This window comes from Streptomyces sp. NPDC048002 (genome assembly GCF_040653275.1).
Classification (GTDB): Bacteria; Actinomycetota; Actinomycetes; order Streptomycetales; family Streptomycetaceae; genus Streptomyces.
The window spans coordinates 1-57,671 of sequence record NZ_JBEZNL010000044.1 but is presented as its reverse complement, the minus strand read 5'-3'; the positions used below and the strand labels follow the sequence as shown (position 1 = coordinate 57,671).

General features: G+C 68.6%; 45 protein-coding genes and 4 pseudogenes (2 of these 49 only partly in view). 28 read left to right on the top strand and 21 right to left on the bottom strand.

Features of this window, described 5'->3' with window-relative positions; genetic code table 11:
• Positions 1 to 38, top strand: partial view of a ParB N-terminal domain-containing protein gene (locus AB0E07_RS34265; protein ID WP_362260839.1) — the 3' end only. 1,084 nt of this gene lie to the left of the window's left edge; the window shows 38 of its 1,122 coding nt (coding positions 1,085-1,122); its start codon lies off the left edge, out of view; its stop codon occupies positions 36 to 38.
• Positions 1 to 409, top strand: partial view of a hypothetical protein gene (locus AB0E07_RS34260; RefSeq protein WP_362260837.1) — the 3' portion only. The gene continues 17 nt to the left of window position 1, outside the view; 409 of the gene's 426 nt are visible here — the last part of the coding sequence; the start codon falls outside the window, past its left edge; the stop codon is at positions 407 to 409. The genes AB0E07_RS34265 and AB0E07_RS34260 overlap by 55 nt, the downstream gene beginning before the upstream one ends.
• A gap of 143 nt (positions 410 to 552) precedes the next feature.
• Positions 553 to 846 carry a hypothetical protein gene (locus tag AB0E07_RS34255; protein ID WP_362260835.1) on the top strand — a complete coding sequence of 98 codons (294 nt, stop codon included), beginning with the start codon at positions 553 to 555 and terminating at the stop codon, positions 844 to 846.
• A 113-nt stretch (positions 847 to 959) separates the two neighbouring features.
• Positions 960 to 1,286 (top strand): hypothetical protein, encoded by a 327-nt coding sequence (locus tag AB0E07_RS34250; protein ID WP_362260833.1) that lies wholly within the window; start codon positions 960 to 962, stop codon positions 1,284 to 1,286.
• Positions 1,287 to 1,343: 57 nt separating this feature from the next.
• Positions 1,344 to 1,775: a hypothetical protein gene (locus tag AB0E07_RS34245; RefSeq protein WP_362260831.1), complete on the top strand. Its 432-nt coding sequence runs from the start codon at positions 1,344 to 1,346 to the stop codon at positions 1,773 to 1,775.
• Between the two features lie 240 nt (positions 1,776 to 2,015).
• Positions 2,016 to 2,291: a hypothetical protein gene (locus tag AB0E07_RS34240; protein WP_362260828.1), complete on the top strand. Its 276-nt coding sequence runs from the start codon at positions 2,016 to 2,018 to the stop codon at positions 2,289 to 2,291.
• A 691-nt stretch (positions 2,292 to 2,982) separates the two neighbouring features.
• On the opposite strand, the gene AB0E07_RS34235 is transcribed toward AB0E07_RS34240, so the two are convergent.
• From AB0E07_RS34235 to AB0E07_RS34225, 3 genes are all read right to left on the bottom strand, one after another.
• Entirely contained in the window at positions 2,983 to 3,969 is a 987-nt protein-coding gene (locus tag AB0E07_RS34235) for an alpha/beta hydrolase (RefSeq protein WP_362260826.1), read from the bottom strand.
• Positions 3,970 to 4,198: 229 nt separating this feature from the next.
• Positions 4,199 to 7,042, bottom strand: coding sequence for a tetratricopeptide repeat protein (locus AB0E07_RS34230; protein ID WP_362260824.1), 2,844 nt, complete (start codon positions 7,040 to 7,042; stop codon positions 4,199 to 4,201).
• A 308-nt stretch (positions 7,043 to 7,350) separates the two neighbouring features.
• Positions 7,351 to 7,680: a hypothetical protein gene (locus AB0E07_RS34225; RefSeq protein WP_362260822.1), complete on the bottom strand. Its 330-nt coding sequence runs from the start codon at positions 7,678 to 7,680 to the stop codon at positions 7,351 to 7,353.
• Between the two features lie 624 nt (positions 7,681 to 8,304).
• Between AB0E07_RS34225 and AB0E07_RS34220 the strand changes: the two genes are divergently transcribed.
• From AB0E07_RS34220 to AB0E07_RS34210, 3 genes are all read left to right on the top strand, one after another.
• Complete coding sequence (locus AB0E07_RS34220) at positions 8,305 to 8,643, top strand: hypothetical protein (RefSeq protein WP_362260821.1); 339 nt, start codon at positions 8,305 to 8,307, stop codon at positions 8,641 to 8,643.
• A gap of 128 nt (positions 8,644 to 8,771) precedes the next feature.
• The gene (locus tag AB0E07_RS34215) at positions 8,772 to 9,476 is read left to right on the top strand and encodes a hypothetical protein (RefSeq protein ID WP_362260820.1); all 705 of its coding nucleotides are present in this window, start codon (positions 8,772 to 8,774) and stop codon (positions 9,474 to 9,476) included.
• Positions 9,477 to 9,916: 440 nt separating this feature from the next.
• On the top strand, positions 9,917 to 10,831 hold the full coding sequence (locus AB0E07_RS34210) for a replication-relaxation family protein (RefSeq protein WP_362260818.1): 915 nt from the start codon (positions 9,917 to 9,919) through the stop codon (positions 10,829 to 10,831).
• Between the two features lie 214 nt (positions 10,832 to 11,045).
• Here the strand turns inward: AB0E07_RS34210 and AB0E07_RS34205 are convergent, their stop codons facing one another.
• The 3 genes from AB0E07_RS34205 to AB0E07_RS34195 all read right to left on the bottom strand — a co-directional run bounded on the left by AB0E07_RS34205 (position 11,046) and on the right by AB0E07_RS34195 (position 14,268).
• Entirely contained in the window at positions 11,046 to 11,276 is a 231-nt protein-coding gene (locus AB0E07_RS34205) for a helix-turn-helix transcriptional regulator (RefSeq protein ID WP_362260816.1), read from the bottom strand.
• Positions 11,273 to 11,851 carry a Uma2 family endonuclease gene (locus AB0E07_RS34200; protein ID WP_362260814.1) on the bottom strand — a complete coding sequence of 193 codons (579 nt, stop codon included), beginning with the start codon at positions 11,849 to 11,851 and terminating at the stop codon, positions 11,273 to 11,275. The genes AB0E07_RS34205 and AB0E07_RS34200 overlap by 4 nt, the downstream gene beginning before the upstream one ends.
• A gap of 2,057 nt (positions 11,852 to 13,908) precedes the next feature.
• Positions 13,909 to 14,268: a hypothetical protein gene (locus tag AB0E07_RS34195; RefSeq protein ID WP_362260812.1), complete on the bottom strand. Its 360-nt coding sequence runs from the start codon at positions 14,266 to 14,268 to the stop codon at positions 13,909 to 13,911.
• A 533-nt stretch (positions 14,269 to 14,801) separates the two neighbouring features.
• Between AB0E07_RS34195 and AB0E07_RS34190 the strand changes: the two genes are divergently transcribed.
• Positions 14,802 to 15,281 (top strand): hypothetical protein, encoded by a 480-nt coding sequence (locus AB0E07_RS34190; protein ID WP_362260810.1) that lies wholly within the window; start codon positions 14,802 to 14,804, stop codon positions 15,279 to 15,281.
• Here the strand turns inward: AB0E07_RS34190 and AB0E07_RS34185 are convergent.
• From AB0E07_RS34185 to AB0E07_RS34175, 3 genes and pseudogenes are all read right to left on the bottom strand, one after another.
• Positions 15,251 to 15,508, bottom strand: a pseudogene (locus tag AB0E07_RS34185) (IS30 family transposase); the annotation flags it as partial. The gene AB0E07_RS34190 and the pseudogene AB0E07_RS34185 overlap by 31 nt on opposite strands.
• Positions 15,438 to 16,175 carry an IS3 family transposase gene (locus AB0E07_RS34180; RefSeq protein WP_362260855.1) on the bottom strand — a complete coding sequence of 246 codons (738 nt, stop codon included), beginning with the start codon at positions 16,173 to 16,175 and terminating at the stop codon, positions 15,438 to 15,440. The pseudogene AB0E07_RS34185 and the gene AB0E07_RS34180, both read right to left, overlap by 71 nt.
• A gap of 5 nt (positions 16,176 to 16,180) precedes the next feature.
• Positions 16,181 to 16,507: a transposase gene (locus AB0E07_RS34175; protein WP_362260808.1), complete on the bottom strand. Its 327-nt coding sequence runs from the start codon at positions 16,505 to 16,507 to the stop codon at positions 16,181 to 16,183.
• A gap of 51 nt (positions 16,508 to 16,558) precedes the next feature.
• On the opposite strand from AB0E07_RS34175, the pseudogene AB0E07_RS34170 reads away from it, so the two are divergent.
• Positions 16,559 to 16,909: pseudogene (locus AB0E07_RS34170) on the top strand (tyrosine-type recombinase/integrase); the annotation flags it as partial.
• Positions 16,910 to 17,031: 122 nt separating this feature from the next.
• Entirely contained in the window at positions 17,032 to 17,718 is a 687-nt protein-coding gene (locus tag AB0E07_RS34165) for a hypothetical protein (protein WP_362260806.1), read from the top strand.
• Positions 17,719 to 17,778: 60 nt separating this feature from the next.
• Here AB0E07_RS34165 and AB0E07_RS34160 read toward each other — a convergent pair whose 3' ends face one another.
• A complete protein-coding gene (locus tag AB0E07_RS34160) occupies positions 17,779 to 24,963 on the bottom strand; it encodes a polymorphic toxin-type HINT domain-containing protein (RefSeq protein ID WP_362260804.1) in 7,185 nt (2,394 codons plus the stop codon).
• 446 nt (positions 24,964 to 25,409) lie between these two features.
• Here AB0E07_RS34160 and AB0E07_RS34155 point away from each other — a divergent pair, with 446 nt between their 5' ends.
• The gene (locus AB0E07_RS34155; RefSeq protein WP_362260802.1) at positions 25,410 to 28,883 is read left to right on the top strand and encodes a DNRLRE domain-containing protein; all 3,474 of its coding nucleotides are present in this window, start codon (positions 25,410 to 25,412) and stop codon (positions 28,881 to 28,883) included.
• A gap of 174 nt (positions 28,884 to 29,057) precedes the next feature.
• On the opposite strand, the gene AB0E07_RS34150 is transcribed toward AB0E07_RS34155, so the two are convergent.
• Positions 29,058 to 30,310, bottom strand: a protein-coding gene (locus AB0E07_RS34150) for an IS3 family transposase (RefSeq protein ID WP_362260799.1) whose coding sequence is annotated in 2 segments (ribosomal slippage) — positions 29,058 to 30,028 and positions 30,028 to 30,310 — 1,254 coding nt in all. Because the reading frame shifts where the segments join, the coding sequence is not laid out codon by codon here.
• Between the two features lie 208 nt (positions 30,311 to 30,518).
• On the opposite strand from AB0E07_RS34150, the gene AB0E07_RS34145 reads away from it, so the two are divergent.
• The gene (locus AB0E07_RS34145; protein WP_041820447.1) at positions 30,519 to 31,016 is read left to right on the top strand and encodes a hypothetical protein; all 498 of its coding nucleotides are present in this window, start codon (positions 30,519 to 30,521) and stop codon (positions 31,014 to 31,016) included.
• Between the two features lie 446 nt (positions 31,017 to 31,462).
• Here the strand turns inward: AB0E07_RS34145 and AB0E07_RS34140 are convergent, their stop codons facing one another.
• The 5 genes from AB0E07_RS34140 to AB0E07_RS34120 all read right to left on the bottom strand — a co-directional run bounded on the left by AB0E07_RS34140 (position 31,463) and on the right by AB0E07_RS34120 (position 37,478).
• The gene (locus AB0E07_RS34140; RefSeq protein WP_362260796.1) at positions 31,463 to 33,073 is read right to left on the bottom strand and encodes an ABC transporter ATP-binding protein; all 1,611 of its coding nucleotides are present in this window, start codon (positions 33,071 to 33,073) and stop codon (positions 31,463 to 31,465) included.
• Positions 33,066 to 34,031: an ABC transporter permease gene (locus AB0E07_RS34135; RefSeq protein WP_362260794.1), complete on the bottom strand. Its 966-nt coding sequence runs from the start codon at positions 34,029 to 34,031 to the stop codon at positions 33,066 to 33,068. The genes AB0E07_RS34140 and AB0E07_RS34135 overlap by 8 nt, the downstream gene beginning before the upstream one ends.
• Before the next feature lie 2 nt (positions 34,032 to 34,033).
• Entirely contained in the window at positions 34,034 to 35,059 is a 1,026-nt protein-coding gene (locus AB0E07_RS34130) for an ABC transporter permease (protein WP_362260792.1), read from the bottom strand.
• Positions 35,056 to 36,687, bottom strand: a complete 1,632-nt coding sequence (locus tag AB0E07_RS34125; RefSeq protein ID WP_362260790.1) for an ABC transporter substrate-binding protein — start codon at positions 36,685 to 36,687, stop codon at positions 35,056 to 35,058. Before AB0E07_RS34125 ends, AB0E07_RS34130 begins: the two co-directional genes overlap by 4 nt.
• A 140-nt stretch (positions 36,688 to 36,827) precedes the next feature.
• On the bottom strand, positions 36,828 to 37,478 hold the full coding sequence (locus AB0E07_RS34120) for a hydrolase (RefSeq protein WP_015662479.1): 651 nt from the start codon (positions 37,476 to 37,478) through the stop codon (positions 36,828 to 36,830).
• Positions 37,479 to 37,940: 462 nt separating this feature from the next.
• Between AB0E07_RS34120 and AB0E07_RS34115 the strand changes: the two genes are divergently transcribed.
• The 4 genes from AB0E07_RS34115 to AB0E07_RS34100 all read left to right on the top strand — a co-directional run bounded on the left by AB0E07_RS34115 (position 37,941) and on the right by AB0E07_RS34100 (position 41,299).
• Positions 37,941 to 38,744: an alpha/beta fold hydrolase gene (locus AB0E07_RS34115; RefSeq protein ID WP_362260787.1), complete on the top strand. Its 804-nt coding sequence runs from the start codon at positions 37,941 to 37,943 to the stop codon at positions 38,742 to 38,744.
• A gap of 58 nt (positions 38,745 to 38,802) precedes the next feature.
• Entirely contained in the window at positions 38,803 to 39,534 is a 732-nt protein-coding gene (locus AB0E07_RS34110) for a nuclear transport factor 2 family protein (protein WP_362260785.1), read from the top strand.
• A gap of 83 nt (positions 39,535 to 39,617) precedes the next feature.
• Positions 39,618 to 40,466 carry an alpha/beta hydrolase gene (locus AB0E07_RS34105; protein WP_015662482.1) on the top strand — a complete coding sequence of 283 codons (849 nt, stop codon included), beginning with the start codon at positions 39,618 to 39,620 and terminating at the stop codon, positions 40,464 to 40,466.
• Positions 40,466 to 41,299: an alpha/beta hydrolase gene (locus AB0E07_RS34100; RefSeq protein WP_362260783.1), complete on the top strand. Its 834-nt coding sequence runs from the start codon at positions 40,466 to 40,468 to the stop codon at positions 41,297 to 41,299. The genes AB0E07_RS34105 and AB0E07_RS34100 overlap by 1 nt, the downstream gene beginning before the upstream one ends.
• An 18-nt stretch (positions 41,300 to 41,317) precedes the next feature.
• On the opposite strand, the gene AB0E07_RS34095 is transcribed toward AB0E07_RS34100, so the two are convergent.
• On the bottom strand, positions 41,318 to 41,911 hold the full coding sequence (locus tag AB0E07_RS34095; RefSeq protein WP_362260781.1) for a TetR/AcrR family transcriptional regulator: 594 nt from the start codon (positions 41,909 to 41,911) through the stop codon (positions 41,318 to 41,320).
• Between the two features lie 125 nt (positions 41,912 to 42,036).
• Here AB0E07_RS34095 and AB0E07_RS34090 point away from each other — a divergent pair, with 125 nt between their 5' ends.
• From AB0E07_RS34090 to AB0E07_RS34075, 4 genes and pseudogenes are all read left to right on the top strand, one after another.
• Positions 42,037 to 42,816: a 3-oxoacyl-ACP reductase family protein gene (locus tag AB0E07_RS34090; protein ID WP_362260779.1), complete on the top strand. Its 780-nt coding sequence runs from the start codon at positions 42,037 to 42,039 to the stop codon at positions 42,814 to 42,816.
• Between the two features lie 78 nt (positions 42,817 to 42,894).
• Positions 42,895 to 43,512: pseudogene (locus AB0E07_RS34085) on the top strand (NAD(P)-binding domain-containing protein); the annotation flags it as partial.
• Position 43,513: 1 nt separating this feature from the next.
• A complete protein-coding gene (locus AB0E07_RS34080; RefSeq protein ID WP_362260778.1) occupies positions 43,514 to 44,419 on the top strand; it encodes a nitroreductase/quinone reductase family protein in 906 nt (301 codons plus the stop codon).
• Positions 44,419 to 45,363 (top strand): NADP-dependent oxidoreductase, encoded by a 945-nt coding sequence (locus AB0E07_RS34075; protein ID WP_362260776.1) that lies wholly within the window; start codon positions 44,419 to 44,421, stop codon positions 45,361 to 45,363. Before AB0E07_RS34080 ends, AB0E07_RS34075 begins: the two co-directional genes overlap by 1 nt.
• 6 nt (positions 45,364 to 45,369) lie before the next feature.
• Here AB0E07_RS34075 and AB0E07_RS34070 read toward each other — a convergent pair whose 3' ends face one another.
• On the bottom strand, positions 45,370 to 48,243 hold the full coding sequence (locus AB0E07_RS34070; protein ID WP_362260774.1) for an AAA family ATPase: 2,874 nt from the start codon (positions 48,241 to 48,243) through the stop codon (positions 45,370 to 45,372).
• 389 nt (positions 48,244 to 48,632) lie between these two features.
• On the opposite strand from AB0E07_RS34070, the gene AB0E07_RS34065 reads away from it, so the two are divergent.
• The 4 genes and pseudogenes from AB0E07_RS34065 to AB0E07_RS34050 all read left to right on the top strand — a co-directional run.
• Positions 48,633 to 49,223, top strand: coding sequence for a hypothetical protein (locus AB0E07_RS34065; RefSeq protein ID WP_362260773.1), 591 nt, complete (start codon positions 48,633 to 48,635; stop codon positions 49,221 to 49,223).
• Between the two features lie 152 nt (positions 49,224 to 49,375).
• A complete protein-coding gene (locus AB0E07_RS34060; protein ID WP_362260771.1) occupies positions 49,376 to 49,996 on the top strand; it encodes a methyltransferase domain-containing protein in 621 nt (206 codons plus the stop codon).
• Positions 49,997 to 50,495: 499 nt separating this feature from the next.
• Entirely contained in the window at positions 50,496 to 52,118 is a 1,623-nt protein-coding gene (locus tag AB0E07_RS34055; RefSeq protein WP_362260769.1) for an alpha/beta fold hydrolase, read from the top strand.
• A 48-nt stretch (positions 52,119 to 52,166) separates the two neighbouring features.
• A pseudogene (locus AB0E07_RS34050) lies at positions 52,167 to 52,616 on the top strand (alpha/beta hydrolase); the annotation flags it as partial.
• Positions 52,617 to 52,626: 10 nt separating this feature from the next.
• Here AB0E07_RS34050 and AB0E07_RS34045 read toward each other — a convergent pair.
• A complete protein-coding gene (locus AB0E07_RS34045; RefSeq protein WP_362260767.1) occupies positions 52,627 to 52,776 on the bottom strand; it encodes a hypothetical protein in 150 nt (49 codons plus the stop codon).
• Positions 52,777 to 52,885: 109 nt separating this feature from the next.
• Positions 52,886 to 53,581: an ISAs1 family transposase gene (locus AB0E07_RS34040; RefSeq protein ID WP_362260765.1), complete on the bottom strand. Its 696-nt coding sequence runs from the start codon at positions 53,579 to 53,581 to the stop codon at positions 52,886 to 52,888.
• Positions 53,582 to 53,901: 320 nt separating this feature from the next.
• Here AB0E07_RS34040 and istA point away from each other — a divergent pair, with 320 nt between their 5' ends.
• On the top strand, positions 53,902 to 55,320 hold the full coding sequence (gene istA, locus AB0E07_RS34035; RefSeq protein ID WP_362260763.1) for an IS21 family transposase: 1,419 nt from the start codon (positions 53,902 to 53,904) through the stop codon (positions 55,318 to 55,320).
• 455 nt (positions 55,321 to 55,775) lie between these two features.
• Here istA and AB0E07_RS34030 read toward each other — a convergent pair whose 3' ends face one another.
• Positions 55,776 to 56,435 (bottom strand): ATP-binding protein, encoded by a 660-nt coding sequence (locus AB0E07_RS34030; RefSeq protein WP_362260853.1) that lies wholly within the window; start codon positions 56,433 to 56,435, stop codon positions 55,776 to 55,778.
• 540 nt (positions 56,436 to 56,975) lie between these two features.
• On the opposite strand from AB0E07_RS34030, the gene AB0E07_RS34025 reads away from it, so the two are divergent.
• Entirely contained in the window at positions 56,976 to 57,173 is a 198-nt protein-coding gene (locus tag AB0E07_RS34025) for a DUF4265 domain-containing protein (RefSeq protein ID WP_362260761.1), read from the top strand.
• The last annotated feature ends 498 nt before the right edge of the window (positions 57,174 to 57,671 follow it).

Genomic DNA, 57,671 nt, shown 5'->3' with positions numbered 1-57,671 from the left:
GCCCGACAAGGCCCGGCTCTTCGCCCAGCAGATCCTGATGGACCTGCCCCGCCTCTACGGCAAGTGGGCGGACAAGCAGCGCACCCAGACCGTGGCACTGCTGCTCGGAGCGAAAGACCCCGCAAACGACTCGGCCTGCGAGACCGCCGCCGGCTTCCCCAAGAACCGTCTGGCCAACCTGCTGTTCGCCCACGTCGCCGCCGCGTTCGAGGACACCATCCGCGAGCCCAAGCAATTCGACGCAGCCCGGATGACACACATCTACCTGTGGGAGTCCCCCGACCGGCTCCACGCCTCCTACCTGCTCCTCCTGGAAACCCTCGGCCAGGCCGACGACGGCAGCTACCAGCTGTCCGAAGTCGAGCAGCAGGCCATCGCCAGCCACAGGCCCGAGACGGCCGACGCCTGACCGTCCTCCCCACCGCTCACCACCCAGCCGGGCCCCGTGCCCGGCCGGTCGCCACCCCTCCACGCGAAGAGGCAACCGAGCGCGCCCGTCACCGTCGACGAGGTCCGCTACGGCAGTCGCCCGACGCGGCAGCCGTCGCCCAGGTGCAGAAGGCCGCCGCCCCGCAGCGGCTTCGCGCCATCGGCCAGGCCGCGTCCGCTCACATCCAGCCGGAGCGCAGGGCACGGGTCACCCCCGCGCTGCGCTCAAAGCCACTCGGCCTGACGGGCACCGTGCAGGAACGCAACCGTTCCAGCAGCCGTGCGGGCTTCCTCCGCAACAAGGAATCCACCCGGCAGTTGCACGCCCACCCCCGCAACAGCCACCACCGCATCCCGGAGAACGTCCGCGCTTCGGGTTCCCCGGCAACAGCGTCCCGGTCTGCTGCCCGGAGCTGATCGAGGACTGACCCGCGTGCCTGCCTCGCGCCGCCCTGCGCGGCGCAGCGCAGTACCTCCCCCGTCTGACACGCCGCGCGATCTTGTCGCCGGCCTCCGTGCGAAAGGCCGTCATGCCCGAGAACCAGCACGCTACGCCACCCGACGTCGGCGTCTCCGACCGTCCTGTGACGCTGGCCGTGCTGCGCCAGCTGCTCCGCACCGACTGGCGCGGCCTGCCCGGCAGCACGCTGATCGTGCTGTCCCGCGACGTCGAGGGCAACGCCTACTCACCGTTCGCCAGCTACAGCCGATCCCGGTACGCACCGACCTACGACGACTTCACCGGCGAGATCTTCCCGCTGCCGGACGAGCTGGAGAAGGACAAGGAGCTGCGCGAACTGTTCACCGACATCCCCGACAGCGCCGTCCCGGCCCTGGTGCTCTACCCGCTCGGCTGACCGGACCCGCGCGGCGGGACAGCCCGTCCGCCTGTCCCGCCCCCTCACGAAAGCGACGTGTCACCCACCATGTCCGCCCCCGCACAGGCCTTCGAAGAGAAACCCCGCCACCCGGTGCTCGTCATCAGCGACCGCCCCCACCACGACCCGATCGGGCTGCTGCCGTGCCCGGTCCCCTTCAAGCACTCGCCCTCAACCCTGTTCACCTCCGCAGAGTTCCACAACGCCCCGCTCGTCCTCTTGGACGACCGCAGCTACAGCAGCTTCACACTCCGTCACATGCCCCACCGCCAAGGCCTGATCGTGGCCGCCGCCGACCCCGACGACGCAACGGCCTACCCCCGGGCCGCGGCCATCGGCGCCGAAGCCGTCCTGCACGCCGGCCAAGACCTGGCCTGGCTCCACCTGCGCCTCCACGCCGCCACCGACTGCCACTACACCCGCTGGGAAACACTCCTGCCCGGCCCGCCCCCACCAGAGGACGGCTGACACCCGGCCCCGGCCGCTCCCAGCCACCCTGATGCCCATCCCGAATTTTCCTCAGAGCTACTCTTCGTCCCAGTTGGTTCACGGAGTGAACCAACTGGGGAACGTGGGGAGCGAGCGCGGGCGGGACGTGGCTGCTCTTCGACGGGTGTCAGAGCTGTGGGGGATGATCGGGCCATGCTTCAAGCGAGAGACGAGCACGGTCGTCAGGTGAGGAATCCGGGGCCCACGGCCTTGAGTCGGATGGTGGCGAACCTCGGCCGGGGCAACGCCTTCGTGATCGTCGAGCGAGTCGACGATGAGGCCGCCGGTGACTGGTATGCGCAGGTGTGGCTGAGGGACGACAACACCTATCAGCTGGAGTTCCGTGACGGGACGGCGGCAGAGCACTACCAGACCCGGACGATCTCCCAGGACAAGGTGATTACCGCACTGGGCGGCTGGGCCAAAGGGCGCCCGGATTGGAAGGACGCCTTCATGTGGAACAACATCGGCGCCTCGTTCGGAAACGCCGGCTGACCCTGCCGCCATCGGGGGCCGACAAGGTCAGTGACGTGCGGTCGCTCAGCTGCGACGCAGTGCGTGAGCATCCACGTCTTCCTCCCAGGTGAGCATCCAGGGCCCTTCAACAGCCCGAACTCCGTGCTCACGCAGGCTCTCCAGAACACGCCGAGACCAGTTCGACACGCCGGGAAGATCACGCAATGGGTGGGGAGATCACCTGAGCAGGTTTGGCCATCTGAAGAGCGACACCTGGGGAGGTTCAAAGAGCGCCATCAACCTCCCGCGGTCCGAAGGAAGTCACCGATGCACCCGATCCCCCAACACCGAGCGCGCCGACCAGCAAGAGGCGACCGCCGACGGGCGGGCCGGTGGCGCCAAGGGGGGCCTCTGATCCACCGCGGCCACACGGCATTCGGCAGTCCCGACGCCGAGCGGACTCGAAACAACGCAGCGCTACGGCCGGGTCAGCAGCCCCGCCACCGGGAGGCCGCCGTGAGCAGAGCCTCTCTCCAGATCGACCCGGCCAACGCACTCAAGCGCAACACCCGACGGCAAACCCCAGTCCGGCAGTTGGAAATGCAGCCTTCCGCAGTCATTGGTGACTCCGCATGGCCTCTGGCCTCGGCATCCCAGTCGACCTCGACCAGATGCCTCGCCGCCGCCCACCCCGAACGGACCGCCGAGCCTCCCAGGCAGCCCGTCTGGTTCAGCCCTGGAGGGTGGCGAGCCAGTCGGTCAGCAGGCGGTTGACCTCGTCGGGGCGCTCCTGCTGGATCCAGTGGCCGCAGCCGTCCAAGAGGTGGGTGCCCGACAGGCCGGGGAGGGTGGTGGGGTAGGCGTCAATGGCGTCAGACATCCAGGTGGTGGATGCGTCCAGGGCGCCGCCGATGAACAGGGACGGCTGCTTGATGGGGGCCCCGCGGTGCGGGGCGAGGTCTTCCCAGTCCCGGTCCATGTTGCGGTAGCGGTTGAGTGCGCCGGTGATCCCGGTGCGCTCGAACTCCCCGGCGTAGACGTCGAGGTCGTCCTCGCTCAGCCACGCGGGCAGCGATCCGGCAGGGAAGCGGTCGCACAGCCGGCCGCCGCGGGCGACGAAGTGCGGGTCGGGCTCGCCGGGGGCGGGCATGGTGTCGGCGGACAGGGCCGCGTAGAAGCCCGCGAGCCAGCCCCGGACGTCGGGCTCGATTTCCGCCTCGGCGCGGCCGGGCTCCTGGAAGTAGGAGACGTAGAACTCCTGCCCGGGGCCGCCGATCCGGCCGAAGATGTCGGTGGGGCGGGGGCCGCCGGGCGGGGCGTAGGGGACGCTCAGCAGGCCGACGGCGCGGAAGACCTCGGGGTGGAGCAGGGCGGAGGCGGCGGCGATGTTGGAGCCCCAGTCGTGGCCGACGACCACCGCGTTCTCCTCGCCGAGGGCGCGCACGACGGCGGCGTTGTCCTCCACCAGGTCAAGCATCCGGTAGGCGTCGGCCGCCTCCGGCTTGGAGGAGCGGCCGTAGCCGCGCACGTCGATCGCCACCGCCCGGTAACCGGCCGCGGCAAGCGCGGGGAGCTGGCGGCGCCAGGAGTACCAGGACTCGGGGAAGCCGTGCACGAGCAGGACCAGCGGGCCGGTGCCCTGCTCGACCAGGTGCAGGCGCCCGGCCGGGGCCTCGACGGTGCGGTGGCGGAGCGCGGCGGTCGGTTCGGGCTGCATGGGCTTCTCCTCGGATCGCGGGCTGACGCGGCTGCCCATCGATCATGCGGCGCGGCACCCTCCCGACGCGATCAGCCTTGCCATTCTGGCAATCTCGCAGGACAGAGCGGTGGAGCGGCACGGATAGAGGGAGCGGGAAGGGTGGCAATCGACGACGTCGACGGCATGCTGGCCGCGTTGGGATCCCGGTTGCGGGCCGCGCGCGAGCACCACGGCGCGACCCGACCGGTCATTTGTGAGAATTCATGACGGCATTCGGGTTGTCGAGTTCGTCGAGTTGCCGTTGGACGCGCTGGGCGTCGGTGTCGCGGCCTTGCTCCTGATACAGGTCCAAAGCTTCCCGCCATACCGCCCGGGCCTGGTCGTGTTGTCCGAGGGCGGTGTACGGATGGCCGACACCGTCGAGGGTGTCCGCGACTTGGTATGTATGGCTGAGAGTGCGCCTCAAAGTGAGGGCCTGGTGGTAGTGGTCGAGGGCCTGTCGGTGCTCGCCCGTGCGGTGGGCGATGAAGCCGAGGCTGTCCAGTGTGGCTGCCTCGCCTGTGTAGTTGCGGCTGTCTCGATGCAAGGTGAGGGCGGCGCTGCAGTATTCGCGAGCGGTGTCGAAGTCGCCAAGGCGCGCGGAGTACCAGCCCACCTGATTGAGCGTCTCGGCTTCTCCTGTCGATTGGCCGAGGGTGCGATAGAGGGCGAGGGCGTGTCGGGCGTGGTCCAGGGCCTGCTGGTCCTCGCCCCGGAGCTCCCAGGCGGCCGCGAGGACCCGGTGAGTGTGGGCCTGTTCGGTGAGGTCGTGGTGGCACACGGCCAGTTCGAGGGCCCGGTCCAGGTGTCCAGTGGTTTCCTCGTGGCGGCCCAGTCTGGAGTACGCGCGGCCGAGGAATCGGTAGGTGCGGCTGCCGATATCGGGATCGGGTAGGTGAGCGGCGGCGTCCAGCGCGGCCTGCCACGAGGAGAGCGCGTCGCGCCGGTGTCCCCGCCGGTAGTGGAACGTTTCGAGCGCCCAGGCGAGGTGCCAGACGGCGCGGTGGCGGCCGAGGGTGGCGGTGGTGCGCTGGGTGGCGAGGAGGGTGGCGTGTTCGGCCTCCAGCCAGGCGAACGCGGCCGCGGCATTGGGCAGCGGCTGCGGGTGGACGCCAGGTGCGGGCGGCTCGGGCTGCGCGGGCTGGCGGTGGGGATTGAGGAGGCGGTCGGCGGCGTGGGCGGTGTGCAGATGGAAGTCGGTCACCCGGACCAGGGCCGGCTGCCGCACGTCGTCGGGCAGATCGCGGGCGGCGGTGGCGGCGTAGTCGCGGACCAGGTCGTGCATGAAGTAGCGGTCGCCCGGACGCCGTTCGACCAAAGACGCCTCCTCTAACGCGGACAATGCCCTGCGGACACGAGCCGGGGCCAGGGCCGTGAGAGAGACGACGGCTGGCAGGGTGGCATCAGGTCCGGGGGCGATGCCGAGCAGCCCGAACAAGGTGCGTTGCTCGTCCGCGAGGTGGTGCAGGGACCAGGACAGGACGGTGGGCAGGCTGGACTCGGGGTCGTCGGAGTCCAGCGCGTCGAGGCCGAGGTCGCGCAGTTCGGCGACGAGGTCCTCCAGCAGTTCGGGGTGGGTCCGTAGACGCGCGGTGATCAGGCCGAGCGCCAGCGGGAATCCGCCGCACAGACCGATCAGCTCGGTGATCGGTCCGGTCGTGTCATTGCTGGGGCGGGTGTCCCCGAGGGCTGTGGTGAGCAGGGTGCGGGCTTCGGTGTCGGTGAGCACGTCGACGTGCACGGGGCGGGCGCCATGGCGGGCGATGAGGCTACGGAGCCGGTCGCGGCTGGTGATCAGGACAGTGCAAGTGGTGCCGCCGGGCAGCAGCGGGACGACTTGGTCGGGGGTGGCTGCGTTGTCGAGCAGGATGAGCATCCGCTTGCCGGTGGTGTGGGTGCGGTACAGCGCGGCACGGGCGTCAAGGTCTGAGGGTTGGTGATCGCGGTCAACGCCGAGGGCGGCGAGGAAGTCGGCCAGCACATCGGCGGGGTGGCGCGGCTCGCCCGGGCTGAAACCACGCAGGTCCACCGAGAGTTGTCCGTCAGGGAAGTGGTCCACGTTGCGGTTGGCCCAGGTCAGGGCGAGCCAGGTCTTACCGATACCGCCGGTGCCGCCGATCGCAGAGATCACCGCCGTTGCACCCGCCTCGTGGCCGCCGTGCAGGTCCACCGCACCGTCGGGGGCGGGCAGGAGGCGGTCGAGAGCGGCGAACTGGTCGATGCGGCCGACGAACCCCGCCGGCGCCGCAAGCAGCTGGCGCGGAACCGCACCAGCCGTCATGGCCGATGGTGCCGTGTAGCGGGCCAGCAGTTCCGCGGCGAACGCGGCAGCGTGGCGGGCAGCGACCGGCTGCCAATGAGCGTCGGCGGTCTCCGTCTTGCCGGAGAGCAGATCGGAGATGCCGCGCACGACCAGTGCCTGCACCGTGTCGTTGACGTAGGCGCCGTGCAGGAACCCATAACCCTCCATCTCCACCGCCGCGGCGTCACCACAATGCCGGTCGAGGAACTGTGCAGTGGCCGAGTTCCCATCGGCGACGACCTTGCCGCCTGCCGCGATCGGCCTGACCACCGCCTTCGGCGGCTCCTCGGGTGCGGCGGGCAGGATGCGGTGCTGCCAGGCGTCATCGCGGGCAAGGTGTCCGGCGCGGCGCAGCAGACGGTGTGACGGCGCAGTGGTCTTGATGCGGGGCAGGTAGTCCTCGGCGGTGTCCTTGCCGGATTCGTAGTCGTAGACGGCATCGGCGATCACCACGTCGCCCAGGGCGACATCCTTGCGGCCGCCGGCCACCCCGACGAACAGCACGAGCGTGGGGTGGAACACCGCGATGGCGCGGTCGAGCTCGACGCCGGCCTGGGTGTTCCCGGCACCGGTCTGGGTCAGGGCAACCGTCCAGCGGCCGCGGCCGGTGGAGAAGGCGCCGATCTGATAGATCGTGCCGCGTTCCTCCCGTTCGCCGAACGGGCCCTCAAGGTGCTCACGGACGGCGATGTACTCGATGTCCAGAGCCGTGCAAATCACTACAGTGCCCAGCACACTGTCGCTGCTCATGACCCGCTACCCCTTTGCCTGTACTGACCGTTTCGGCGGCTTCGGCTCTTCTTGCACATCCGGCAGCGCGCGATCGCCTCAATACGGCTGCCACGATGGAATCGTCGGACATGCAGCGAGCCCTGAGGTGACGGCTGACCGTCTCCTGCTGAAGCAAGGATCCCAGCCCGGCGAGACCGAGCCGGGTGGTTCCACACACTGACGCCAGACGAGCATGCAAAGGGGGTGGGCGATGACTCCTTGCAGTCATCCCCCACCGGCCGCTGCGGCTTACCGCCGAAGACCCCGCCACCGGCCTTTAGAATCGTTCACAAGCGTCGCGACAGGACCAACGTGGCTGCCTGCGCCGCAACCTCGGCGAGGTTTCGCGCAGTCGCACCGGGAACGACCTCTTCGATCGGCGCATCAACGAGAGCCTTTCGCGTGATCCGCACCTTGGCCTCCGGGCCATCCGCCAGGAGCCTGAAGGTGACCGACTGCCCTCGCGCGATGTGGCTCGGCTCGATCTCGAACTGGCTCGGCTTCGTCGGCGGGAACACCAGCGACGGAGAGGCGCCGTCGGGGCGGCTCTCGGACGCGAGGAGTGTGACGATCGGGACGCCAAGGTCAATGACGATGGTCTCGTTGTTGTGGAACATCGACACGTCCTCACCCCCTCAGCGCCCTCCTCGCCGGGAGCGAGAACCTCTCCGATCCCATCCCTGCGCCCGGCGTTGGCCAACTCGAACTCCACGATGCGGGGTTCGGTCAGTTGAACTCCAGCGGCGTTCACCGTGATCCGGGAGGTAGCGTACGAGGGAGGAATCAGTGGACTGTTCACCCGAAGCCACCACGTGAGGCGGAGCTTCGGGTTGGCTGACCGGTACGTAACCCAAGCACTGAGCCAGCCGACCAGCAGGGCGATCACGGCTGCGACCACAATCGCCCAGACGTTTACGTTCTCCCACCATTCCCCCGCCACGCTGTTCATGAGGCGAAATTGGAGCACCTCGCGCCTCCGCAGTGAGCCGTCAGGCCACCCGCCTCAGATGAGACCTGAGCCGCACTACCGGGGGACCTGACGGCAAGACACATACAGGGTTCAGGCCGCGGACCCCCGCCGGCCGCGGACAGCTCGGACTCGTAGCGCTACATCGCCTCGCGGCGTTCCCTCGCACACGCAGCCTCGATCACCTCAGCCGTGAATCCCCGCTTCCTCACCAGACGGCCAAGAACCCTCTCGCTCAGGCGCCCGTCCCATCCTGGAAGGCATACTGCTGCTGATGACGACCACCCAGCGCCTCCTCGACCTCGCCGCGGCCGCACCCGCCGCCCACGACGAGGACCTGGTACTGCTCCTGCGCGAAGCGAGCGAGCTGTACCAGCAGGGTTTTACAGACCACCGCGAGATGGTGGCGGCCCGCAGCGCCGGCCTGCCCGGCGGGGATCTGGTGGCGGGCGTGACCGCCGCCGGTATGGCGTGCGATGCCTCCCAGGACAGAGACGAGCTGGTCCTGCTGCTCGCCCTGGCCGAGTGGGAGACGACTCCGGCAGCCCTGGCCTACACGGAGATGGCCCACGACGCCGCTCGCCGCGGTGTGTGCCTGATCCCGCAGGAGTGACTTCTTCCTCGTACCGGCCGGGGAAACCCGGGGCAGCGTACTGGACCCCCACCCCAAACTCCTGCCATTATGTGAGTTGAGGGCCGGGCGGGCCGGCTCACCTCCGACAGGACGGAAGCGGCTCTGCCATGACCTCGCGCCGCGAGCCTCACCTGGCCGACGCTGCCGAGATCGCAGCCGAACAGGGCCTGACCCCGGCACGGATCAGCGGCCTCTACAACAACCGCGCCGAGAACGGCTTCCCCGACATCGCCGGCATGCGCGGCCGTGCCCGCCTGTGGGACCACGCGACAGTCAGCGACTGGTTCGCGAACCGCCCGCCGGCACGCCTGCGCGGGCACACACCGCCCGCCCGGGACCCGCAGGACCTGCTCAACGCCGCTGAGGCCTCGAGGTTCCTCGGCTACAAGAACTCCAACCAGGTCAGCACCTTCGTCCGCGACCACCCCGGGTACTTCCCCGACCCGGACGTCGTCGAAGAACTGGGCACCGCCGAAAACCCCTACCGCCGCAAACTGTGGCGCGTACAGACCCTGCTCGACTGGATGGCCACCCGGCCGGGCCGCGGCAAGCACGCCGGCGCGAAGCGCACCGCCCCCGAACTCCCCGACGTCCCCGCCGACGGCGACCCCGATGAACTCCTCGGAGCCACCCAGGCCGCAGCACTGCTCGGCTTCAAGAGCGTCAACTCCTTCGCCAGCAGCCTCTCCCAGGGCAACCTGCCCCTGCTGGAAACCCCCGACGCGCTCACCGAGAAGGGCGGGCGCCGGCGGTGGACCCGCCGGCGGATCCTCGAACAGGCCGCCCAGCCCCGCGGCAGGAACCGGCAGTAAGCGCCCCTGCGCCCACCACCCCCGCAGACGCGGCATCCGGTTACGGGCCGTTGGCCCCTTGCCGGCCGGGTGCCGCACGATGGCCGGCACGGCACGCCTCGCCACCACACCCCGCAGCAGCCCCCGGCCGCTGCCGGCCGGCCATCGCCGAACCTCTCCTGGAACCCGCTGGGGCCGCCTTCTTCCTGGTTCACCCGCCGGGATTTTGCCGTCAGGCCGGCGAACTCCCCTGCTGTAGGCAGCCGTTCCGGCGCGCGGGCGCGGCCCGTGGTCGGGGCCATGGACGTCAGCAAAGACGCGGAACGGGAAGCTGTTCCCACTTCGTGACCGTGGTCGGGGCTACGTGGTCGGGCCTCCGGTCGGGGCCCGCGGGTTTCCTCAGCAACACACCGAAGCGCTCTCCGCCCGGGGACCGGCACGGCCGCGGAAGGAAACCTCTCATGAGCAGCAGCACGCGAGGCACTCCGGCGACGGAACCGGCCCCGAGTACCGCTGAGCCTCTGGCACACCAGGTGCTGGCCGGGCTCGCGCAGCACCGCATCGCCACCACCGGCCAGCTGCGCCGGATGCTGCGCCCGGACGGCACACGGCAGGTGATGTCCCGCGTCCTGAACAGGCTGCGCTCCGACGGCCTCGCGGACCGCACGGTTCTGCCTGACGCGAACCGGACCCGCACCCAGGCCTGGTACCTCACCCAGGAAGGCGCGCGGCTGACCCGGGACCTGCCCGTCCTGCGGGGACGCCCGCCCTACCCCATCACCTCCACCACGGCAGCGTCGCTGAAGACCCCGCACACACTCGCCGTCGTCCGCGCACACCTTGCCTTCGCCGCGGACGCCCGCCGGCTCGGGCACGAACACGGCCCCTGGGACTGGACCCCCGAGGTGTCCCACTCCATCGGTGAAGGCGAACGGCTCGTCGCCGACGCGGTGATGCACTACACGGCCATCGACAGTGAACACCGGCGGAAGCTGCGCGCGTTCGTGGAACTCGACCGCACCACCATGAGCAGCGAACGCCTCGCCGTGAAACTCATCGAATACGCACGGCTGTTCCAGTACGAAGCCCAGCCCGTCGGCCGGCGCAGACAGGCAACCACAGGCCCCGCATGGCTGCGCCGGTATCCCGTATTCCCCCGTGTGCTCTTCATCCTCACCGGCGCCTCCCGGACCAGACTCGAGAACCGGATCAGCGACCTGCAGGCGATGACCGCCCAGCACCCGCTCGTCGCGGCACTCGCCCAAGAGGTCCCGCTGGGAGCCGCCGTACTCGAAGACCTCGAACAACACGGCCCCACCCAACCCGTATGGACACCCCTCACCGGCGGCACACCACAAGCATGGAGCGAGCTGTAAGGCCACCGGCGCGAGCGATAGCCAACATGCCTCCACACCTCCGACGCATGGGTGACTGCCGAGCTCTGCGGGGCGTTCAGCGGGGCCGTGGACGGCTCCTTGGTCTGGCCGGCCACGTCGTCAGGGGGCCCCTGCTGGAGCAGGCCCAGGCAGCAGCGCAGCCGCGCACCGGACCCGGCCGGCGTCCCATATCCAGTCCCCGCACTACCCCTCGTCAGCACGCCGGCGGGGACGAAACGTGTTCCCCGCCCGCGGTGAAACTCACCGTCAGGCGGCAGTCCAGCGCTGCGGCGATCCGCTCCAACAGGGCAAGGGTGGGAAGGTCTCTGCCCGACTCGATCCGGGAGATCGCCGCCTGCCCGGTCCCGGCCAGCTCGGCAAGCCGCGCCTGGGACATCCCCCGCTGCCTGCGCCAGGACCGCACCAGCTCCGCGGTGTCACTCACAGTCCGGCGTCCGCACCATAACGGGGCAGCCCGGCCGTATCGATCTTCCACCCGGCGACCGTGACCGTGTCCCCGAAAAGGTAATGCTGCCGATTGTCGTAGGCCGGCTCACCGCCGCGCCGGGTGGGTGCCCAGTAATGGACGGCGCTGCCGTCACGGGGATCGACGATCAGGTAGTGCGGGACTCCCATGGCCGGGTAGTCACGGAGCTTGCCCTCGTAGTCATTGGCCGGATTGGACCGCGAGACGATCTCGATGACCAGGTGGGAACGGCGCGGGTCGATGGCGTCACTGTCGCGGGTGGCTTCCTCCTCGTCGATCACGACGAGGTCGGGCACACGCAGGACGCCCAAACTGACGTCCTCCATGTCGGTCTCCACCATCAGCACCAGGTCCGCTGCCAGCTGAGGCTCAAGCTGGGTACGCAGCCGGTGAGCGACCAGCTGGTGCTGCTTCTTCGGACTCATCATCATCAGCAGCTGGCCGTGGCTGATCTCCGGCCAGGCAAGCGGCTCAGGCTTGTCGAAAGCCTCACGGAACTCCCGCAGGTGGCGGTAGATGCTCTGCTCGGTCACTCCCCCACCGTACATGACGAAATCATCATGAGCCTGTGACGGCACACCCCCCACCAGCCCCCAGACACGCACTGCAAAGGCCACACAACGCCCAGGACGCGGGGAGCACAAGAACGGGTTCTTCAGACGGCAAGGAGACAGACCCGCAGCACCTGGTGCAGCTGCGGGACAGGAAGAGTCCGAAACCCTCGTCCACGTCCCCCGCACACTCCTCACCCGCTCCGCTCCCCGCGCCGCGGACGAGAACACCTTCCGTGCCCGGCTCCCCCACCAGCTCACCCACGCTGAAAAGCAGCTGGCAGAAGCCCGCGCCGACACCCGGGCTTCTGCAGGAGACAGCACGCACAAAACTCGCCGGCGTACGGCAGCGCAACCGCCACGACCCACACCGCAAAGCCGCAGACTCCGAACTCGAAGAAGCCCGCAAGGAATGGAAAACCCTCACCGGACACCTACCGCCCCCATAGCCGGCGGGACGCAACGCTCCCCACAGCAGCGCACACGGCCCGCGGGACAGACCACCTGCAGTCCGGGGTCGCGGTACAGACGGCTGCTGCGCCGCCACGGGCAGGACATCAACGGCTGCGCAGGAGCCTGTTGGGCGACGCTGAACAATGCAGACGGGGCGGGCACTGAGGGTGCCGACGAGTGAGGACAGGACCGCCCCGCCGGCGTGGTCCCAGCAGGGCGATCGTGGGCAAGGTGTCGCGCCGGCCGGCAAGGTGCCGGGGTCAGGCACTGTTCAGCGGCTGTTGCCGTCCCCGATCGGGTGGCGCTGTGATCGATTCGTCTACTGTGCTGGTCATCATCAGCAGCACCCTTTTTGTTTCTGTGGGGGCCGGGGAGTGACATTCAGTCCACGTGTTCGACTTTGGGCGAACATCGGTGGCTGCGTCTTCTGGGCGGCGGCCGGCTACCTGTTGGCGACAGAGAATCCCGTCGTTGGAGGCGCATGGTTGTGGCTCGCCTGGATCGGCGCTGCGGTCGGGTTTCTCGGCGCCCTGCGCGGGGCGTATGTGGCAAGCCAGGGATCCCCTACCGAGTGAGCGGGAGCTGACACCCGGTCAGTCGAGGACTACGGTGACGGCGGACTGTGCGGCTTTCTCGTCGACGAGGGATTTCCCGGGCTGAGGAGAACCGGCAGAATTGCCCGGTCCCCTACAACAAGCCGCCGAAAGGCGAGCCGAACCCGTCGATCAGCTCCCGGGCGTTCCACGGCGCGGGGGCAAAACCGCCCGCACAAGCTCCCACAGCGGACACGGACAAGCCGGCCAGAGGCCGAGCGTCTCACGGTACGGTCCACCGTGTGCAGCCGCTGCTGCCGTGGTCGGCTGCCTGCCGGGGCGCGGCCGCTGCGGCCGGGCGTCAGGCGGTCTGCAAACGGGCGAGAAGCTCCGGACTGTTCCGCACGATCTGCTCCTGGGGGCGCTGCCGTCTGCCCGTGGTGAGCTGCGAGGGCGCGGCAGCCGCCCTGTCCGGCTGCGGACGGTAGGCAGTGGGGTTGGCCCGGCTTACGGCAAGGCTGTCGAGTCGTGACCGTGGTCGGCCCTGGTGGCCGGTGGTCCGGTCGGGGCCGGCTGGTGCGCCGCCTTCCTGAGCGCGGCGCCACATCTTGTGGCGCTCTCGAGTACGGCGAGAAGGCAGCTGATGTTGGAGGCGGAGGACGGGGCGCTGCACACTCACCGGACCAGACGGATGCGCAGGGGCTGCCGGATGCCGGATGCGCACCCCGGCCATGAGCCCGACCCTGCCACAATCCCGACCAGCTCTGGGCATGTTGACCGGGACGTGACATGCTCGCTCGGTCGCTTCAACAGGTGCCGCCGGGGCACCCGAGGCCTCCCGGGCCAAACCAGCAGGAGTAAGAGACGGCCAGGCGGCAGCCGTACGCGTGACTCGCGATCGGAGTCCTGAACAGACCCCGCTGGGTCCCGGCCCCTTTCTCCGTGGCCGCTGCCAGATGGTCCTTCGTCACCGACACCCGCCGCCATGACGACCAGCACGGCCACCTCCGGGTGCACCCGGACGGCGCGCCGGGAGGCGCCGTGCGGCTTCCGCTACCTGCGGCTGAGGGTCTGGTACTTCCCGTACGAAGGATCCGCCACAAGACGCCGCATCTCCGGATGCTCCTTCGAACCGCCGAACTCCCACGGATTGCCGTCGCACACGGTGACCGACACCTGCTCCGCTTCCTCGCCGTCCGGGTACACGCCCCACTCGCCGGTGCCGCTGCACTCCGACACCTTGTCGCCTTCGTCATTGAACTCGGCAAGGCCGGTCACCACGACGGTCCCGTCGTCCTTGAAGAGCACAGTCCCGGTACCGCCCTCGGCCCAGGTGCCTACGATCTCGGCCCGAGCCAGCGCCTGCGGCTGCCACATGCACCCCGAGGCCAGCATCAACACCACGACCGCCAAAACCACTCCACGCAACCCCACAGCAACTCGCCCTCGTTCCACACACATGACTCCCCCTCACGCACGCCACACCCCGGGCCGCTTCACACAGCAGATCAACAAGCACCCACGCTGCCACGAAAGTTGAACATGTTCAACTCCGCTCGGTGCGCACTGTGAGTGGGTGCGCTCATGGCAGCCATCCACACCGCATCGAGCGGCGCACCCTGGCCGCTCGCCTCCAGGCAGCTGCCGCGCCGTCACGGAGAAGGGCAGCAGCAGCTGCGCAGCGCTCTGCTCCCACGGGTGCACAGACTTGTAGCCGGCGGGAGCGCAGCCCCGACCACGAACCCGACCACGGGCATGCGCAGCCCCGACCACAAGCCCCACCACACCCGGCCACAGGGGGTATTGCGCACCGGCGCGTTGGGCTGCGCAGTCACTGCGCAGTGACTGCCTCGGAGGGGTACGCAGGGGCTGCTGGCTGCTGCAGACCCCGGCCATGAGCCCGACCACGGGCTTGCGCCCTCCAGGACCATGCCGCCCTCTGGCGCATGGGAGAGATCGGTGCGACCGATGTCGTCACCAGCGCCTGTGATGCGCTCGTCGCCGGCCTCGACAGTCCCGCCCTGCGGATACTGGCCGCGTGCACACGCGCAGAGGCGGATTACGACGTCCACGACCTCCTCCCCCCAGCACTCGACGAACTGGGCCTCACCTTCCACCCAGCAGGCAGCCCTGCCGGACAGGAAGCCGCCGCACGAGCACTTGCCGCCCGAATGCTGGCCGGCGAGTTGACACCACGCGAGTTGGCTTTCCGGATCCACCAGCGCTTCGGGCACGAACCGCCCCTGGCCGCACAACTCGCCAACCTGGACGACGAGTACGACATCCTCGAATACGGCGACAGGACGCCGGCACAGGTCGACGCCGACGTCCTGGCCGAAGCCCGTCGGCTCACCCAGCATCCTCGTGTTACCCACGGATCCACTGACCTGAAGCACACCGAGATCGGCGGCATGCCGCCAGCGTGACGGAACCACCGAGAACCGACGGGCACCGACACCCCGACCGCCAGCGATGCCTCAGCCGTCGTGACGCCCGTGGCGATCAGCCGCCAGAACTGCCGCTGCACCACCCGAGACGGATCAGGCCGGCCAGGCGAGCGCATCGCTGGCCTCAGCGCCCGGTCAGCACGCCACTGCCGCCGAAGTTCCGCGGGCGCATCGCCGGTCTTCCTGCTCCAGTCCTCCGTAGCGATCTTGAACACCTCCGAAATCAAGGTGTTGCGACGACCGGTTGAATCCGCCCTGCGACCCGGCATCGCTGTGATGTATCAACTCGCCTTTCTCGTAGGCATGTTGGTCGCGGTCGCGTTGCCACAGGGCCATCTCGAGGGCGTCCAGGACGAGGCGCGTCTCCTTCGAGGTGGCTGCCGACCAGCCGACGATGCGGCGGGAGAAGGTGTCCACGACGAAGGCCACGTAGACGACGCCGGCGAATGTGGCGACATGGGTGAAATCGGCGACCCAGCAGCGGTTCGGGGCCGGGGCGACGAAGTCACGGTCCACCAGGTCCGGGGCCCGCTGAGCACTCGCATCGGGGATCGTGGTGATCACCTTCTTGCCGCGGACCGCTCCGGTGATGCCAAGGTCGCGCATGAGCCGTTCGACGGTGCAGCGAGCCACCAGAACGTTCTGCCGGTTCAGGTGCCGCCAGATCTTCCGGGCGCCGTAGACACGGTAGTTGGCCTCGTACGCCTGAGTGATCAAGGTCTTCAGTTCGGCGTCACGGACGGTGCGGGCCGAGGGTGCGGCCCGGCGTTTGTGGTGGGCGTAGTAGGTGGACGGTGCGATCTTGCAGTCGTGGTCGGTCAGGACCCGGCAGATCGGCTCGACGCCGCCGAAGCGGTCGTTATGCTCGTCGATGAACGCTACGAGCGTGTGTGTGGCCGGTCGAGCTCGGCCGCGAAGAAAGACGCCGCTGCCTTCAGGATCTCGTTGGCCCGCTTGAGCTCGGCGTTCTCCTTCTTCAGCGCCTTCATTGCCGCGGACTCCTCCGTGGTCGTCCCCGGACGCTGCCCGGAGTCGATCTCGTCCCGCCTGACCCAGTTGCGCAGCGTCTCGGCAGAGCCGATGCCGAGCTTCTGCGCGACCGCCCGCAACGCGGCCGACTCGTTCGGGTAGTCACCACGGACTTCGGTGACCATACGGACCGCTCGTTTACGCAGCTCAGCGGGGTAGGAGGAGGGACGTGCCATGACTCGATCCTTTCATGGAATCGAGTCTCCACCGAACCCGGAACGGTTCACGACGGGCACGTGTTCACTACGGTGCAGGGCAGACCGATCGACCCGACCAACCTCACCCGCGCCTTCACCACGCTCCTCCGCAAGGCTGGCCTGCGCCGCGTCCGCTGCCACGACCTCAGGCATTCGACTGCGACCCTGCTTCTGGAACAGGGCGTCGAACTCGTCGTGATCAAGGAACTCCTCGGCCACGCCCACATCGGCGTCACCGCCACCGTCTACGCCCACGTCCGAATCCGCCTCCAGCGAGACGCCATCAACACCCTCGGCACCGCGCTCGACGGCCGGGAGGCCACCGAGACGGCACGCTCCGACGGCGACGAACCGCCACCCTGCGCCTCACTCGTCCGCTGACGTTGCCGTCAACTACTGCCGTCATGACCCACGGGAGCCCCACATATGGGGCTCCCGTTTTGCTTTAGCGATTTGCCGATCAGTCCCCGTCGACGCCCGGCATGTAGCGCATAATGTCTCACATGAACTCTCTCGCCCCCACGGACAGCCCGGGCCTGCTGCGATTTCTACGGAGGTGGTACGGCGCCCCGAAATCCCCCAATGCGAGACTGCGGGAATCACCTGATGCACCTAGGGAGCTTGTCGAGTGGCATGAAATCTCTGCCCAGTGGGGCGGGGAGATCACTTCACACAACTACGCCATCCCCCTCGCGGAACTCGCAGCAGAAGACGGAAAGATTCCGTTCTGGGTTGAGAACCAAGGAACTTGGGTTTGGGCATTCGATCCAAAAAGTGAAGATTACTTCGTGTACGAGCGAGAGCCGTCCGACGAGCCGACCCCGTGGCGACGGACTGGCGAGCGGCTCTCAGATTTCTTGATTCACGCCACGATCATGGAGGCAATCCTGGGGGCTCCTACGACGAAAGTCGCGCAAGGAGTCTCGGCAGATTGGCTCTGGTCTCGGGAAGGAAGCCATGAGTTTCCCTTCCCTGCGTGGGCCTGGCCGGCCCCCGGTTCGCGCATCCTCTTCGACGAGAGCTGGCTGGCTCTTGTCCACCCGAGCGACGATCCCGACGCAGGTCATGACATCACCCTCGCAGCGAGGGCGCCAGGCGATCTCTCCTGGGCGGAGAATATCCCAGGAATCAAGTGGCGTTCATACTCAGGCGTTCACAACTACACAACCGATGAACCACTGCCCTGGTAGATAGTGAAACACGAATCGGCGGCCGATCCAGGTGGATCGGCCGCCGACTACTTTCCTGACTCAGTCAGGAAGTCCCGTGAATTTTTCAGTCCTACGCGGCGAAATCACCCACAGTTGAACACCCTCGGGCAGCATGTCAGGCAATGTACTTCTACATGTTCCACAGGTCCCCGTCGGGTAGTCGATGTAGAGCACGGCCTTTCTGATACCTGGATTCATACGCAAGAACGCTGCTGCGTGAGTCTCCACGTGCTCCCCGTTGGCCTTCGTGCGACCTGGAAGGTTCTTGAGGAGTCCCGACTGGCCACCTGGACCGCTAATCATCGGAAGCTGATCGGTTCCGACGTCAAGGATGCCCACAGTGCGCCGGGGGTAGTCCTTCTGCAAATCCTTCAGGTTAGGTCCACAGTTTGCATTGTGAACGAGTACCGGGGTCTGCCCCGCCAGAACATAGTACGTGTGCAAGTCGTCAACGGTGAGGTTGTACGTGCGTGCATGCCTGCTGAAGGCACGGTTCGCGGTGACGATGACGGTGGTGCCCTCGTCGGTGAGGAGGGTCATACCCGAGTCGAGTTCGGCCGCTTCGATCCAGTCCTGCTGCGATGGTGACCAGAACGGGTGCTCGTGGGTGGCCGTCAGCTTCTCGATGCCGTCCGGTGTGGCGATGGAGAGCTCGTTGAAGTGCTTGTCGTGTTCGGTGACGATGAGATGGGTGACCTTGCGGGCGCCGGTTTCGCCGCTTTCCGGGTCGGTGGCCAGAACTTCGTCACCGACCTTGACGTCTTCGATGTCCTGAGTGTCGCCGTTGGCCATGAGGACGTCGGTGCCAGCAAGGAAGCATCTGTTGCACTTGCTCAACCATTTATCGACCGCTTCTTTGCCCTTCTTGAGCACTGAGTCAGGGACCAGCTTCAGTGCTTTGGCATAGGGCAGGTCCATTGATGCGGATCCGCAGCTTGAGAGCGTTGGGCCCGAAAGACAGTCCTGCCAGTCCGAGGGGTCGGGGAAGATGAGCGAGACAGCGATACCCAGGATCGTTTCCTGAACTTGATTGTTGTACGGCTTGTACACCGTCTTCTTGCCCGCACCAGGATGTTCACTGCCCCGCTTGACGGTGCTGTGAAGGTCGCCCTCGCCGTCGTAAGTCCATGCGGTGTTCTCGTAATGGTAGGACCAGGTGCCGTCTGAGTTCTGAGTCATCCAGTCCCGGTAGGTATTGGATCCACCGTTGTCGCAACTCGTGTCGCACTGAGTGACGGGCTTCAGTCCATCGGGATCGCTGGTGCTGATCGGGCTGTTCTTGGCGTAGCTGTATCCGTTCATCTGCAGCGGATCCGCGATGTCGAGGATCGGGTCCGCGGACAGGAACCGTCCGGAGATCTGGTCGTATTCGCGTGCGCCGATATGGGTCAGTCCCGTGCTGGCGTCATCGATGCCGGCGCCCAGGTAGCTCCGCTTGTTCGGCCAGGCTGCGGGCTTGGTTCCGCGAGTTTCACCGAAGGGTTTGAAGGCGCGGCGGGTGACCGTCTGGCCGGTGGCCGTCTCGACGGTGGTGTTCGCCGTGCCGAGGTGGTCGGTGAGCAGGATGTTGAGTTTGTGGCCGGTGGTCGAGCCGTTCGTGGTCGTTCGGGTGGCTGCTGGCGCGCCGGCTTGGGCGTACGTGCGGGATGCCTTGGTGATACTGCCCGTGGGGTTCGTGGTCAGCTCCGTCTCGCCCAGGTAGAGGGTGGAGCCGGACGGGGAGTTCTCCAGGATGCGGTTGCCGTCGGCGTCGTAGACGTAGGTGGTCTTGGTGCCGTCGTCGGTGATGGAGCCGAGTTTGTTCTCGGGTGTCCAGTCGAGGTTCTGGGTGGTGTTGTGCAGGTCGCGGACTTCGGTGTTGCCTGTCGCGTCGTACGTGTAGGAGCTGCCCTTGCCTGCGGTTGTGGAGGTGATCCACGTCATGGTGTGGGGTTGTGTCTGGTACGACGGGGTGGTGCCGTTGCCGGCGACGGTCGTGCCGTGCCCGTAGGTGAGGGTGACGTTCTTGCTGGGGTCGGCGGTGTCGCGTTCGGTCAGGGTGGCGCGGTTGCCGAGCCAGTCGTAGGTGAAGGACTGGCGGTAGGCGGTGTCGCCGGTGGAGAGGGTGGCGGTGTCGGGGGCAGCTGCGGCGAGGGTTGTCGACAGTGAGGTGTCGGGGGTGGCGGCGTCGGTGGATTCGTCGGGAGCGTCAGTGACGGGGCCGGTTGAGGGCGTGTAGTCGGTGCGGTGGCCCCAGGTGGCGCCGTTGGCGGATTTGCAGCCGGTGCCCTTGCCGTCGGGGGCGGTCTGTGACGTCCATGCGTGGGTGAGTTCGCCCATGACGTCGTAGGTGAAGCACTGGGTGTCCCACGTCTTTCCGGTCGTCTCCGTCAGCTCGCGGGCGTTGGAGGTGATGGTGCCGGAGAGGTCGTAGGAGTAGTAGCTGTCGGTGATGCGGTGGGTGGCGGTCTCTCGGTCGGTGATGGTGCGCTGGAGGCTGCCGGTGTGGGGGTTGACGAAGTTGGTTGTCCACACGCGGTGGGGCTGGGCGCCGGAGACGGTGCGCAGGACTTCGCCGTAGGGAGAGTAGGTGGCGTCGGCGGTGTACCAGGTCAGGCCGGAGGTTGATTCGGGCAGACCGTCAGTGTTGTAGCGGGTGACGACCTTTTCGCTGGCCAGGCCGCCCTTGGCGGGGAGGGTGACGGACTGCGGCTGTCCGGTGGGTGTGTAGGTGTAGGTGTAGGCGTAGGTGCCGGACAGTCCGGTGGTCATCGCGTTCGCGGGGATGACGGTTTCGCTGCCGGTGACGCGGTATTCGGCGTCGTAGCCGGTGACGCGGTTGGTGTAGTCGCCGTCCGGGGTGTGCCGGATGGAGGCGGTCAGCTGGCCGAGTGCGCCGGTGATGTCGGTGTCGTAGGTGTATTCCTTGGCCGGGCTGGCGGTGGCGGAGCCGTGGCGTATGTAGCGGACGCGGCCGAGGATGTCGTACTCGGTGAACGTCTCCTGCTGGCGGGCGTCCTTGGTGTGGTTGGGGCGGTCCGCGTCGTCGTAGCCGGTGGTGGTGGTGCCGGTGTCGGGGTCCGTTGTGGAGGTCAGCCGGCCGCGCGCATCGTAGGCGTAGGTCCAGGCGTTGCCTGCCGGGTCGGTGACTTTGCTGCGGTTGCCGCGGGCGTCGTACTCGTAGGCGGTGGTGCGCCCGGTGTCGCCGCTGTCGCGGGTGTAGTGCTTGACGGAGGTGACGCGGCCCAGGGCGTCGACGTTCGTCCGAGTCCGGGGGGCCGTGGAACCAGGGGGGTTGACCTCGGTGTAGGTGTCGCTGTGGGTGGTGTAGGTGGCGTACTTGTAGTTGCCGCCGTGGTAGACGGAGGCGCGGTACTGGCGTTCGAGGCCGTCGTAGCGGTATTTGACGGAGCTCGGTACCAGGTCCAGGGACTTGGGCTGGAACATGGTGGTGCTGGGGTCGCCCTTGGCGAGATAGCCGCTGGACTTCTCCCAGACGAGGCCATGGTCGTTGTAGTGGGTGTCCGTGATGATCCGGCCGGGGCCGTGGGCGTCGGTCTGGGTCTGGACTTCGCGCTGCAGGCCGTCGTAGAGGGTGATGGTGGTGGCGTAGGAGCCGTCGTCCTTGAGTGTCTGGAGGGTGACCGAGGCGGGGCGGTTGGTCTTGGAGGTAGCCGTGGCTGCCTGGTAGGAGATCTGCACGCTCGGCGATTGGCCGGCGGTGGAGCGGGAGGGGGACCAGCCCTTGACCACGCGTCCGAGGGCGTCGTACTCGTTGCGGGTGACGCGGCTGTTGGCGTCGGTGACGGTGAGCGGCAGACTCCGGCCGGGGTCGAAGGTCGTGATGCTGCTGTGGCCCTTGGCGTTGATGGACTTCACCTGAGTGAGAGGGCCGCCGTCGTCGCCGGGCGTGTACTGCGTTTCGGTTGTTCCGGCCCCGGGGGTTGTGACGGTGCGCACCCGGCCGAGGGGGTCGTAGCTGGTGGTCGTCACATGGGTGTGGGCGGTGCCGGTGCCATTGATGCCGGCCGTCGAGGTGAGGAGGCCCTTGGTAGGGGTGGCGCCGTAGGTGAGGTTGTCGTAGCTGTGCTGCACCGATGACTTCAGCTGGGTGGCCGGATCAGCGGTGGCCTGGGCTGCGCAGCTGGTGCCGGTGACGCGGACCTGCTTGGGCAGGCCGATCAGCCAGTCCGTGGTGTTGTGCAGGTAGGAGGTGGTGGTGCAGGTCCGGTCGGTGAGGGTCTCGGAGGTCCCGCTGGGCTTGATGACGGCTGTCTCCACCTGCAGGGGCAGTCCGTAGGTGTCGTCAACCGTTGTTGTCGTGCGGACGCCGCGCCAGGTGTAATCAACGGTCTGGATCTCATCGGTGCGCTTGATGTAAGTGCGGTGGGCAAGCAGCGGCTCGCCTGCTGTCGCGTCCTCGTTCTCCCGGGCGCGGGAGGCAGTCTGCTGGGAGTCGGGGAAGTTCAGCTGGCGCTTGAGTACCTTGCCGCCGGAGGCGACATGGGTGATCGTCTCTGCCGTCATGCCGGCGAACTGCGGTGCGTCATCGGTGGCGAGGGTCTGGGTGGCGGTGGAGTCCTTCACTTCGCCTCCGACGCCCAGGAAGTAGCGGTTGAGGGTGTAGGACTGGCTGTTCAGCACACCGGCCGTGGAGGTGATCTTGGCGCCCTTGCGGACGGCGACCTGGCGGTAGCCCTTCCAGTCGCTGTGGGTACGCAGGGCGGGGCGCTGGAACTCGTCGTCGCTCTTGGACCAGGCGGCCTGGGTGTAGGTGTACTTGGTGGTGACGGGAACTCCGTGTGAGGTGACCTTGTCGGTCTCGGTCACGGAGGACACGACGTACTTGTTGAACCAGGCCTTCTTGGGGGTGCGGTCGTCGCCGTCCGGCGACCAGCGCACCGGGTAGCAGGTGGTGTTGTTCTTGCCCTTGTCCTCGGCCGGCTCGAGCGCGCAGCCTCCGGTGTACTCGACTTCGATGTCGCCGCCGTATTCGGTGGAGACGGTGCCGATGCGGGGGCGGGTGAAGCCGGGCCGCTGGTCGGTCTTGCTGCGAGGGACGAGGTTGGGCAGCTGGCGGTCCATGAGCCGCCCGGCGAGCGGGGAGTTGGAGCCGACGGTGTAGGCGGCGAAGCTGACGCCGTCCTTGGACTGCAGGGTGCCGGTGGTGTCACCGGGGGCGTAGCCGGTGCGGGTGATGGAGTTCAGCCACAGGCCCGGGGAGGTGTCGTACCAGTTCTCCGGGAAGGACTGGGACAGGGTGTAGGTGTCGACAGGCCCGAGGCTGCTCTGTCCGGCCCGTGCGGCTTTGGTGGTGACCGTGTCCAGGCGCATCTGTGTCCAGAAGGACGGGAAGGACGGGCACAGTTTGGACGTCGACTTGCAGTTGAGGTTGCCGGGGGTGTCCCACCAGTAGCGGTAGGCGCCGGGGTCATCGGTCTTGGCGAAGTTCGCCGCGTCGCAGGCCGTCTCGGACTGCAGGCAGCGCTGTTTGGCACCGAACGTGACCGTGGCGGACGGCTTGGTCAGGGTGCTGGGACGCATCCCGTATTCGATGGACGTGGGGTAGGCGTGCCGGTCGTACTGCTCGGGGTTTTTGAACTTCTTGCGCGGTGCGTAGTAGTTCGTCTCCTGCTTCCAGTTGACGATCATCGTGTTGCCGTGGATGTCGACGACCTTGTCCAGGCCCCACCGCCAGGCCTGCTGCTTGCCGCTGCCGCAGCGGGAGTCGGCAAACGATGTGGCGTGGCACGGTTCGCCGGGGTGGTTGCCGAAGACGGGCACGGTGGAGACGGAGTTGGTGTCTGCGTGGCCGCCGCCGACCTGGTGCTGGCCGAAGTAGTAGCGGGTGCCCTCGGCCGTGGTGACAACCCAGTGCTCGCCGTTGTTGTCATCGTTGGCGGCGCCCACGCGGTGTTCGACGCGGGTGCCGTCGTCGTCCTGCGGCCGGTAGAGGTCGGTCGTCGTCTCGGGGTCAGCGGTGGTGTTGACCTCGCGGACGAGTTCGGTGGTCCTGCCGTTGAGGGACATCACCGCGTTGGCTGATACCCAGCACAGGTCGGAGGTCTTGTCCTTGGACGCGGTGTTGTTGGGAGTACCGGAAGTGAGTGTCTTGCGGTCGTCCTTGCAGGTGCGGTAACGGCGCTCGATGAAGCCCGGGTCGTAGCTCCATCCCTCGCCGATCCAGGAGGACTGGGGTGAGGAGACCGCGGTGCGGCCGTCGACTGCCTGGGAGTTGTACGCGAGGGAGATCTTCGGCGCCGGTCCTGCGGGCGGTTCGGGCAGGGTCAGCGGGTAGGACCAGGTGAAGGCTCCCGACGATCCTCCGGCCGCCCACTTGCCGTTGGTGGCCAGCGAAGTGGCCTTGAAGCTGCCACTGCCGGCACCGGAGTCGACGGCGGCGAGCACGGCGCTGTCTCCGGCGGCCGCGGGCGTCGCGGATGTGGACGTGCGGTAGGAAGCCTGGACAGCCCCGGCGCCGGCTGCAGGGGTGGACGGTGCGGAGGCCGGTGCAACGGTGCCGTCGGCGGCGGGGTCGACGGTGGCGGTCAGGGACCGGGCGGAGGGGTCGTTGTCGGTCTCGAGCTCCTCATAGGCCTGGCATGCCTCGTCGTCCGGAGTGGTCAGGTAGCACTCGGGGAACTGCACGAAGGTGAGCCGGGATGCCCAGTCGGCGCCGTAGAGGCTTTCGAACTTGGCGTAGTCGAGCTTGACGGAGACCGGCACGGCGCCGGTGGCGGGGGCCTGAACCACCATCAGGGTGCCGTCGATGCCCTGGCCGGCCGCGCTGGTCCGGTCGGGGATGGTGACCTGCCAGGTACCGGTCGGTGTCGGCTGGTCGGGGGCCTGGCCGAGACTGACCGGCAGGGTCCCCACCGGGCTGAGTGCCGCCTGCCGCGCGTCGGCGCTGGCCGAGGTGGGGGTGGCCGTCGATCCGAAGGTGACCGATCCGCTCACGTTGGAGGGCGGCGTCACGGTGCCGGCCGGCGGGGCAACGCGCTGCTTGGGGATCTCCGCCTTCAGCGTGTCCAGGGAGCGGTTGACGGGCCGGACACCGGGCACCGGAAGGTCCCGCTTGAGTGCCTCCAGCGTCAGCGTCTCCCGGCCGGTCTCCTCCTTCGCCGGGTCCGGGGGCAGCGCGAATGACTGCGCGGGCAGCAGTCCCACCAGCAGCGCGGCCGCCGTGACCGGCACGCCGATGCGGGCGTTGCGGGACTTGCGGGCATACGGAAGTCGACCGAACACGGCGGGGTCCCCCGGAACACTTGGAGCGGGACCGGAAACGGACCACGCGTGAAGACGTATCAGACCATGCAGATTCTGTGATCACGATGTGACGGAATTCCAGAGACGACGGCAGGATGTGATCATCACCACGGTGCGTAGCAATCAGTAGCGGGACGTCACGGGATGGATGTGCCGACGCGGCGCGATAGCGCCGCACACCTGCCCTGACCGGACTTTCGGCTCACTTCGTGGCGGTCCACCGCCATTCCCCCGGCCTGTGGCACGGTTTGGCAGATTTTGCGCCGCCGTCCCTGCGCGGCAGATGGTCCGCGGATCTCCGGCCCGACAGTGCGCTGACCTGCCGCCTTCGTCACCGGCGTCCTGGGCACAGAGTGACCACACCCCGCTCATAGGTCATCATCGGCTGGCCCGAAGGGGAACGAGGGGGAAGGGGAATCCGCCCGATGACGCGCAATTGGCTCCGTGTGCCCGGCCGCCGGGCCGGAGCGGCGGTGCTCGCCACCGCGCTCGCCGTGACCGGTGTCGTCTATGCCGGGATCGGCCTGGACAGCGATGACCGGCAGGACGCCGAGAGCCGTGACGGGCGCGCCCGGCCGGTGACCGAGGCCGCCGCGCTGGCACAGGCCGCGCACAGCGGCGAACGGGTTGAGGTCACTGCCGCACGCACCGCCCGCTCCACGACGTGGGCGCGGCCCGACGGCGGCCTGGCGAAGGATCTGTATGCCTCGGCCGTCCGCGCGAAGGTGGGCGGTGTGTGGAAGCCGATCGATCCGAATCTGGCCCGCACCAAGGACGGTTGGGAGCCGAAGGCCACCAACACCCGCATGGTGTTCTCCGACGGATCCGGCGGCCGGGGCACCGAGCGTGCCACCCGGACCGCTGTCCGGCGGGTCTCCCTGGTGAAGCAGGCCGCTGCAGACGCCGGCACCCCCCTGGTCACGCTGTATGTGGCCGGCGGAGCGCACGCGATCCAGCTGACGTGGCCCGGTCCCGTGCCGGCCCCGGTCATCGACGGCAACCGCGCTCTGTACCCGGAAATCTTCCCCGGCGGTGACCTGGTCCTCACCGCCGACGACGACGGTTTCGGCCAGATGGTGGTCCTCAAGAACCGGGCGGCGGCCTCCGATCCGCACGTGCAGCAGCTCGTCTACGGCCTCAATTCATCGACTCTGTCGTTCCGGATGGACCCGCTCTCCGGCATCGTCAGCGCCCTGGACGCCTACGGGGACGAGGTGGCGGTCTCCCCCACACCGTTGATGTGGGACAGCAGCGGAGCGCCCGCGGTCACTGACGGCACCGTCGGTGCAAGCGCCCAGCCGACCGCGCCCGAGGCTGCCGACACCACGAGTCCCTCCCCCACGGACAGCACCGAACCCAGCCCCACCGAGGAAGAACTCCCCGTCGAGTCGGACGAACAGAGCGACACCGACGTCGAGGACCTGCCCGACGCCAGCGACGGGCCCGAACCAACTGTCTCGGACTCGCCGCTGCCCTCGGCACCGGCCGAACCGACCCCCTCACCGTCGCAGACCGGTGCGGCCGCGACCCTGTCCTTGCCCTCCCTGAACGGGCCGGCACCCGATTCCCGCGGTGACCTCGTCGAAGCCGACCTCGGCGCCGGGGAGTGGACGCTCACCCCCAACCAGGACTTCCTGGCCGATCCGGCCACCACCTACCCCGTCTTCATCGACCCCGCCTTCAAGGAACAGGCCGACGACTGGACGACCGCCTACAGTCGTCACCCCAACGCCACCTTCTACAACGGACGGAACTTCAACGCCGGCGGCACCGACGAGGCCCGTGTCGGTTTCGAGTCCGACACCTGGGGGACCTCCCGGTCGTTCTTCAACGTCGTCTTCGACTCCGACCTCAAGGGCACGAAGATCACCAAGGCCAAGTTCACCGTGCTGGAGCGGTATGCCTGGTCCTGCAGTCCCCGCAGCATGAGTGTCCACGTCACCGGGCGGATCAACTCCCACACCAACTGGAAGAACGCCCCCCGTCTCCACGACGGAAACAAGCTCGCCACGAAGAGCTTCGCCCACGGCTACAAATCGAGCTGCGGCGACGAGTTCGAGGCGTTCGACGTGAAGAAGGGCGCTCAGGAAGCAGCCGACGACGGCGACGACATGATCACTTTCGGTATGCGGGCCCGGGACGAGAACTCCCAGTACGCGTGGAAGAAGTTCGAGGCCAACGGCGACTTCCCGCCGGTGCTCAGCCTGGAGTACAACCGCAAGCCGGCCATCGTCTCCAACTCCCTCGACCTCGGCCCGGACGGCAAGTGCACCACCACTAAGCCCTACGTCCGCATGGGCTCAGGCGATCTCACCTTCACCGCCAGGGGCACCGACAAGGACAAGAACCTCGACTACTTCGACTTCGACCTCTGGCAGCTCGGCGAGTGGAAGAACACCGGTGACCTCCTCGGCACCACCGGAAAAAAGACCGTCGCCAACGGCAGCGGAGATGCCCTGGTGACGACTTCAAAGTTCGCCACCAGCAGGCTCAAGAGCGGCGAAACCTACTCCTGGCGGGTCCGTGCCGTTGACGACGCGGAAAGCTCATCGGGCTACTACCCCACGAAGGCGCCCTGCCGGTTCGTCCTGGACACCACCGCGCCCAGACCGCCCAAGGTCACCTCCACCGACTTCCCCAACGCCGACGCCGGCGAGAACGGCTTCGGCAGCGGCGCCGAGGACGCCGTCTGGAGCGTGAAGAAGTTCGGCACGCCAGGAGCCTTCACCTTCCGCGCCGTCAACACGGACGTCAAGCGCTACGAGTACGGCTTCAACTCACCCACCTACACCGGCTCCATCAGCCGGGTCGCGGGCTCCGACACCTCCGTCACCCACACCATCACCAGCGCCAAACCCCCCAGCGCCGGACCCAACGTCCTCTACGTGCGGGCCGTCGACAGCGCCGACAACCCCTCCGAGCCCACCAAGTACCTCTTCTACGTCACCCCCCGCGACCAGGCCGACGGCCCCGGAGACTTCACCGGCGACGCACTGCCCGACCTCATGGTCGCCACCGAAGCCGGCAACCTCGCCCTCTACCCCTCCCAGCAGGACACCACCCTGAACAAGGGAACCGGCGACCTGGACTTCTCCATGCCCGGCGCCTACCGCGCCAACCCCGACAAGGACCCCAACGGCGACGACCTCCCGCCCTACACCGCCGCCCCCAGCGGCCACTTCAAGAACTCCCTCATCACCCACAACGGCGACATCACCGGCGGCGACGGCCTCCAAGACCTCATCGTCCGCGTCGAAGGCAAACTCTGGGTCTACCCCGGCGACGGCTACGGCGCCGTCAACCTCGACAAACGCCAACAGATCCTCCTGCCCGACAACGCCCCCAGCCCCTCCGCCTTCACCCAGATCACCGCAGCCGGCGACATCACCGGCGACGGCCGCACCGACATCCTCGCCACCGCCACCAACGGCACCGACGACGAACTCTGGGCCTTCACCGGCTACCACGGCGCCACCGTCGACCAGGCCATCCGCCTCATCGCCTCCTCCTGGAAAGACCGCGACATCGTCACCGTCCAGGACATCTCCGGCGACAACATCGCCGACCTCCTCTACCGCTCCGACCTCACCGGACGCCTCCTCCTCCGCAAGGGAATCGCCGCATCCAGCGGCGGCGTCGACCCCAACTCCCTCGCCACCGCCGCAGCCTCATCCGGCGGAACCGACCACGAATACGCAGCATCCGGCTGGACCCGCACCGCCATCCCCATGCTCACCGGCACCCCCGACGCCAACAACGACACCATCCCCGACATCTGGGCCATCCGCTCCGACGGCTCCGTCACCTTCTCCACCGGCGGCAGAACCGGACTCACCGGCAACCCCATCCAGATCTACGGACCCCAACCCTTCTGGCTCACCCGCACCGCCATCGGATAACACAAACACCACGCCTGCCTCCCCCACCCTCAACCAGCAGGGGAGGCAGGCCAGCAATCGCCGCTCACCACAGCCGAGACACACCACACTCCGCTACACGACCATCCACCCAGCCCCAACGCTGCTGCATTGCACACCAGCCGGCACTGAACCGCCCTGTGTCAGGTAGAGATCTCAGATTATGGTTGTGACCTGGAGTTTCGCGGATTGCTTGTGGTGATTGGTCTCGTATTCGACGGGCGGAACGTGGCCTATCTCACCGTGGAGTCTTCGGTGGTTGTACCAGTCGACCCACTCTGCGGTGGCCAACTCGACCTGGGAGAGTGACTTCCAGGGCCGTTGGGGCTTGATCAGCTCGGTCTTGTACAGGCCGATCGTGCTCTCCATCAGGGCATTGTCGTAGGCGTCGCCGACCGATCCGATCGAGGCGGCGATGCCGGCGGCGTCCAGATGCTCGGCGAGGCGGAAGCTCGTATATTGCGATCCGGCGTCCGAGTGGTGCATCAACTCGCCTGGCTGGACGGGGTGTTGGTCGCGGTCGCGTTGCCACACGGCCATCTCCAGGGCGTCCAGGACGAAGACCGTTTCCTTCACGGTGGCTGCGGACCAGCCGACGATCCGGCGGGAGAACGTGTCCACGACGAAGGCGACGTAGACGACACCGGCCCAGGTCTTGACGTGGGTGAAGTCCGCGACCCAGCAGCGGTTCGGGGCGGCGGCGACGAAGTCGCGGTCCAGCAGGTCCGGTGCCCGTTCGGCCTGCCCGCCGGGCAGCGTGGTGATCACGCGCTTACCGCGGACCGCTCCGGTGATGCCGAGTTCGCGCATCAGGCGTTCGACGGTGCAACGGGCCACGTGGCAGCCCTGCCGGTTCAGCTCACGCCAGATCTTCCTGGCCCCGTAGACGCGGTAGTTGGCCTCGAAGACCTCGCTGATCTGTTCCTTGAGTACGGCATCCCGCACGGTCCTGGCCGACGGCGTGCTCCGTCGTTTGTGGTGGGCGTAGTAGGTGGAGGGGGCGATCTTGCAGTCGTGTCCGGTGAGGGTTCTGCAGATCGGCTCGACGCCGCCGAAGCGGTCCCGGTGCTCGTCGATGAAGGCTACGAGCGCGTTTGTGGCCGGTCGAGCTCGGCCGCGAAGAAACTTGCCGCGGCCTTCAGGATCTCGTTGGCCCGCTTGAGTTCGGCGTTCTCCTTCTTCAACGCCTTGAGCTGGGCGGACTCCTCCGTCGTCGTCCCCGGACGTGTACCCGCGTCGATCTCGTGCTGCTTCACCCAGTTCCGCAGCGTCTCGCGGGAGCCGATGTCGAGCTTCTCGGTCACCGCCTGCAGAGCGGCCGTCTCGTTCGGGTAGTCGTCGCGCACCTCGGCGACCATGCGCACCGCACGACGGCGGAGCTCAAGCGGGTAACGGGAAGGTCGTGCCATGACTCGATCCTTTCATGAAATCGAGTCTCCATTCGAACCGGGGCGGTTCACCGCCCGGTATGGGCGGCCAGCGCCGCGAGCAAGAAGGTCTTCATCGCCACCATCGGGCGCGCGCAGCGGACGGAGAAGACTCGACTGACTAAGGAACTCGCCCGCGATGAACGGGTACTGGCCGAGATTGACGCCCACTGCGGAACGGGGGCATGACGTGGCCCGCATCAGCGACGAGACCCGGCGGAACAACGAAACCGCCATTCGTCACGTTATGGACCGGCTCCTCGCCGGTGACGTTCCCTCGGGCGGCAAGTGCGACATCAAGACCCTCGCGACCCAGGCCGGGGTCGCCCGCACCGGCTTCTATCCCAAGAAGAACCGCGACGGCTCGCCGCGGCCGGGCCCTTACCAGCACCTGGCGGAGGAGTTCGAGCGGCGGCTGGCCGAGCTTCGGGAAACGGGCGTGATCCCGGACCCGCGGGCGGCACAGATCGAGCGGCTCAAGGAACAGGTCTCCGGGCTGAAGGAGCGTCTCGCCGCACGTGACGTGGAGATCGATGGGCTCACTGACTTCCGGGAGCGGGCTCTGTCGCAGATCGCCGCCCAGCGGATAGAGATCGAACGGCTTCGCGACGTCTTGGCCGAGCCATCGAATGTCCGCGCTCTGCCGAACAGTTCGCGAGCAAGTGCGCCGTACGGATCGTGTAGCTGACCGCCCGCTCCAGCACCGGTTTCATCCGGCACTCGCGCAGGTTGAGGTACTTCGACACCTGCGAGAACGTTCATGTACAGGAGTGGGGCATCCGGTCGAAGACTGATGGGTGCCCCGCCATCCTGCGTTGAGATGGGAGCTCCTCGCCTGGCCGAGGACCTGCCGCCTCTGGGCCGTCCGAACGTCCCTTCTCCATCGGTCTGGTGACGCTGGGGCCCCTGTGACTCTGACTGCTACTTGGCGGGGCAGCGGGAACGAGACCAGGTCGTGGCTGGGCGGTGACTCGCAGTTGGCGGTTCTGTGGATCGGAAGTTGGCGAGGATGGGAGTGTCCCAGTCATTGACGCCAGCGCGGCACCTCCGGATCAGGGTGGCCTGAGAGATGCCGGGTCGGCCCTCATTCAACGGTCAAGCAGTACTGACCAGAGGGGACACCGTCCGTTCGTTTCACTGGTTGACGCCAGGCTCCTGTGGAGGCGGCACGTGAGGGGCCAGAGCCTGGGGTGTGAAGTCGGACTCGGCGAGCTTCCCTTGCTGCATGATGACGACACGGTTGGCGACCTGGTCGATCGCCGTGAGGTCGTGGCTGATGAACAGGGCCGCGAAGCCCAGCTCCTGTTGCAATGTGGTGAAAAGGTCGAGCACTCGTGCCTGGACGGATAGGTCCAGGGCGGAGGTGGGCTCGTCCGCGACTACCAGTCGGGGGTTCAGTGCGAGGGCGCGGGCCAGGCTCGCGCGTTGGCGTTGGCCTCCGCTGAGTTCGTGTGGATAGCGGTCCGTGTACGCCGACGGTAGGTGCACCGCGTCCAGGAGTGACTCGACCCGAGCCCGGATGGCTCGGGGCCCGAGGTGGCGTTGGTGGACGGTCAGCGGCTCGGCGACGCTGTCGCCGATGGTGAGCTGTGGGTTGAAGCTGGCTGCCGGGTCCTGGAAGACGTAGCCGATGTGGTGGGTTCGGCTGTGCCGGCTGCGGCGGGCGGTCAGTGGTCGGCCGAATACGTACAGTTCGCCGGCAGTGACGCGGGTCAGTCCGGCGATGGCCCGGCCGATGGTGGTCTTGCCGCTGCCGCTTGCGCCTACCAGGCCCAGGACTTCGTTCGGGCGGATGACGAAGGTGGCCCTGTCGACCGCGCGGAAGGATGGCCGTCCAAGTCGCCCTGGGTAGTCGACGACCAGTCCGTCGGCTCGTACGACGGGCTGCTCGGAGTCCGCTGCCGGGGCAAGCGTGCGTCCTTTTCCTGTGGAGACGACGGCGGGTATGGCAGTTGACGGACGGGGCATGTGCGCATGACCGGGCAGCGGGTACAGGCTGCGGGCCGTGCCCTGCTCCACGACTTTCATGATTCGGCCTTCGCGTATCGTCGCCACGCGGTCGGCGATGTCGGCGACCGTCCTGGTGTTGTGAGTGATCAGCAGCAGGGCGGTGCCGAAGTCGGTGCGACAGCGGTGCAACAGGGCCAAGATGTCGGCTTGGGCTGTGGTGTCCAGGGCTGTGGTCGGCTCGTCGGCCAGGATGAGTTTGGCGCCTGTCGCCAAGGCCATGGCGATCAAGACGCGTTGCTTTTGGCCGCCGGAGAGCTGGTGCGGGTAGTGGTTCACCCGGGTGTCCGGGTCTGGGAGGCCGACCGTGGCGAGCCACTCGATGGCCCGGGCCCGGCGATCGGTTTTGCTGCGGCCGTGTCCGTGCGCTCGTAGCACTTCGGCGAGCTGCCAGCCGATGGTGAAGACCGGGTTGAGGGTGGTGGACGGTTCCGGGAAGACCATGGCGGCCAGTGCGCCGCGCAGGGCGCGCAACCGGGCGGGAGACGCGGTCAGTACGTCCTCGGCAGGGTCGGTGGTGCCGTCGCCGAGCAGCACCCGGCCGCGAGTGGCCGCCGTGGCGGGCAGGAGCCCGAGGACGGACTTGGCGGTCACGGTCTTGCCGCTGCCGCTCTCGCCGACCAGCGCGAGCACTTCCCCGGGCTCGATCGAGAGGCTCACTCCGTTCACGGCGGTGACGGGCCCGGTGTCGGTGGCGAAGGTGACGTGCAGGTCCTCGATGCGCAGCAGGTCAGGCATTGCTGGCGCCCTCCTCGCGTACGGTCGCCGGGCCGCGCTGGCGCAGCCGTGGGTCGGCCAGGTCGGTGAGGCCCTCGCCGAGCAGGGTCGTGCCGAGGACGGTGAGCATGATGGCCAGGCCGGGTGGCAGCGCGGTCCACCAGATGCCCGCGGTGACGTCCGCGACCGACCGGCCCAGGTCATAGCCCCACTCGGCGGCGGAGTTGGGCTCGATGCCCATGCCGAGGAAGCCGAGGCCGGCCAGGGTGAGGAGGGCGTCGGAGGCGTTGAGGGTGAGGAGCAGCGGGAGGGTGCGCACGGAGTTGCGCAGCACGTGGCGGACCATGATGCGCCGCGTGCTGGTGCCGATGACCTGAGCCGCTTCCACGTAGGGCTCCGTCTTCACTCGGATCGCTTCGGACCGCACGACCCGGAAGTACTGCGGTACGAAGGCCACGGAAACGGCACAGGCCGTCGCGCCCAGGCCACCGGCGAGGCTGGACTGGCCGCCGCTCATCGCGAGCGACATGACGACGGCGAGCAGCAGGGGCGGGAACGCGTACAACGCATCGGCCACCCCTACCAGCAGTCGGTCCAGTCGGCCGCCGAGATAGCCGGAGACCAGGCCCAGAACGGTTCCCGGGACCGCCGACAGCAGCAGCGCCATGGTGATGATCTCGATGGCGGTCCGGGCGCCCCAGATGGTGCGCGAGAGCACGTCGTACCCGGTGACAGTGGTGCCCAAGGGATGATCGCCGCCGGGGGGCTGGTGGGCACCGAACAACTCTCCGCCGTCCTGTAGTTGGGCGTAGCCGTACGGTGCCAGCAGGGGCGCTGCAAGGGCGGTGAGCAGGACCAGCCCGGTCAGCGCAGCTCCGATGAGCAGCATGGCCCGCTGCACGCCGGTCCCCGCGCGCAACCGGGCACGCACTCGGCCCGGCGGCAGGGTCCGAGGAGGGTCGGGGATGCGGTCGGCCATGCTCAGTACTTCACCCGGGGATCGACCAGCGCCACGGCGACGTCGACGAGGAAGTTCGTCACCGCGACGATGACGGCCGCCAGGGCCACGATTCCTTGCACAGCCGGGAAGTCACGAGCTGTCAGGTAGTGAACGAGCCGGTGGCCCAGACCCTGCCACTCAAAGGTGGTTTCGATCAGGACGGCTCCGCCGAGCAGCGCGGCGACCTGAAGCCCAAGAGCGGTGACGACCGGGGCCAGCGCGGGCCGGGCGGCGTGCAACGTGACCAGCCGGAATGGCGTCACCCCGCGTGATCGGGCGGCCTCGACGTAGTCGGCGTGCAGGGTGGCGATGAAGTTCGTGCGCACCAGCCGCAGCAGCACGCCCGCCAGTACCAGTCCCAGCGCGAGGGCGGGCAGTACCGCGTGCCTCAGCACGTCGGCCACGGCCGTGCGGTTGCCGCTGCGCAGGGCGTCGACCAGGTAGAGGCCGGTGGTGTTGGTCTGGTCGTGGAGGAACAGCTGGACGTCGGGGCTCGCCCGGCCGGAGGCGGGCAGCCAGCCGAGCCAGACGGCGAAGACGAGTTTGAGCAGCAGGCCGAGGAAGAAGACGGGCACGGCGTAGGTGAGGATCGCGAACAGCCGCAGCGCCACGTCCGGTGCGCGGTCCCGGTACCAGGCGGCGACCATGCCAAGCGGGACACCGACGACCAGGGCCACGGTGAGGGCGTAGGCGGCGAGTTCGGCGGTGGCTGCTCCGTGCGTGCTCAGCACCTGTGTGACGGGCTGGTTGTCGGTGGCGGTGCGGCCGAAGTCGCCGGTCGCCAGGGCCCGCAGATAGTCCGCGTACTGGGTGAGCAGCGGCCGGTCGTAGCCCGCCTCGTGGAGCTTGTCCTCCAGCTGGGCTGGGGTGAGCCGGCTGCCGAAGGCGGCGGTAACTGGGTCTCCGGTCGCGCGCATGAGGAAGAAGACCAGGCTGACCAGGATCAGCACGGTGGGGATGACGAGCAGGAACCGGGTGGCCAGGTAGCGGGCGAGAGCGTGGCTCACTTCTTCGCGAGCTCCGCCCAGCGGAACTGGTACGTCGCGTCCAGTTCGGCCGGTACGCCGCTGAGGCTGGTGCGGGTGACGATCGGTGTGGAGCCTTGGAGCAGCGGGATCAGCGGGGCCGACGCGGCGGCCTTGTCCTGTACCTGCTTGAGCAGGGCCGCCCGCTTGGCCGTATCCGTCTCGGTCTGTTCCCGGGCGATCAGGTCCCGTACAGCCGGGTCGCGGTACTGGCCGGCGCCGGCGTAGAACGGGGACAGGTAGTTGTCGGCGTCGAGGTAGTCGGCGTGCCAGCCGAGTTGGTACAGCGGGTAGCGGCCGGCGACGAGGTCCTTGTTGTACTGGGTCCACTCGGTGGACTGCAGCTGCACCGTGAACAGGCCGGTTGCTTCGAGCTGGGTCTTGATCAGGGTGTACTCGTCCGCCGAGGACGTGCCGTAGTGGTCGGTGTTGTATTGCAGGTTGAGGGTGACCGGGGTGCTCACCTTCGCGGCCTTGAGCCGGGCGGCTGCCGCGGCTTTGTCGGGGCCGCCCTTCTTGTCTCCGTACAGCGACTTGAAGGAGGGGACGGCGCCGGGGAGGCCGTCCGGCACCGAGGTGTAGAGCGGGCGGTAGCTGTTCTTGTAGACCTGCTGGGCGAGTTGGGCCCGGTCTATGGAGTGGGCGATGGCCTGCCGGACGGCCAGGGCCTTCGCCTCGTCGGGGTTCTTGGTGCCGCTGCCGTAGGGCTGGGCCTTGAGATCGAAGACGAGGTAGCGGACGTCGTTGCCGGAGCCGGTGTGGACCTGGATGCCTTTCTTGGTGGACAGGTCGTTCAGGTCGGCCGTGCCGAGGGTGCGGTGGACGGCGTCGAGGGCGCCCTGCTGGATGTCCAGCTTCATGTTGGCGGCGTCGGTGTAGTACTTGAGCCGGACGTTCTTGGTCTTCGGGGTGCCGAGCTGACCCTGGTAGGCGGTGTTGGCGGTGAAGGCGATCAGCGAGTTCTTGTCGTAGGTGGCGATGCCGTACGGGCCGTTCCAGGGCTTGCTGGCCACGACGGCCCGGTCGTCGAGAAGCTTGTCCGCCGGGAAGACCTGTTCGTCGACGATGAAGGCTGCTGTCGTCGACAGCACCTGCGGGAACAGGGTGTCGTCGGCCGACTTGAGGGTGAAGACCACGGTCGTGGGCGTCGGCGCGGCGACGGAGGAGAGGTTGTACAGCAGCGGGGACGGGCCGCCCGGGTCGGCGATCCGCAGCATCCGGTCGAAGCTGAACTTCACGTCGGACGCCGTCAGTTGGTGTCCGTTGGCGAACGTCAGCCCGGGCTTCAGGGTGACCGTGTACTCCTTGGCCCCGGTCGGCTCGATCCCGGACGCGAGGTCCGGCGTCACCTCGGACGAGCCGTTTTTGGCACTGAGCAGGGTTGCGTAGATCTCGCTCGCGACTGCGCCGGAGCCCGCGTTCCAGGCGCCCGCCGGGTCGAGGCTCGTGACCTGATCGGTCGTACCGATGGTGATCACGGCACCGCCAGATTGCCGGCCGTCCGAGGTCTTGGTGCTGGTGCAGCCGAGGGCGGCCAGCAGCAGGGCGGTGCCGAGGGAGAGCGTGCCGACGCCGGACGGGATCGGTCTTATGCCTATGCGGAATGGCATGGAGGCTTTCTACTTCCAAATCAGTCGGTGCACACGGGAGTTCCGCTGTAAGACTGCCGCAGATCGACTGCCGAGGCAGCGCGGACGGGCCGCGCCGGGGGCCGTCGCTCACGGCAGCCGTGAGCGACGGCCCTGTGGCGTCACGTCTTGTCGAGGCCCAGTAGCTGGAACTCCCAGGCGAGGCTGGTGCCGACTCCGCCGCCATGGGCGAACAGGATCTCGGCGAAGCCGGGCACGGTCGCCTCTCGCGCCCAGTCCCGCTGCCACTCTCCGGCGACGGCCATCCAGGTCAGCGGTACGACCCCGGCCTGGACCATCCGCTGAACGGCGCGTTCGTGGGCCTCGGGACTCACACCTCCGCACGCGTCGGTGACCGCGAAGACCTTGTAGCCGTCGGCGAGGGCGTGGACGGCGGGGAAGGTGACGCAGATCTCCGTCCACAGGCCGGCGATGAGCAGGTTCCTGCGGCCGGTGACACGGACGGCATCCACGACCCGCTGGTCCTCCCAGCTGTTGACCGTGGTGCGCTCGATGGGCTCCTGATCGGGTAAGACCTCCTGGATCTGCGGGATCAGGCGGCCGCCGCGGTCGGCCACCACGGTGGTGAGAATCGTCGGCACGCCGAACAGCTTGGCGGCCTTCGTCAGACCGGCTGCCGCGTTGACTACGGCTCCGGGCTCGTGGCTGTGCAGCCCGGCGAACTGCGAGCCTTGGTGGTCGATCATCAGCAGGACGCTGTCCTGGGGGGTGATCAGGGCCTGTAAGCCGGTGTAGGGGGCGGCAGCGGTCATGTCGCTCTCTCCGTTTCGCAGGTGGCCCTCAGGTGCGGGCCGACGTCACCCTCACCCTTGCCCGCCCGGCGGATTGGCGGCGTCAGTCAGATGACTGGTTCGGCACGACCGGCATCACGGTGGGGACGCGGCTGGAGTGAGGGCGAGTGGCTCAATCCAGGCAGGGCCGGGGGTGCTTGCGGCCTCGACGGCACTCCCCAAGGTCGGGGCCGCGAAGGGGGTGTGCCGTCCGGCGTTCACGGTCTGACCAGGCCAGAGTCCGCGCCGAACGTAGCCCTTGGGGCATGGCTGTACGGGAGAACCAGTCACGTGACAGACGCGTGCCGGCCGCTGCCCGCAGCACGCTGTGGGGACCCGTTCCGAGCGGCGGGCCCGGGCCAACCGGTCTCTGACGCCGCGCGGGGCGATGACTCTGGTCCCCCGGGGAGGATTCCCGGTTCTGATGATGAGGAGGGCCCGGCAATGACCCCCAGGTCTGTGCCCGTGGTGCTGATCCACGGTCTGTGGATCCACCCGGCGAGTTGGCAAAGCTGGATCGAGCTGTTGGAGGAGGCCGGCTACGACCCGATCGCGCCGGGCTGGCCCGGCGTCGGCGAGACGCCGGAGGAGACGCGGGCGCATCCGGCGGCCACGGCTGGCTATGGGATCACGGACATCGCCGACCATTACGCCCGGATCATCGCCGACCTGCCGGTGAAGCCAATGGTGATCGGGCACTCGTTCGGCGGTCTCATCGCCCAGAACCTCCTGGGCCGCGAGCTGGTCGCGGCGGCGGTCGCCATCGACCCCGCCCCGATCAGGGGTGTGAAGCCGGTGCCGGTGTCGACGCTGCGGTCGACGTTCGTGGCGCTGGGCAACCCGGGCAACCGCTCCAAGGCCGTGTCACTGAACGCCCGGCAGTTTCGGTACGCGTTCGGCAACGCCCTGCCCGCCGACGAGTCGGACGACCTCTACGCCCGCTGGGCCATCCCCGGTCCGGCCCGCCCGCTGTTCGAGGCGGCGTTCGCCAACTTCAGCCCCTCCTCGCCCGCGCGGGTCGCCACCCACAACAACGCCCGGGGCCCGCTGCTGCTGATCTCCGGGGGCAAGGACCACATCGTGCCGCCCTCGGTCGTCCGGTCCGCAGCCAAGCAGTACCGCCGTTCCTCGGCCGAGACCGAGGTGAGCGCGTTCCCCGACCGCGGGCACTCCCTGACCCTCGACCACGGGTGGCGCGAGGTCGCCGAGGCCGCCGTGGCCTGGCTCGACAAGAACCGGCCCGCCTGACCAACCCCCGGCACGCGGACTCCTACACCGCTACGGAACAGAACGAGGAGATGAAGACGTGCCTGCAGCCAGTACCAGTCTGCCGACGGCACCGGCGGTGATCGGGCATCGTTTCCTGGCCGTCCTGGACACCCTGCGCGTGGAACTTCACTTCGAGGCGGCCGACCGGCTGACCTTCACCGTCACCGACGGCGGCGGCATCGGCGAGACCGGCCGCACCGAGACCGTCGACACGCACATGGTGCAGATCCGGCCCGGCCTCTTCCTCAACTCCTGGCGAGAGACCAGCGGCGCTGTCATCAACCACGTCGAGGACTTCACAAGCGGCGCCCTGCACTCCAACATCGCCCTGCCCGACGGCACCCTCATCCGCTTGAGCGGCACCCTCACGTCTCTGGGCGAGTTGCCCCTCCCGCTCCCGGGCACCCCGGAGGCCAACAAGCAGACCGTACTGACGGCCATGCACGAACTGTTCGAACAGGGCGACCTCACCGCGCTGGACCGCTACTGGGCCGAACCCTACGTCCAGCACAATCCCAACCTGCCGAACGGTCTGGACGCCCTGCGCACGACGGTGCCGACCTTGAAGAACTTCAGCTGGACGCCCCACCGGATCGTCGCCACCGATGACCTCGTCATCGCCCACAGCCGTGTCCTCGGCTGGGACAGCGAGCCCGTGATCATCGCTGACATCTTCCGTCTGGACGGCGGACGCATCGTCGAACACTGGGACGTCATCCAGCCCGAGACGCCCGCCGGGCAGTCCGTCAACGGCAACCCCATGGTCTGACCCACCCACAGCGCCCCGGCCTGTGCTCCTGCGTCCCAACTGCCCTGATTTCCTGCTGCTCTTGCCCTTCGGAGGCTCCTTCCATGACGTCTTCCTCTCCCTCGCGCCGTTCGGCGCTGGCGTTCGCGGCCGCGGTGACGGCCGGCACCGTGACGGCCCTCACCCCGCTGGCCCAGGCTGCGGCCGAGACCCGGTCCGGCTCGGGCGGCACGAGACCGACCGTCGTGCTGGTTCACGGCGCGTGGGCGGACGCGGCCGGCTGGAGCACGGCGGTAGGTCACCTGCAGGAAGCCGGGTACCCGGTGATCGCCCCCGCCGTCCCGCTGAGAGGGCTCTCCTCGGACGCCGCCTACCTCGCCAAGCTGCTGGAGGTCACGCCGGGCCCGCTGGTGCTGGTCGGCCACTCCTACGGCGGCGCCGTCATCACCCAGGCCGCCGCCGGCAACGACCGCGTGCAGGCCCTGGTGTACGTGGCGGCCTTCATCCCCGACGCCGGAGAGAGCGCAGCCGCGCTGGCGGCGAAGTTCCCCGGCTCGCACCTGAGCGACGACCCGGCCGCCCCGATCCCGACCGCCCTTCAGCCGGTGCCCTACGACGGCGGCATCGACCTGTACCTCAAGGCCGCCAAGTTCCGCGACGTCTTCCTCAGCAATCGGCTGTCGACGCAGCGGGCCGCAGTACTCGCGGCCACCCAGCGTCCGGCGAGCACGATCGCGCTGGGCGAGCCGACGCAGGCCGCGGCCTGGAAGACGGTGCCGTCCTACGCGCTCGTCGCCCGCGCGGACCGCACCATCCCGCCGGCCGCAGAACGCTTCATGGCCCAGCGTGCCGGTGCGCACACCGTGGAGGCCGACGCCCCGCACGCCGTCCACCTCACCCACCCCGAGACCGTCGTCCGGCTCATCCGCCGTGCAGTGAAGGAGACCAGCTGATGCCGTACATCACCGTTGGCCAGGAAAACAGCGCACCCATCGAGCTGTACTACGAGGACCACGGCAGCGGTCAGCCGGTCGTCCTGATCCACGGCTACCCGCTGGACGGCCACTCCTGGGAGAAGCAGCTGCCCGCGCTGCTGGGCGCCGGGCACCGGGTCATCACCTACGACCGCCGCGGCTTTGGCCGCTCCTCCCAGCCCGCCACCGGCTACGACTACGACACCTTCGCCTCCGACCTCGACCTGCTGCTGACCACCCTTGACCTCACCGACGCCGTACTGGTCGGCTTCTCCATGGGCACCGGCGAGGTCGGCCGCTACCTGGGCACCTACGGCTCGCGGCGGATCGCCAAGGCCGTCTTCCTGGCCTCTTTGGAGCCGTTCCTGCTCAAGACCGACGACAACCCCACGGGCGTCGACCAAGAAGTCTTCGACGGCATCCTGGAGGCGGTCACCACCGACCGCTACGCCTACTTCACCGGCTTCTTCCAGGCGTTCTACAACCTCGACGTCACGCTCGGCGAACGGATCAGCAACGAGGCGGTCAGGGCGAGCTGGTCGGTGGCGGCCGGCTCGTCGGCCGGCGCGTCGGTGGCGTGCGTGCCGACCTGGCTGACCGACTTCCGTGCCGACGTGGCCCGTATCGACGTCCCCGCGCTGATCGTGCACGGCACCGCCGACCGGATCCTGCCCGTCGACGCGACCGGCCGTCCCTTCCACGCGCTGCTGCCGTCGGCGGAGTACGTGGAGATCGAGGGCGCGCCGCACGGGCTGCTGTGGACCCACACGGCGGAGGTCAACGCGGCGCTGCTGGCCTTCCTCGCCAAGTAGCAGCCCATGTGGCAGGGGTCAGTCGGCGGGCCAGGCGGCGAGGGCCTGGTCGGCGACGCGGTGCAGGTCCTCGCGGCTGGCGCCGCCGGTGGCCTGCACCGAGATGCCCTGGCCCACCGCGGTCAGGTAGCGGGCCAGACCATCGGCGTCGGCCGATTCCGGCAGGTCCCCCTCGCGCTGCGCGCGCTCGAACCGCTCGCGCAGGGCTGCGACGCCGGACTCACGGCGGGCGGCGAGATCGGCGCGGGCCGGCTCGCCCTCGGGCCCGCACGCGAGGGCGGACTGCACCAGCAGACAGCCGCGCGGGCAGCCGGGGGTGGTGTAGGCATCCGCGCAGCCGTGCAGCATCGTCTCGGCGACCTGGCGGGCTGTCGGCTGGGTGAGGGCTTCGGCGACGAACGCGCCCGGGCCTTCGAGGTAGCGGTCGACGGCCTTGCGGAACAGTTCCTCCTTGTTGCCGTAGGCGGCGTAGATGCTGCGCCGGTTGATGCCCATGGTCTCGGTCAGCTCGTTCAGCGAGGCGCCCTCGTAGCCCTCGGCCCAGAACAGACGCATCGCCTTGTCGAGGGCCACGTCGGCGTCGAAGGAGCGGGGCCGTCCTGTCCTGGCCATCTGAGCCTCCCGTAAAGAAGTCCGCTGCCGCGGAATGGATCCGTCGTGGCCCGTGTTGCAGCCACCACGACATAGTAACCGAACGGTTCGGAATTACGGATGTCGCTGAGACGGAGAACAACACCATGACCACGCAGACCGTGGACCACGCCGCAACAACCTCGGACAAGCCGCTCACCGGGAAGGCCGCGCTGGTGACCGGCGGATCACGCGGTATTGGCGCCGCGATCGTGCGCCGGCTCGCCTCCGACGGCGCCGCCGTCGCCTTCACCTACTCCAGCGCCAAGGACCAGGCGGAGGCCCTGGCCGAGGAAATCGGCGTGGCTGGCGGGCGTGCGCTCGCGATCCAGGCCGACAGCGCGGACGAGGAGGCCGTACGCGCCGCGATCACCGAGACGGTCCAGCACCTGGGAGCCCTGGACATCCTTGTGAACAACGCGGGCGTCGCCCACGTCGCCCCGATCGAGGACTTCCCGCTGACCGAGTTCGACCGCATGATCGCGGTCAATGTCCGTGGCGTCTTCACCGCGATCCAGGCCGCCGCAGCGCACCTTGGCCAGGGCGGGCGGATCATCACCATCGGCAGCATCAACGCCGACCGCATCCCGGTGCCGGGCATCGGCGTCTACTCCCTGACCAAGGCCGCCGTGGCCGGTCTCACCCGGGGCCTGGCCCGCGAGCTCGGCCCGCGCGGCATCACCGTCAACACCGTGCAGCCCGGCCCCACCGAGACCGACATGAACCCCGACTCGGGCCCGTTCGCCGAGTCCATGAAGCAGCTGATGCCGGTCGGCCACTACGCCCAGCCCGCCGACATCGCCAGCGCCGTCGCCTACCTCGCCCGCCCCGAAGCCCGGTTCATCACCGGCACCAGCTGGGACGTCGACGGCGGCTTCGCCGTCTGACCACGACCGGAAGCAGCCGGGCGGGGCCTCCCCCGACCCCGCCCGGCCCGCCGCCCGTCCACCACACCCCCTTCAGTACAGGAGCCCGCCATGCCCATCGGAATCATCGGCGCCGGAGCCATCGGAACCGCCCTAGGCGAACGCCTCGTCGCCGCCGGAGAGCAGGTCCTCATCAGCAACAGCCGCGGACCCGACTCCCTGCAACACCTCGTCGCCGCGGCGGGCCCCGGCCTGACCGCTACCACCGTCAAGGAAGCCGCGGCTGAGGACATCGTCGTCCTCGCCGTCCCCTGGCGGCGGCTGAAGGACGCGGTCGCCGCCACCGGTCTCGACGACTGGAGCGGCCGCATTGTCATCGACACCACCAACCCGCTCGGCCCGCCCGACTTCAAGGTCGCCGACCTCGGCGGCCGCACCTCCAGCGAGGTCGTCGCCGATCTCGTCCCCGGCGCGAAGCTGGTCAAGGCGTTCAACACTCTGCCGCCGCACGTCCTGGGCGCGAACCCCCGTACCCCGGCCGGACGCCGGGTGATCTTCCTGTCCGGCGACGACGCCGGCGCCAACGACCGCATCACGCGCCTGATCGAGCGCGCCGGCTGGGCCGCCGTAGACCTCGGCCGCCTAGCCACCGGCGGCCGCCTCCAGCAATTCCCCGGCGGCCCCCTGCCCACCCTCAGCCTGCTAAAGGAGAACTGACGTGACGGGACGTTTCTGGTTCCTGGGCGGTACCGTCGACGTGAAACTCGCAGGCCACGCCACTGAGGGCCGGGCGGCGCAGCTGGAGTTCCACGACGCGGAGCATCAGTCGCCCCCGCTGCACGTGCACACGCATGAGGACGAACTCTGGGCCGTCCTCGACGGCGAGATCACCTTCTTCGTCGGCGATGAGCAGTACGACCTGAGCGCGGGCGAGGTCGCCTTCGGGCCGCGCGGCGTCCCGCACAGCTACGTGGTGCGCAGCCCCACCTCCCGCATGCTCGTCACCTTCGCCCCGGCCGGGATCGAGGAGTGGTTCACCCGCAACGGCACCCCGGTCGCCACGGCCGCCGAACTGCCTCCGCCCTTCGACCTCGATGCCGCCATCACCACCGCGGGCGAGTACGGCCTGAAGGTGGTCGGCCCGCCCCCGGTCCGCACCCCCAGGGCCAGCGACGCCGTCCCCAGCGGCACCGCCGCCCCCGAGGAGCTGCGCGCCTGGAACCTGGGAATCCAGGCGGAGTTCCGGGCGAACGGCGGCCAGGTCGGCGGCGTCTTCAAAGGCGCCGACCTGGCTTTGCTGACCACCACCGGCGCCAAATCGGGCAAGGACACCACCACCCCCATCACCTACTTCCGCGACGGGGAGCGAATTCTGCTCATCGCCTCCAACTTCGGGCGTGCCAAGCACCCGGCCTGGTTCCACAACGTGCGCGCCAACCCCCTCGCCACCCTGGAGATCGGCACCGAGACCCTCACCGCCCGCGCCACCATCACCGAAGGCGACGAACGGCACCGGCTGTTCACCCAGGTCGTGGCGCAGCAGCCGGGCTACGCCGAGTACCAAAAGCACATCGACCGGGTGATCCCGGTGGTCGCGTTCGAGGTTGTGGAGAGGCGATCCTGATGGGAAAGGCGGTGCGGTTCAGCCGGTACGGCGGGCCGGACGTGCTGGACGTCGTCGAGGTCGACGAACCCGTACCCGGGCGCGGGGAAGTGGTGGTGGCCGTCGAGACGGCTGCGATAAACCCCGGTGAAATCGGCATCCGCGAGGGCGTCTTCGCCGATCTGTGGCCCGCCCAGTTCCCCGAGGGGCAGGGAAACGACTACGCCGGCGTCATCCACGCGGTCGGCGCCGAGGTGAACGGGTTCCGGCCGGGAGATCAGGTGATGGGCTTCGCACCGCGCGCCGCGCAGGCGGAGTTCGTCCGCACGAAGCCGGAGCGGCTGGCCCGTAAACCCCCCGAACTGGACTGGGCACCGGCCGCGGTCATCCCCGGCGTCGGCGCCACGGCGTACGCGGAAGTCGAAGCACTCGACCTGTCGCAGACCGAGACCCTGGTCGTGTCCGCCGGTGCCGGAGGCGTCGGCTCGATCGCCGTCCAACTCGCCCGCCGCCGCGGCGCAACCGTCCTGGCCACCGGGAGCCGGAACAGTTTCGACTTCCTCACGTCACTCGGCGCCGTCCCCGTCGAGTACGGCGACGGGCTCGCCGACCGCATCCGCGCAGCAACCTCGAAGCCCGTGACCGCCTACCTCGACCACATCGGCCGGGGCAACGTGGCCGCGGCTCTCACCCTGGGCGTAGCACCGTCCCGGATCAACACTCTCGCCGACGGGGCGGCCGTCACCCGCCACGGTGTCCGCGCCGTCGGACAGGCCGAGGCCGACTTCCCCAGCGTCTGGGAGTACTTGGCGCGGCTGGCGGCGACGGGCGAGATCGCCTTCCCGATCAACGCGGTCTATGCGCTGGAGGACGTCCGCGCGGCCTACACCAGGCTCGCCGAGCGGCATACCCACGGAAAGATCGTCCTGGCGGTGGGCAAGATGGTGCGGCCCACCGCTCCCTGACCCTTCTCAATCGGCGGAGTCCGGCGGCAGCACGTCGCGCAGCTGTCCCCGGGCCGTGATCCCCAGCTTGGGAAAGATCCGGTACAGGTGGAAACCGACCGTGCGCGGGGACAGGAAGACCCGTTCACCGATCTCCCGGTTGGTGAGCCCCTCGGCCGCCAGCCGGGCAATCTGCAGCTGCTGGGGAGTGAGCTCCGCGAGCACCGCGTCACGGGCCGACTGGGGCGTCGTGGCCACACCCGACGCCCGCAGTTCGGCCAGGGCACGGTCGGCCCACGGCCGCGCCCCGAGCCGCTCGAACACCTCCCCGGCCGCCGCAAGCAGCGGCCGGGCCTCGATGGACCGCCGCCTGCGCCGCAGCCATTCGGCATAGTCGAGCCGGGCCTGGGCCCGCTCGAAGGGCCACTGATCGCCCGCCGGATCGGCAAGCGCCGCACGAAAATGCGCCTCCGCGTCGTCCGGGCGGGCCGGATCGGCGAGCAGGGCCGATGCCCGGTGCCAGATCGTCTCCAGGCGTGGCGAGCGTTCCCCGCCGGCCGCCCACCGCCGAACCGACTCCAGGACAGCCCGGGCGTCTTCGATCTGCCCGGCGCGTACGGCCGCCGCGGCCAGGTCGGCGAGATAGTGCAGGGAAGCGTGGTAGTGAACCGGCTCGGGACTCCGCCCTGGGGTGAAGGTGGCGCGCAGGTGCCGGTACGCGGCGCCGAAGTCACCGTCGGCGAGTCCGGCCGCGCCCAGCGCGTAGTTCATCCGCACCTGCAAGGACAGACATGTCGTCAGATCCACGCCCTCGACGGCCCGCCGGACGGCGACCCGCACCGCGTTACCCTCGCCGCGCAGGGCCGCCAGCGTGGCGCCCAGCACAGGAGCCGCCGCGACCACGTTCTCCAACCCGGCCTCGGCAGCGGTGCGGTACGCCTCGTCCACGGTGGCCAGCGCCTCGGTCCAGGCTCCGCTCTCGTACTGGGCATAGGCCAGGGCCTGGGCGACGGTGGCGTTCGCGCCGGCGGTGGGCGAGCGGCGCAGGTGGTCGAGAGCGGCCGACAGCAGTCGCACGGCCGTACTCGTCTCGTCCAGAACCCAGGCCGCGGCCCCCGCGTTCACCAGACGCGACAGTTGCAGATCGCGCGCCAGCCCGTCCTCCGGGCACGGCACCGGACCGCCCCAGATTCCGTCGAGCTCGCGGCGGACCCGGGCACGCTGTCCCTGGGGATCGCAGCCGGCCAGGATCCACATACGGTCCGTCTCGTCCCGCTGCGGGGAGACCAGCGAGGCGATGCGCAGCACCTCGTCGCGATGCGCACGCTCGCCCGAGTTGTAGGCGGGGGTCGTAGCGGTGGCCAGTGCGTCGAGTGCCAGAACCGGGTTCTTCTCGGTACTGGCCTGCGCGACGGGCAGCAGGAAGCCGAGTGAGTCCGCGAAGCGCGTGGTCACCGCCAGCGCCCAGCCCGCTCTGAGCGATGCCTCCGCGAGCAGGGCCGGATCGTCGGTCGCCGCCAGCGCCCGGGCGCAGATGTCACCCACCCAATGGGGATGGCCCGCATACATGGCCATGGCCGCCGCCCGGACCAGGCGCACGGCCTGCTGCCCCGGCTCGGGGCTGAGCTGGGCGGCGCGTTCCAGCGCGGTGGCGGCGGCCGCGTATCCGCCGCGGCGCTGGGCCCGCTCGGCACTGGCCTCCAGCTCTTGGGCGACGGGCTCGTCCACACCGGTCGCGGCCGCCGCGTGGTGCCAGGCACGGCGATCGGGATCCCCCGCCAGCACCTGCGCGAGCGCCTGGTGGGCGGCCCGGCGCTCACCGGAGGAGGCAGCCTGGTACACGGCCGACCGGACCAGTGGGTGCCGGAAGCGGATCTGCCCGTCAGTGATGCGCACGAGTCCTGCGCGTTCCGCCGCACCCCAGTCGTCGGCAGTCGCGGAGAGCGCGGCGGCCGCCTCCTCGACCGTGGACAGCTCGGCGGTTCCGGCCGCCGCGGCCACCAGCAGCAGGCTTTTCGTGGCTTCGGGAAGCACGGGCAGGTCGAGGGCGAAGATCGCTTCCAGCCGGTCGGTCAGGGGGAGAGACTGCTCCCCACTGCGCCGGGCGGACTCCGGGTCGCGGGCGGCGGCCCGGCACAGTTCGACGAGGGCCAGCGGATTGCCCGCTGCGAGTTCGAGAATGCGCGAGCGGACCCGGCCGATCGGTGCCTGCGGCTGCAGATCGAGCAACGCTCCGGAGGCCGCACGGTCGAGGGGCTCGACCGCCAGCCGTGCCATCTCGCGCAGGAACTGCGGGGGCAGCCTCTCGTCCCGCGCGGCGGCCAGGACTGCAACGGGCTCCCCCTCCAACCGCCGCGCGACGAAGGCCAGCACGTCCAGCGTGCCAACATCCAGCCAATGTGCATCGTCGACGACGATCAGCAGCGGTTGCTCGGCCGCGGCTTCGGAGAACAGGCTCAGGACGCCGAGCGCGGCGACCAGCGGATCCTGCGGTAGTTCGGCACCACCCGGCGAAGCCGAGGCGTCGTACGCCACGTCAAGACCGAATGTCCCCAACAAGGCGGCCCGTTGACGTACCGGGAGCAACGAGGCAAGCGTCAGGATCGGGCGCAGCAGCTGATGCAGCCCGGCATAGGACAGTCCGGACTCGCCCTCGCTGCCGCGACAGCGCAGCACACGGACGCCCGCCCCTGCCGCGTGTTCGGCGGCCGAATCGAGCAGAAGGCTCTTGCCCAACCCGGGCGCACCCGTCACGAGAAGGGCTTGCGGCCCTTCCGCGTCCAGGGCGCCGCCACGGGCACGCCGTACGAGGCGTGTCAGCTTGCCCCACTCCTGCTCCCTACCGATGAGACGGCGAACCTCGCCGTCACGCGCCGCACCGGCTTCCCCCTCGTGCTCCACCTGCTGCCGTCGTCCTTCCGTATCCGAGATGATCAGGTATATGCCCCTGGCTCACAGTAAGCGGCAGCAGGCGGCTACGAAGCCCAAACGGCCTGTACACGGGCAGGCTTGGGTGCGGAAGCTCCTGTGGCGTCCGGGGTCGGTTACATACGGCAGGCCGCTCCGGTAGACAGCAGTGAGTCCATCCGCTCGGGCGCCTTCCGCCCGTAGAGTCTTCTCTGGCCCCCGAGTTCGGCGAGACGTGATGTCCGCCACTGGCAGCAGCTGGGAAAGGGACACTATGGCATGCCGTAACGCGACACGCACCAGAAGCTCAGCCCTGGTGTAAAGCGACACGACCTGCGGGGGACACAGTCTTTGCCGAAACAAACCTGCTGAGGTCCCTTTCCATGAGCGCGACCGTCTTCGGGGTGGTGCTGGGCCTCGGCGCACTGGGCGCGGCCGCCGGAGCGCTCACCGCACCGGCGTTAGCCCGCCAGCACGGCCCGGGACCGATGATACTGACCGCCCTCGCCATCACCCCGCTGACCCAGCTCCCGCTGCTGCTCGCCTCCCCCGGCCTTGCCTGGCAGATCACCATCGCAACGGCACTCTTCCTGCAGCTCGCCTGCGCCAGTGCTGCGGGCACCACCCAGCGATCCATCCGCCAGATCGTCACCACGGCCGCAATGCAGGCACGGATGCAAGCGGTGAGCACCTGGCTGACGTCCGGCGCCCGGCCCGTCGCCGCGCTCCTCGCCGGCGCACTGGGCACATGGATCGGTGTCCGGCCCGCCCTGACCACGGGCACCCTCCTGCTGTTCGTCCCACTCATCGTCCTCGCCCGCTCCCCCATCCGCGCCCTGTCGCAGATGCCGGACCCACCCGCCGCCGCTGTGCCCTCACCGCCCGCATCCCGAACATCGCATCCGCCCGTGCGCACTCCAGCGCGCACGGACAACGCACGGCACGACCCCTCACACGGAGGCAATCCGCCATGACCGAGGTACCGAAGCCAGCGACGACGCCCGCTGCCGCACCCCCCGACCCTCAGGAGTGCACCGTGCTGCCCCACCCCCCTGAGCCCGCCGCGCCCCGCTTTCCACCGCAAGCCGTAGGCGAACCCTGCGCAGCGACGGCCGGGCGGGCGGCGATGGTCGCCCGGCTCGAGGAGAGCGGAGAGCTCGGCCCCGGACCGGTGCGTGAGGCCCTGCTCGCGCTCCCCCGCCAAATCCTGATGCCCCAGGCATACGTGCGGCGCAGCGCCCCAGACGAGATGCCGCCGCACTGGGAGCTGCTGGACTTCTCCCGTCCAGCCGACCGGGAGGAACTACTGGAGCGCCTTCACAGCGGGGGCCTGATGACCGCCATGTCAAGCACGATGACCCTGACCGCAGACCTGCTGCAGCAACTGGACCTGCGGCCCGGCCAGCGGGTGCTGGATGTGGGGACCGGCGCCGGGGTGACTGCGTCCGCGGCCTGCTTCGTGTGCGGCAACAAAGGCGTCGTCACCCTCGGCATCGACCCGCACCTCACCGCGGCCGCCCGCGAACGGCTGTCCGCCCTCGGCTACCAGCCGGCTGTGGTGACCCGCGATGGCACCACCGGGTGCGCCGCCGCCGGCCCGTACGACAGGATCATCCTCTCCTTCGCCGTCCGCCACGTGCCGCAGACCCTGGTCGACCAACTGGCACCGGGAGGACTCGCGCTGATGACACTCGGAACATCGTCACCGTCATGGCCGGGCCTGACCAAGGGGTATGTACCGGTGTGACCAGACTGCAGTGGGCGCACATCGTGAACCGCGCCGCAGATATCGTCGCCAGCCACGACGAAGTCGGCGGCTGCACTCTCCGCCAGGCGCACTACAGGCTCGTCTCGGCGCGCCTGGTCCCGCACACTGCGCCAACGTACCGGCGTCTATCGGCGCGTCTTGCCCAGGCCCGCCGGGAAGAGCGGTTCCCTGACCTCATCGACCCGTTGCGCGAGGTCCACCTCCACCGCAGCCCCCACCAACTGCGCACACGCCTTCGCCTCCTACGACCTGCCCTCCCGGCGCAGACGCAACCTCGCAGCGTAGATGCCCCTCGCCGTCCTCAGCGAGGTCATCGGCATCTCCGTTGGAACGGCCACCGGCTGGGCCGCCGCCGCGGGCGCCCCCGCGCGCAGTACGCCGCCGAACTCAGCCGCCCTTCGAAGAGCAGAGCCCAGGGTCGGATGCTTGCAGCGACACTCTCGAAGAACGGGGGCCACCACGTGAGTGAATAGGGGACATGCTCTTCGACTTCACACACGACCACGACGACGAACGACTCAGCGGTGTGTATGGAGGTGATCCCGCCGGGGGCACCGCCGTCGTGCTGCATGGCGCAGGTACCAGCAACACGGAGCGACTACTGCCGCTGGTTCGGGAGCTCGTGGCCCACGGCTGCCGAGGAATCGCCTTCGACTTCTCCGGACACGGCGAAAGCACCGGCAACCTGAGCGAGTTAAGCCTGCGGCGACGGTTCGAGCAGGCCGTCGCGGTGATCGACGCATACGCACCAGCACACGGGCCGCTGGTCCTGGTGGGATTCAGCATGAGTGGGCAGACGGTGGCGGATCTTGTCCGGCACTATGGGGATCGGGTGACCGCCCTGGGGCTGTGTGCACCCGCCGTGTACACGGCCGAAGCATGGGACGTGCCCTTCGGGGACGGGAACGGTCGGTTCAGCGGGATCATCCGGCGGCCGGACAGCTGGCGGGAAGCGCCCGCGCTTGAGGTGCTGCGGGCGTACGAGGGCCGGGCGGTGCTCGCCGTGCCGGGCACAGACGCGGTGATCCCACCCGCGGTGACCGAGGCAGTACAGGACGCGCTGGCCGCGCGCGCCCAGTACACGCGGTTCGACCTACCGGACGCCCATCACCAGCTGGGGCTTTGGTTCCGCGAGCACGGCGACGACCGGAGGCAGTTCGTTGAGGCGGTGCTGAGCGGCCTCAACGACCGTGGCTGGACGGCGACGCGTGGGTGGGTGGCCAAGCAGCTCGGCCACGGCCGCACCATCGTTGACTCCCACCTGCTGTCCGGCGGCTATAGCTCCCAGATGCGGCGGCTCACGCTCGACGACGGCACGGCCCTGGTGCAACGCACCTTCGTGAAGCCCTTCTTCCGCTACCACGGGTCCGGACTGCTCGCCCGTGAGGCGTCCGTCCTGGGGCTGCTCGCCGGGCAGAAAGGCATCCCGGCGCCCGGTCTCGTCGCCGTGGACGCCACGGCCGAACACTGCGACCACCCGACCCTGGTGATGTCCGCGCTGCCGGGCCGCGTCCGCGTGGACGAGGACGACCTCGACCGGCGCCTTGACCTGCTCGCGGACCAGCTCGTCCGCATCCACGACGTCGTACCGACCGAAAGACCGCGCACATACCAGGCGTGGACCACCCCGGAACGCGTCCGCACCCCGGACGGCCCCCTGTGGGAGCGGGCCGTGGATGTGATCCGCCGCGACCCACCGCCGTACGACGGCTGCTTCCTGCACCGCGACTTCCACCCCGGGAACGTGCTCTTCACGGGAGCGGGGCCGGGGCTGCGGATCAGCGGTGTCGTGGACTGGGTCGAGACCTCGTGGGGACCCGCCGACCTGGACGTGGCGCACTGCTCGACCGCACTCGCGCTGCTGCACGGGCCGGCGTACGGGCTGGACTTCGGCGAGCGGTACGAGGCACACGGCGGCCGCGACCTCGCCGACGACGCCGGCCACCTGTACTGGCGGCTGCTCGACGCCCTGCACTACTGCCCCGACGCGGCGAAGCTGGCCGGGCCGTGGCGTGACCTGGGACGGGACGATCTGACGTCCGGGGTGCTGGGAGAACGGCTGGAGGCATACGTGGACGGACTGCTGCAACGATACGGCTGACCGGCCCTGAATCACTCGTCTGACACCGACCCCGAGGAGGCGCGCGCATTGGCCGCCGTGGTGCTCGTTCATGGCCTGTATCACCGTCCCGAACATTTCGCCCTGGTGGCAGAACGCCTACGGACCGCAGGAACCGAGGTCCTCGTTCCCGAGCTTCACCGGGGCTCATTGTCGGCTGACACAGCCGCAGTCCAGGCTGTCATCGACTCGCTACCTGAGCCTCCCACTGTGGTCGGTCACTCTTACGGAGGGTCAGTTATCACCGGGGTGCGCGGGGTGGGGCACCTGGTCTATCTGGCGGCCTTCGTGCCAGATGGCGGCGAGAGCGCGGCCGGTCTGGGTGGCGCGTCCCCGCAGCTCCAGGACGCGATCAAGCCTGAGCCCGACGGCTCGACCAGCCTGCACCCCGACCGGGCTGCCGACACCCTTTACGGCGGCTGTCCCGAACCTCTCGCCGCCTGGGCGGTTGGTCTCCTGCGTGCGCTTGCCCCCGGCTGCCAGGGCTTGATCAAGTTCCGTTGAGGTCGGGCTTGTAGGTGATGCCCAGGATGGGGAGGGCTCGTTCGGGTTGGTCGCGGATGGTGCGGGTGGTCTTCGCGATGTTGGTCGCTCCGAGGGTCCTGAGGGCTCCGATCGCGAGGTTGCGGAGGGTGGCCATGACGCGGGGTGCGTTGCTGGCGTGGACGGTGGAGGCGTCTTCGGCGACGGTGCGGTCGCGGATGTGGTGCTGGCAGGGTCTTTGAGAAGTGATCTTGTGTCCGGGTTCGTCATGCCAGGCCGAGGGCGGTGAGGGGCCGCAGGTGGTTTCGGGAGGTGTGGCGGAGGGCGGCTGCGATGTTGGTGTGGCCGTCCTGGCGGTGGACGCCGATGGCGAGGTTGCGCAGGCCGGCCATGACGCGGGGTAGGTGGCGGGTGCGGATGTGCGAGGCGTCCTCGTGGAAGGTGCGGTCGCGGACGTGGTGCAGCTGGTTTTCGATGCGCCAGTGGCCGCGGATCCAGGCCGCGAGTTCTTGGCCGTCGGCCGCGCCGGGCGGCAGGCTCGTGACCAGGTAGATCCGTTCGATCGTCAGCTTGCCTGTGCCCATGTCCCGTCTCCAGCGCACGACTTGGAGTGCCTGGCGTGCGTGGGGATAGTCGATGTGGGCGAAGGCGGCGGTCTTCAGGCGGCGGATCTCGTCGCGGTGGTGAGCCCGGGTGCGGTCGACGTGGTCGAGGCGGATGTCGCTCCAGGGAAGGCGGCGGACCCGCTCGTGCAGTCCGGGGTGGTTCCGCTTGATGACGGCCAGATAGTGAGCCCCGCGTTCGTACAGGTAGGAGGCGTGATCGCGCTGGGTGTGCAGGGCGTCGGCGGTGATCACGGCACCGGTCAGGTCGATGCCGTCCAGGAGCGGGACGAAAGCCGGGATCTCGTTGCTTTTCCTGTCGATCTGTCGTTGGGCGAGGACCTGGCCGCTGTGGGTCATGGCGGCGATGAGTGTCGACGGTCAAACAATTCCCCACCATCTGCGTGATCGGCGTCAGCCAATTCCCCACCCCTGTGGGCACGACTCCCCATGGGGACGCTGACCGTCGATGGTGCCGCTGAACACGCTCGAACTAGCATGATATTCCCTGTTTCGGGTGGTTTGAGAAGTTTTTAGATCTTCCTTGCGAATCGGTCGGGTTCCCCATGGGCATGCCGGTGCCCGGGTTGAGGGTCCTGGCCTCTCGGAGCCGTCGAGGTCCCTCGATCTGCGAGCCGAGAGGCCGACGGACGCACCGGATGGCAAGGAGAACATTCACTGTGGTCGACATCGTCGAGATCTACGTGCACTGGTACGCGGGCCGGTCCAAGAGCCAGGTGTCCGCCTCGTTGGGGGTGGACCGCAAGACGATCAGGAAGTACCTGGCGCCGGCGGAGGCGGCCGGGATCACTCCGGGAGGGCCGCCGATGAGTGAGGTGGACTGGGCCAAGCTGCTCAAGAGCTGGTTCCCGGAGCTGGCCAGCCGGAGGCTGAACCAGGTGCGGTGGGCAGAAATCGAGGCGCACCGGGACTACGTCAAGGGCCTGCTGGAGACCACGACGGTCACCACGATCCATCAACGCCTCTGGGACGAGGGCAAGTTGAAGGTGTCGCTGTCGACGTTCCGCCGCTGGGTGCATGAGAACCTGCCTGAGGAGGCGGCCCGCTCGAAGGTCACGGTGCTGCGGGAGAACGTCGAGCCGGGCTCGGAGGCCCAGATCGACTACGGCTTCCTGGGGCAGTGGATCAACCCGGCCACCGGGAAACGCCACCGGATCTGGGCGTTCGTAATGGTGCTGCCCGCCTCGCGGCACATGTTCGTCCGCCCGGTGGCGCACATGGACCAGCACGCCTGGACCGAAGCGCACGCGGAAGCGTTCCGCTTCTTCGGCGGCGTCCCGCAGCGCCTGGTGCCGGACAACCTCAAGACCGGGGTCGACAAACCGGACCTCTACGACCCGCAGATCAACAAGTCGTACGCCGAACTCGCTACCTACTACGGCACGTTGGTGGACCCGGCCCGTGCTGCGAAGCCAAAGGACAAACCGCGGGTCGAGCGGCCCATGCCCTATGTCCGAGACTCGTTCTGGAGCGGGCGGACGTTCACCTCACTGGAGCACATGCAGGCCGAGGCCCTGACCTGGGCGATGAACGTGGCAGGTCAGCGGCAGTGCCGCCCGCTGGACGGCGCGAAGCCGCTGTCGGTGTTCGAAGCGGTGGAGGCCGAGGCCCTGCTTCCGCTGCCGGCCGAGCCGTTCGTACTGGCCAGGTGGTCGAAGGCGACGGTCGGCCCGGACATCCACATCAAGGTCGGCCGCACCCTCTACTCGGTGCCCTGGAAGCTGATCGGACGCCGCGTCGACGTCCGCTCCACCGCCATGACGGTGCAGGTATTCCACGAAGGCGAGCTGGTCAAGACCCACGCCGCCCTTGAACAGGGCAAACGCACCGACAAGAACGACTACCCGCCCGAGAAGATCGCGTTCCAGATGCGGACCCCGATCTGGTGCCGCGGCCAGGCATCCCAGGTCGGCGACGCCTGCCGGGAGGTGATCGACCAACTGCTGGAGGTCAACGCCCTCTACCGGCTCCGCGCCGCCCAAGGGGTCCTGGATCCGAGAGCGTGCGTGGGGCCCGCCGACCGTCAGGTCGGCGGGCCCCGGTGGGTGGTGAGGGTCAGGCTCGTCGCAGCGGAGTGACGTCCGGGGGCACCGTCATCGGGATGGATGGGCGGGCGGCCTCGGGGGTCGCCAAGAGAGCGACGATGGTGACCGGTTGATCGCAATGCGGGCAATTGCGAGTGGCCGTCGGAGGGAGTTCGGGAGTCGCCGGCGGCCTGGCCGATGCCGGTCGAGGGGTGCGGGGCGGCACTGTTTCGCCGAGTCGCGCGGCACGTGCTTCGTCACGTTCCCTTTCGCGTTGGATTTCCGCTTGTGTCCGGCAGACAGGCGAACAGTAAATGCGGCGAACGGAGGGGTGGGTCGTGAACTCGCCTTCGCAGACGGGGCAGGTTCTGACGTGTAGTTTCACTTCTCCTTTCTGGTGGCTGGCGCGGCAGGCGGGTGCGCAGAACATCTGGCGGCTTCCGGATTCCCGGGTGAATTCCTCACCGCAGGTCGGGCAGGTCTTTCGTTCTTCGGTGGCCTGTTGCTGCTCAGGAGACACGGGCATTCACCCCAGCTCGCAGTGCTTCGGCCTGGTTCCGATGGCCTCGTAGTCTGTAGGACGGGCCGTCGATTCCGGCGACAGCAGCTCTGTGCAGAAGGCGGTCGAGCATTGCTGCGGCGACTGTGGCGTCTCCGAAAGCACCTGCCCAGTCGGCGATGCCGACATTTGTCGTGAGGATGGTGCTCGACTTCAGGTATCTCTGATTGATCACCTGGAAGAGCGCGGAGGCACCGTCCTCGGGCAGGGGTAGGTAGCCCAGTTCGTCGATGATCAGGAGTTTGGGTCCGGCGAAGAATCGCATGCACGTTTTCCAGCGGCCTTCGAGGGCTGCCTTGTGGCATTTGGCGGCCAGTTCGGCTGCGGTGGTGAAGTAGACGCGGTGGCCGGCGTCGACCGCGGCTCTGCCCAGGGCGACCGAGAGCATGGTTTTGCCGACTCCGGGAGGACCGACGAACAAGACGTTCCATCCGGTCGAACCGCCAGCGCCTGGCGGTGCCTCCCAACTTTCTGATGACCTGGTCCAGGCCCTGAACGAGATGCGGGAAGTCTTCCGACTCCGCAAGAACAGCCCGCCAACGGCCCGAGTGCGCCAGGGCTCCGACCAGCAGGTGAGCCTGGTGGCCAACTCCCCAATCTGCCGGAGCATCTGGAAGTTCCAGCCAGTCGAACTGAATCTCCTCACCCGGAGGATGGGAAATCACAGCGACATCACGTCCGGACGATCGCTTGCAGGGCTCACAATGAGGCCGCACCTGATGCCTTCGAAGGGCCCGGGTGAACGTCGAGTAAGCCCCCTCGTAGCCCAGCTGCTTGACCTCGTCGTAAAGCGTCGAAGCCCATAGGTGAGGATCGTCGGTCAGCCGCTGGCGACAGTACTCAAGAAAAGGAACCAAGGCGTCCGGAGATTGTTGCCGATGCCCGGGAACACGCTCGCCATTCAGATATGAACGGATCGTCTTTCGGTCACGGCCAAGATGTCGAGCAATCGCCGAGATAGTCCATCCCTGACGACGCAGAGCGTGAGCGTCCACGTCCTCCTCCTGCGTGAGCATCGCGGCCCCCAGGCCGAACTCGTAGCTCTCGCAGGCTCTCCCCGACGATCCGCCCGCATCCCGACACGCCGACCAAGATCACACAATGGGTGGGGAGATCGACTGAGCAGGTTTGTCCCAGCTCAGAGCAGGGGGTGGGGAAGTTCAAAGATCCCTATCAGGGCGAGGGCATCGAGCAGTTCCGGATGGTCGCGCTGGACATCCCGCCGGAAGCAGACATCCAGCGGATCCGCAAGCTGTTGGAACACGGCGACGAGAAGGGTTGGTGGCACTGGGAAGAGGGATGTGTCACTGCCGCCTGGAGAGCCAGTGCAGGCACTGCGGACGATTGAGCGCCGCCTTGACTGCTCGCGTCAGCAACCAGACGCGAGAGGGTGGGGAATTGTCTGGCGTTTGACATGGGGAATTGGCTGACCGTCGACACCGGTGTCGGCGTAGCTGATCGCCCAGTCCATGCCGTCTTCCCCGCCGACGCGGGGGTTCCGTCGCCGGGCTGGGCCCTGTGGCCGAAGCACAGGTCTTCCCCGCCGACGCGGGGGTGTTCCGGCCCGCGACAAGCTCACCGCGGACGTCAATGACGTCTTCACCACCGACGCAGGGGTGTTCCGTGGCTCAGTTCCAGGCTTACCGATGGCACCTAACACAGGGCCCCGCCCCTCGTCATCTCGGCAACCTTCCAGGTCACTGCCCTGGACACAGCCTGGGGTGCAGGGTGCTCCCCCCTTCAAGCATGTCTGTCAACGGCCATGTCGTTCTCCCCGTAGTGTGAAGTCCCACGAGAAGTTGGACAGTCTGTACCGGACTGATGCTTGACGGTCCCGCGAGATTTC

Coding starts and splice junctions, on each gene's coding strand:
- AB0E07_RS34095 (WP_362260781.1), bottom strand. CDS start 41,911: ATGGCCAGGACAGGACGGCCCCGCTCCTTCGACGCCGACGTGGCCCTC.
- AB0E07_RS34210 (WP_362260818.1), top strand. CDS start 9,917: ATGAGCAGCAGCACGCGAGGCACTCCGGCGACGGAACCGGCCCCGAGT.
- AB0E07_RS34165 (WP_362260806.1), top strand. CDS start 17,032: ATGAACTCTCTCGCCCCCACGGACAGCCCGGGCCTGCTGCGATTTCTA.
- AB0E07_RS34120 (WP_015662479.1), bottom strand. CDS start 37,478: ATGACCGCTGCCGCCCCCTACACCGGCTTACAGGCCCTGATCACCCCC.
- AB0E07_RS34065 (WP_362260773.1), top strand. CDS start 48,633: ATGAGCGCGACCGTCTTCGGGGTGGTGCTGGGCCTCGGCGCACTGGGC.
- AB0E07_RS34240 (WP_362260828.1), top strand. CDS start 2,016: ATGGTGGCGAACCTCGGCCGGGGCAACGCCTTCGTGATCGTCGAGCGA.
- AB0E07_RS34030 (WP_362260853.1), bottom strand. CDS start 56,435: ATGCTCCGGCAGATTGGGGAGTTGGCCACCAGGCTCACCTGCTGGTCG.
- AB0E07_RS34105 (WP_015662482.1), top strand. CDS start 39,618: ATGACGTCTTCCTCTCCCTCGCGCCGTTCGGCGCTGGCGTTCGCGGCC.
- AB0E07_RS34115 (WP_362260787.1), top strand. CDS start 37,941: ATGACCCCCAGGTCTGTGCCCGTGGTGCTGATCCACGGTCTGTGGATC.
- AB0E07_RS34215 (WP_362260820.1), top strand. CDS start 8,772: ATGACCTCGCGCCGCGAGCCTCACCTGGCCGACGCTGCCGAGATCGCA.
- AB0E07_RS34220 (WP_362260821.1), top strand. CDS start 8,305: ATGACGACCACCCAGCGCCTCCTCGACCTCGCCGCGGCCGCACCCGCC.
- AB0E07_RS34090 (WP_362260779.1), top strand. CDS start 42,037: ATGACCACGCAGACCGTGGACCACGCCGCAACAACCTCGGACAAGCCG.
- AB0E07_RS34055 (WP_362260769.1), top strand. CDS start 50,496: ATGCTCTTCGACTTCACACACGACCACGACGACGAACGACTCAGCGGT.
- AB0E07_RS34100 (WP_362260783.1), top strand. CDS start 40,466: ATGCCGTACATCACCGTTGGCCAGGAAAACAGCGCACCCATCGAGCTG.
- AB0E07_RS34040 (WP_362260765.1), bottom strand. CDS start 53,581: ATGACCCACAGCGGCCAGGTCCTCGCCCAACGACAGATCGACAGGAAA.
- AB0E07_RS34230 (WP_362260824.1), bottom strand. CDS start 7,042: ATGAGCAGCGACAGTGTGCTGGGCACTGTAGTGATTTGCACGGCTCTG.
- AB0E07_RS34125 (WP_362260790.1), bottom strand. CDS start 36,687: ATGCCATTCCGCATAGGCATAAGACCGATCCCGTCCGGCGTCGGCACG.
- AB0E07_RS34075 (WP_362260776.1), top strand. CDS start 44,419: ATGGGAAAGGCGGTGCGGTTCAGCCGGTACGGCGGGCCGGACGTGCTG.
- AB0E07_RS34190 (WP_362260810.1), top strand. CDS start 14,802: ATGGGAGAGATCGGTGCGACCGATGTCGTCACCAGCGCCTGTGATGCG.
- AB0E07_RS34225 (WP_362260822.1), bottom strand. CDS start 7,680: ATGTTCCACAACAACGAGACCATCGTCATTGACCTTGGCGTCCCGATC.
- AB0E07_RS34140 (WP_362260796.1), bottom strand. CDS start 33,073: ATGCCTGACCTGCTGCGCATCGAGGACCTGCACGTCACCTTCGCCACC.
- AB0E07_RS34155 (WP_362260802.1), top strand. CDS start 25,410: ATGACGCGCAATTGGCTCCGTGTGCCCGGCCGCCGGGCCGGAGCGGCG.
- AB0E07_RS34060 (WP_362260771.1), top strand. CDS start 49,376: ATGGTCGCCCGGCTCGAGGAGAGCGGAGAGCTCGGCCCCGGACCGGTG.
- AB0E07_RS34235 (WP_362260826.1), bottom strand. CDS start 3,969: ATGCAGCCCGAACCGACCGCCGCGCTCCGCCACCGCACCGTCGAGGCC.
- AB0E07_RS34250 (WP_362260833.1), top strand. CDS start 960: ATGCCCGAGAACCAGCACGCTACGCCACCCGACGTCGGCGTCTCCGAC.
- AB0E07_RS34175 (WP_362260808.1), bottom strand. CDS start 16,507: ATGGCACGTCCCTCCTCCTACCCCGCTGAGCTGCGTAAACGAGCGGTC.
- AB0E07_RS34135 (WP_362260794.1), bottom strand. CDS start 34,031: ATGGCCGACCGCATCCCCGACCCTCCTCGGACCCTGCCGCCGGGCCGA.
- AB0E07_RS34045 (WP_362260767.1), bottom strand. CDS start 52,776: ATGGCCACCCTCCGCAACCTCGCGATCGGAGCCCTCAGGACCCTCGGA.